The organism is Pseudomonas sp. Q12-87 (assembly GCF_001269755.1).
GTDB classification, from domain to species: Bacteria; Pseudomonadota; Gammaproteobacteria; order Pseudomonadales; family Pseudomonadaceae; genus Aquipseudomonas; species Aquipseudomonas fluorescens_S.
In genome coordinates, this window is sequence record NZ_LHVI01000038.1 from 1 (window position 1) to 57,671 (window position 57,671).

48 protein-coding genes and 1 pseudogene (1 of these 49 running past the window's edge) are annotated in these 57,671 nt (G+C 57.9%); 25 read left to right on the forward strand and 24 right to left on the reverse strand.

What is annotated here, in order from left to right; all coding sequences use genetic code 11:
- Nucleotides 1–600: 600 nt before the first annotated feature.
- Nucleotides 601–1,821, reverse strand: coding sequence for a CaiB/BaiF CoA-transferase family protein (locus AD663_RS27285; protein ID WP_003187006.1), 1,221 nt, complete (start codon nucleotides 1,819–1,821; stop codon nucleotides 601–603).
- A gap of 13 nt (nucleotides 1,822–1,834) precedes the next feature.
- Nucleotides 1,835–3,016, reverse strand: a complete 1,182-nt coding sequence (locus AD663_RS27290; protein WP_003187007.1) for an acyl-CoA dehydrogenase — start codon at nucleotides 3,014–3,016, stop codon at nucleotides 1,835–1,837.
- Nucleotides 3,017–3,173: 157 nt separating this feature from the next.
- Here AD663_RS27290 and AD663_RS27295 point away from each other — a divergent pair, with 157 nt between their 5' ends.
- From AD663_RS27295 to AD663_RS27340, 10 genes are all read left to right on the forward strand, one after another.
- Entirely contained in the window at nucleotides 3,174–4,073 is a 900-nt protein-coding gene (locus tag AD663_RS27295) for a LysR family transcriptional regulator (protein ID WP_003187008.1), read from the forward strand.
- A 431-nt stretch (nucleotides 4,074–4,504) separates the two neighbouring features.
- Nucleotides 4,505–5,626 carry a Re/Si-specific NAD(P)(+) transhydrogenase subunit alpha gene (locus AD663_RS27300; RefSeq protein WP_003187009.1) on the forward strand — a complete coding sequence of 374 codons (1,122 nt, stop codon included), beginning with the start codon at nucleotides 4,505–4,507 and terminating at the stop codon, nucleotides 5,624–5,626.
- A 15-nt stretch (nucleotides 5,627–5,641) separates the two neighbouring features.
- Nucleotides 5,642–5,965, forward strand: a complete 324-nt coding sequence (locus tag AD663_RS27305) for an NAD(P) transhydrogenase subunit alpha (protein WP_003187010.1) — start codon at nucleotides 5,642–5,644, stop codon at nucleotides 5,963–5,965.
- A complete protein-coding gene (locus tag AD663_RS27310) occupies nucleotides 5,965–7,401 on the forward strand; it encodes an NAD(P)(+) transhydrogenase (Re/Si-specific) subunit beta (protein ID WP_003187011.1) in 1,437 nt (478 codons plus the stop codon). The genes AD663_RS27305 and AD663_RS27310 overlap by 1 nt, the downstream gene beginning before the upstream one ends.
- Before the next feature lie 197 nt (nucleotides 7,402–7,598).
- A complete protein-coding gene (locus AD663_RS27315) occupies nucleotides 7,599–9,092 on the forward strand; it encodes an acetyl-CoA hydrolase/transferase family protein (protein ID WP_053214865.1) in 1,494 nt (497 codons plus the stop codon).
- Between the two features lie 318 nt (nucleotides 9,093–9,410).
- On the forward strand, nucleotides 9,411–9,626 hold the full coding sequence (locus AD663_RS27320; RefSeq protein ID WP_003187014.1) for a DUF1127 domain-containing protein: 216 nt from the start codon (nucleotides 9,411–9,413) through the stop codon (nucleotides 9,624–9,626).
- 327 nt (nucleotides 9,627–9,953) lie between these two features.
- On the forward strand, nucleotides 9,954–10,271 hold the full coding sequence (locus AD663_RS27325; protein ID WP_003187016.1) for a DUF2388 domain-containing protein: 318 nt from the start codon (nucleotides 9,954–9,956) through the stop codon (nucleotides 10,269–10,271).
- A gap of 106 nt (nucleotides 10,272–10,377) precedes the next feature.
- Nucleotides 10,378–10,686 (forward strand): DUF2388 domain-containing protein, encoded by a 309-nt coding sequence (locus AD663_RS27330; protein ID WP_003187017.1) that lies wholly within the window; start codon nucleotides 10,378–10,380, stop codon nucleotides 10,684–10,686.
- A 26-nt stretch (nucleotides 10,687–10,712) separates the two neighbouring features.
- The gene (locus AD663_RS27335; RefSeq protein ID WP_003187020.1) at nucleotides 10,713–11,033 is read left to right on the forward strand and encodes a DUF2388 domain-containing protein; all 321 of its coding nucleotides are present in this window, start codon (nucleotides 10,713–10,715) and stop codon (nucleotides 11,031–11,033) included.
- A complete protein-coding gene (locus AD663_RS27340; protein WP_003187022.1) occupies nucleotides 11,030–12,991 on the forward strand; it encodes a DUF4105 domain-containing protein in 1,962 nt (653 codons plus the stop codon). The genes AD663_RS27335 and AD663_RS27340 overlap by 4 nt, the downstream gene beginning before the upstream one ends.
- Nucleotides 12,992–13,091: 100 nt before the next feature.
- On the opposite strand, the gene AD663_RS27345 is transcribed toward AD663_RS27340, so the two are convergent.
- From AD663_RS27345 to tssA, 16 genes are all read right to left on the reverse strand, one after another.
- Nucleotides 13,092–14,024 (reverse strand): serine/threonine-protein kinase, encoded by a 933-nt coding sequence (locus AD663_RS27345; RefSeq protein WP_003187024.1) that lies wholly within the window; start codon nucleotides 14,022–14,024, stop codon nucleotides 13,092–13,094.
- Nucleotides 14,021–14,740, reverse strand: a complete 720-nt coding sequence (locus AD663_RS27350) for a PP2C family serine/threonine-protein phosphatase (RefSeq protein ID WP_003187025.1) — start codon at nucleotides 14,738–14,740, stop codon at nucleotides 14,021–14,023. The genes AD663_RS27345 and AD663_RS27350 overlap by 4 nt, the downstream gene beginning before the upstream one ends.
- A complete protein-coding gene (gene tssM, locus AD663_RS27355; protein ID WP_053214866.1) occupies nucleotides 14,740–18,222 on the reverse strand; it encodes a type VI secretion system membrane subunit TssM in 3,483 nt (1,160 codons plus the stop codon). The genes AD663_RS27350 and tssM overlap by 1 nt, the downstream gene beginning before the upstream one ends.
- A 13-nt stretch (nucleotides 18,223–18,235) precedes the next feature.
- On the reverse strand, nucleotides 18,236–19,099 hold the full coding sequence (icmH, locus tag AD663_RS27360) for a type IVB secretion system protein IcmH/DotU (RefSeq protein ID WP_053214867.1): 864 nt from the start codon (nucleotides 19,097–19,099) through the stop codon (nucleotides 18,236–18,238).
- A gap of 5 nt (nucleotides 19,100–19,104) precedes the next feature.
- Entirely contained in the window at nucleotides 19,105–20,436 is a 1,332-nt protein-coding gene (tssK, locus tag AD663_RS27365; RefSeq protein ID WP_003187028.1) for a type VI secretion system baseplate subunit TssK, read from the reverse strand.
- Nucleotides 20,433–20,933: a type VI secretion system lipoprotein TssJ gene (gene tssJ / locus AD663_RS27370; RefSeq protein WP_003187030.1), complete on the reverse strand. Its 501-nt coding sequence runs from the start codon at nucleotides 20,931–20,933 to the stop codon at nucleotides 20,433–20,435. The genes tssK and tssJ overlap by 4 nt, the downstream gene beginning before the upstream one ends.
- Nucleotides 20,934–20,937: 4 nt before the next feature.
- Nucleotides 20,938–22,131 carry a type VI secretion system-associated FHA domain protein TagH gene (gene tagH, locus AD663_RS27375; RefSeq protein ID WP_003187031.1) on the reverse strand — a complete coding sequence of 398 codons (1,194 nt, stop codon included), beginning with the start codon at nucleotides 22,129–22,131 and terminating at the stop codon, nucleotides 20,938–20,940.
- Between the two features lie 19 nt (nucleotides 22,132–22,150).
- Nucleotides 22,151–22,291, reverse strand: a complete 141-nt coding sequence (locus AD663_RS27380) for a hypothetical protein (RefSeq protein WP_003187032.1) — start codon at nucleotides 22,289–22,291, stop codon at nucleotides 22,151–22,153.
- 61 nt (nucleotides 22,292–22,352) lie between these two features.
- Entirely contained in the window at nucleotides 22,353–23,864 is a 1,512-nt protein-coding gene (locus AD663_RS27385; protein WP_003187033.1) for a sigma-54-dependent Fis family transcriptional regulator, read from the reverse strand.
- A gap of 10 nt (nucleotides 23,865–23,874) precedes the next feature.
- Entirely contained in the window at nucleotides 23,875–26,460 is a 2,586-nt protein-coding gene (tssH, locus tag AD663_RS27390; RefSeq protein WP_053214868.1) for a type VI secretion system ATPase TssH, read from the reverse strand.
- A 1-nt stretch (nucleotide 26,461) separates the two neighbouring features.
- Entirely contained in the window at nucleotides 26,462–27,475 is a 1,014-nt protein-coding gene (tssG, locus tag AD663_RS27395; RefSeq protein ID WP_003187039.1) for a type VI secretion system baseplate subunit TssG, read from the reverse strand.
- Nucleotides 27,439–29,226 carry a type VI secretion system baseplate subunit TssF gene (gene tssF / locus AD663_RS27400; RefSeq protein ID WP_053214869.1) on the reverse strand — a complete coding sequence of 596 codons (1,788 nt, stop codon included), beginning with the start codon at nucleotides 29,224–29,226 and terminating at the stop codon, nucleotides 27,439–27,441. The genes tssG and tssF overlap by 37 nt, the downstream gene beginning before the upstream one ends.
- Nucleotides 29,227–29,232: 6 nt before the next feature.
- Nucleotides 29,233–29,643 carry a type VI secretion system baseplate subunit TssE gene (gene tssE, locus AD663_RS27405; protein ID WP_003187041.1) on the reverse strand — a complete coding sequence of 137 codons (411 nt, stop codon included), beginning with the start codon at nucleotides 29,641–29,643 and terminating at the stop codon, nucleotides 29,233–29,235.
- A gap of 9 nt (nucleotides 29,644–29,652) precedes the next feature.
- Nucleotides 29,653–31,128: a type VI secretion system contractile sheath large subunit gene (gene tssC / locus AD663_RS27410; RefSeq protein WP_003187042.1), complete on the reverse strand. Its 1,476-nt coding sequence runs from the start codon at nucleotides 31,126–31,128 to the stop codon at nucleotides 29,653–29,655.
- A 25-nt stretch (nucleotides 31,129–31,153) separates the two neighbouring features.
- The gene (tssB, locus tag AD663_RS27415; RefSeq protein WP_003187044.1) at nucleotides 31,154–31,657 is read right to left on the reverse strand and encodes a type VI secretion system contractile sheath small subunit; all 504 of its coding nucleotides are present in this window, start codon (nucleotides 31,655–31,657) and stop codon (nucleotides 31,154–31,156) included.
- A 32-nt stretch (nucleotides 31,658–31,689) separates the two neighbouring features.
- Nucleotides 31,690–33,246, reverse strand: a complete 1,557-nt coding sequence (gene tssA, locus AD663_RS27420) for a type VI secretion system protein TssA (protein WP_003187045.1) — start codon at nucleotides 33,244–33,246, stop codon at nucleotides 31,690–31,692.
- Nucleotides 33,247–33,637: 391 nt separating this feature from the next.
- On the opposite strand from tssA, the gene AD663_RS27425 reads away from it, so the two are divergent.
- The 4 genes from AD663_RS27425 to AD663_RS27440 are packed head-to-tail and all read left to right on the forward strand — an operon-like array spanning nucleotide 33,638 to nucleotide 39,527.
- Nucleotides 33,638–35,710, forward strand: a complete 2,073-nt coding sequence (locus AD663_RS27425) for a type VI secretion system tip protein VgrG (RefSeq protein WP_003187047.1) — start codon at nucleotides 33,638–33,640, stop codon at nucleotides 35,708–35,710.
- A complete protein-coding gene (locus tag AD663_RS27430) occupies nucleotides 35,707–36,561 on the forward strand; it encodes a DUF4123 domain-containing protein (protein ID WP_003187048.1) in 855 nt (284 codons plus the stop codon). Before AD663_RS27425 ends, AD663_RS27430 begins: the two co-directional genes overlap by 4 nt.
- Entirely contained in the window at nucleotides 36,558–37,331 is a 774-nt protein-coding gene (locus AD663_RS27435) for a hypothetical protein (RefSeq protein ID WP_003187050.1), read from the forward strand. The genes AD663_RS27430 and AD663_RS27435 overlap by 4 nt, the downstream gene beginning before the upstream one ends.
- Nucleotides 37,332–37,343: 12 nt before the next feature.
- Complete coding sequence (locus tag AD663_RS27440; RefSeq protein ID WP_003187051.1) at nucleotides 37,344–39,527, forward strand: lipase; 2,184 nt, start codon at nucleotides 37,344–37,346, stop codon at nucleotides 39,525–39,527.
- A 59-nt stretch (nucleotides 39,528–39,586) separates the two neighbouring features.
- Here the strand turns inward: AD663_RS27440 and AD663_RS27445 are convergent, their stop codons facing one another.
- The 6 genes from AD663_RS27445 to AD663_RS27470 all read right to left on the reverse strand — a co-directional run bounded on the left by AD663_RS27445 (nucleotide 39,587) and on the right by AD663_RS27470 (nucleotide 43,816).
- Nucleotides 39,587–39,898: a tetratricopeptide repeat protein gene (locus tag AD663_RS27445; protein ID WP_053214870.1), complete on the reverse strand. Its 312-nt coding sequence runs from the start codon at nucleotides 39,896–39,898 to the stop codon at nucleotides 39,587–39,589.
- A 105-nt stretch (nucleotides 39,899–40,003) separates the two neighbouring features.
- Entirely contained in the window at nucleotides 40,004–40,540 is a 537-nt protein-coding gene (locus tag AD663_RS27450) for a DUF3299 domain-containing protein (RefSeq protein ID WP_033046355.1), read from the reverse strand.
- An 87-nt stretch (nucleotides 40,541–40,627) separates the two neighbouring features.
- Nucleotides 40,628–40,873, reverse strand: coding sequence for a GlsB/YeaQ/YmgE family stress response membrane protein (locus AD663_RS27455; RefSeq protein WP_003187057.1), 246 nt, complete (start codon nucleotides 40,871–40,873; stop codon nucleotides 40,628–40,630).
- Nucleotides 40,874–40,975: 102 nt separating this feature from the next.
- Complete coding sequence (locus AD663_RS27460) at nucleotides 40,976–42,061, reverse strand: 5-(carboxyamino)imidazole ribonucleotide synthase (protein WP_003187058.1); 1,086 nt, start codon at nucleotides 42,059–42,061, stop codon at nucleotides 40,976–40,978.
- Between the two features lie 12 nt (nucleotides 42,062–42,073).
- On the reverse strand, nucleotides 42,074–42,565 hold the full coding sequence (gene purE, locus AD663_RS27465) for a 5-(carboxyamino)imidazole ribonucleotide mutase (RefSeq protein ID WP_003187060.1): 492 nt from the start codon (nucleotides 42,563–42,565) through the stop codon (nucleotides 42,074–42,076).
- A gap of 333 nt (nucleotides 42,566–42,898) precedes the next feature.
- Complete coding sequence (locus tag AD663_RS27470; protein ID WP_003187061.1) at nucleotides 42,899–43,816, reverse strand: LysR substrate-binding domain-containing protein; 918 nt, start codon at nucleotides 43,814–43,816, stop codon at nucleotides 42,899–42,901.
- Between the two features lie 177 nt (nucleotides 43,817–43,993).
- On the opposite strand from AD663_RS27470, the gene aspA reads away from it, so the two are divergent.
- The 11 genes and pseudogenes from aspA to AD663_RS27520 all read left to right on the forward strand — a co-directional run.
- Nucleotides 43,994–45,418, forward strand: a complete 1,425-nt coding sequence (gene aspA, locus AD663_RS27475; RefSeq protein ID WP_003187063.1) for an aspartate ammonia-lyase — start codon at nucleotides 43,994–43,996, stop codon at nucleotides 45,416–45,418.
- A 488-nt stretch (nucleotides 45,419–45,906) separates the two neighbouring features.
- Nucleotides 45,907–47,358 carry a sodium:alanine symporter family protein gene (locus AD663_RS27480; RefSeq protein WP_003187064.1) on the forward strand — a complete coding sequence of 484 codons (1,452 nt, stop codon included), beginning with the start codon at nucleotides 45,907–45,909 and terminating at the stop codon, nucleotides 47,356–47,358.
- A gap of 135 nt (nucleotides 47,359–47,493) precedes the next feature.
- Nucleotides 47,494–48,498 (forward strand): asparaginase, encoded by a 1,005-nt coding sequence (locus AD663_RS27485; protein WP_003187066.1) that lies wholly within the window; start codon nucleotides 47,494–47,496, stop codon nucleotides 48,496–48,498.
- 239 nt (nucleotides 48,499–48,737) lie between these two features.
- Nucleotides 48,738–49,730, forward strand: coding sequence for an AraC family transcriptional regulator (locus tag AD663_RS27490; protein ID WP_053214871.1), 993 nt, complete (start codon nucleotides 48,738–48,740; stop codon nucleotides 49,728–49,730).
- Nucleotides 49,731–50,267: 537 nt separating this feature from the next.
- Nucleotides 50,268–50,624, forward strand: coding sequence for a DUF6124 family protein (locus AD663_RS27495; RefSeq protein WP_053214872.1), 357 nt, complete (start codon nucleotides 50,268–50,270; stop codon nucleotides 50,622–50,624).
- A 244-nt stretch (nucleotides 50,625–50,868) separates the two neighbouring features.
- Nucleotides 50,869–51,081, forward strand: a complete 213-nt coding sequence (locus AD663_RS27500; protein ID WP_003187072.1) for a hypothetical protein — start codon at nucleotides 50,869–50,871, stop codon at nucleotides 51,079–51,081.
- A gap of 71 nt (nucleotides 51,082–51,152) precedes the next feature.
- Nucleotides 51,153–51,295: pseudogene (locus tag AD663_RS29760) on the forward strand (DUF6124 family protein); the annotation flags it as partial.
- 549 nt (nucleotides 51,296–51,844) lie between these two features.
- Nucleotides 51,845–52,201 (forward strand): DUF6124 family protein, encoded by a 357-nt coding sequence (locus AD663_RS27505; RefSeq protein WP_053214873.1) that lies wholly within the window; start codon nucleotides 51,845–51,847, stop codon nucleotides 52,199–52,201.
- Between the two features lie 331 nt (nucleotides 52,202–52,532).
- Nucleotides 52,533–53,564, forward strand: a complete 1,032-nt coding sequence (locus AD663_RS27510; RefSeq protein ID WP_053214874.1) for a histone deacetylase family protein — start codon at nucleotides 52,533–52,535, stop codon at nucleotides 53,562–53,564.
- A gap of 11 nt (nucleotides 53,565–53,575) precedes the next feature.
- Nucleotides 53,576–54,676, forward strand: a complete 1,101-nt coding sequence (locus AD663_RS27515) for a polyamine ABC transporter substrate-binding protein (protein ID WP_053214875.1) — start codon at nucleotides 53,576–53,578, stop codon at nucleotides 54,674–54,676.
- Nucleotides 54,677–54,881: 205 nt separating this feature from the next.
- Nucleotides 54,882–57,671, forward strand: partial view of a dermonecrotic toxin domain-containing protein gene (locus tag AD663_RS27520; protein ID WP_053214876.1) — the 5' portion only. It continues 1,815 nt past the right edge of the window; only the first 2,790 of its 4,605 coding nucleotides appear in the window; it begins with the start codon at nucleotides 54,882–54,884; its stop codon lies beyond the right edge, outside the window.

Consider the following 57,671-nt stretch of genomic DNA (forward strand, 5'->3'; position numbering starts at 1 on the left):
AATCGTTGGTTACATCTTTGATTTCTCGCGGAGTAACTTGTGATGCTGATAATCTGTTGACTAGCAGTCTGACCCCACAAGCACCCACACGAATTGCTTGATTCAGTTGTTAAAGAGCGGTGGGTTGATTCTTTCGTCTCAACCGAGGCGCGCATTCTACAGCGCCTGGTGTTGCTGTCAAGCGGTTATTTTCAGAAGTTTTCAAAGTTTCGCTTCGGAAACATCAACAACTTCAACCACTTGCGCTTCCGATCTCTCGTTAGCGGGAGGCGAATTCTACAGCGTTACTCGCTGCTGTCAACACCTCTTTTTCACCGCTTTCGACCGAGAAGATCGAATCGTCAACAGAGCCTTACAACACCGCCCCATCAACTCCTTCCGGACCTCGATGAACTGAAGCCCCGCACCCTCGAAACCTACTTAACTCATTGAATATCAAGGAGTTTTCCGTTTCGACTGCGCCGGAAGTGGGGCGAATTATAGACGTCTGGATTTTGCCGTCAACCTTTAATTTCGCTTTTCTATCAAGAAGTTACCGAATGCCTGGAAACCAAGCTCCCGGCATCCTGAAAGGCTTCCTCTTCTATATAGAAGAACGACTCAAAGCACGCCGGCTTCTTTGAACGCCGTCACAGCCATCTCATCCAACCCCAACACTCGCTGCAAGACCTCCAGCGTATGCTCCCCTAATAAAGGAGGCGCATTTCGGTACTCCACGGGCGTTTCGGAGAGACGAATCGGGCTAGCCACCTGGGGGACCTTGCCAGCCAGCACGTGAGGCAATTCCATCGCCAATCCACGCGCTTGTACCTGAGGATCAGCAAATACCTGAGCAAGGTCGTTGATTGGTCCGCAAGGCACACCCGCCCGCTCCAACTGGACCACCCACTCGGCGGTGGTCTTGAACACCGTCGCCTGGCGAATCAAAGGAATCAGCACCGCTCGGTTTGCCACCCGCAACTTGTTGGTGGCAAACCGGGGGTCGTCGGCCCACTGAGGCTGACCGGCCACCTCGGCGAACTTTCGGAACTGGCCATCATTACCAACGGTAAGGATGAAGTCTCCGTCAGCCGTAGGAAAATCCTGATAAGGCACGATATTCGGATGGGCGTTGCCTAGCCGCTTCGGCGCGTTGCCTGTGGTCAGGTAATTCATTGCCTGGTTAGCCAGGCAAGCCACCTGAACATCCAGCAATGCCATATCAATGTGCTGCCCGCCACCTTCATGATCGCGATGAGCCAGCGCCGCCAGAATGGCGGCAGTCGAATACAGCCCCGTGAGAATATCCGTCAGCGCAACCCCAACCTTGACCGGACCCGCCCCTTCATCACCTTCAGGCCGACCAGTGAGGCTCATCAAGCCCCCCAACCCTTGAATCATAAAGTCATAGCCAGCGCGCTTGGCATAAGGGCCGGTCTGACCAAAACCAGTGATCGAGCAGTAGATCAATTCTGGATTGATTGTCTTCAGCGACTCGTAATCCAACCCATAAGCCGCCAACCCGCCGACTTTGAAATTCTCGATCAGGATGTCGGACTTGGCCGCCAACTCTTTTACCAGACGCTGCCCTTCCGGACGCGTGAAGTCGATGGTGACCGATTGTTTGTTACGGTTGGCCGATAAGTAGTAAGCCGCTTCAGTCGTATTCTCACCACGAGCATCCTTTAAGAAGGGCGGGCCCCAGGCGCGCGTATCGTCACCATTACCGGGACGTTCGACCTTGATGACGTCCGCCCCCAGGTCCGCCAGGATCTGTCCGGCCCACGGCCCTGCCAATACTCTCGATAAATCCAATACCCGCAGATGCGAAAGCGCGCCCATGGCCGTTCTCCTATTAATAGAACGCCTGGATACCCGTTTGCGCACGCCCAAGAATCAGCGCATGTACGTCATGAGTGCCTTCATAAGTGTTCACCACCTCCAGGTTCACGAGATGACGAGCGATGCCGAACTCATCGGAAATACCGTTGCCGCCCAGCATGTCCCGCGCCATGCGCGCGATATCCAAGGACTTGCCGCAGGAGTTGCGCTTCATGATCGAGGTGATCTCAACCGCGGCGGTACCTTCATCTTTCATACGTCCTAGACGCAGACATCCTTGCAAGGCGAGGCAAATTTCTGTCTGCATGTCGGCCAACTTCTTCTGGATCAACTGAGTGGCAGCCAGCGGACGACCGAACTGCTGGCGGTCCAGCGTGTATTGGCGAGCGGTGTGCCAGCAGAACTCAGCGGCACCCAAGGCCCCCCAAGAAATACCATAACGTGCCGAGTTCAAGCAGGTGAACGGCCCCTTCAGACCGCGCACGTCAGGAAAAATGTTTTCTTCCGGAACGAACACGTTGTCCATGACAATCTCGCCCGTGATCGACGCACGCAACCCGACCTTGCCATGGATAGCCGGAGCACTCAGGCCTTTCCAGCCCTTCTCAAGAACGAAACCGCGAATATCACCCGCATCGTCCTTACCCCAAACGACAAATACGTCAGCAATCGGGCTGTTAGTAATCCACATCTTGCTGCCCGTCAGGCTGTAGCCTCCTTCCACTTTGCGCGCACGAGTAATCATCGCGCCCGGGTCAGAACCGTGGTTCGGCTCGGTCAGACCGAAGCAGCCGATCCACTCGCCCGATGCCAGCTTCGGCAAGTACTTCTGTTTTTGCGCCTCGGTGCCGAATTCATTGATCGGTACCATGACCAGCGAGGATTGCACGCTCATCATCGAACGGTAGCCGGAATCGACACGCTCCACTTCTCGAGCGATCAAGCCATAGCTGACGTAGTTCAGCCCACTACCGCCGTACTGCTCGGGAATGGTTGCCCCCAGGAGTCCGACTTCACCCATCTCACGGAAGATCGCCGGGTCGGTTTTTTCATGGCGGAACGCCTCCAGCACCCGTGGCGCGAGCTTTTGCTGGGCGAATTGCTCGGCAGTGTCGCGGATCATGCGTTCTTCTTCAGTGAGCTGCTGATCCAGCAACAATGGGTCGATCCAATTGAAGCTCGCTTTACCGGCCATGAAAGAGTCCTCACCAATTGAATGAATAATCGTGGATTGATCCTAGGCTCCGTTTCCTACAAGGGCAAACGAGGATTCCGCATGCTGTTGTGCTAATTTCTCACTCCGAAAGTGCCTAAAACGCCGTTTATATCGATGACGAGTGAGGTAGCCGTACATGCGTCGCAAAATTCCCAGCACTGCCGCCCTGATCAGTTTCGAGGCTGCTGCACGCCACGAGAGCTTTACCAAGGCCGCGCAAGAGCTGTCTCTAACGCAAGGTGCGGTCTGCCGGCAAATCGCCAGCCTGGAAGACTTCCTAAGCGTGGAGCTTTTCCGTCGCTCACGTCGCGGCGTCAAGCTGACCGAAGCGGGCCTTTCCTACAGTCGCCGGGTTGCCACTCAACTGGACGCCGTCGAACGTGACACGCTTTCGGTGATGGGACACACCGGCGCGAACGTAATTGAACTGGCGGTGGTGCCGACGTTTGGCACCCAATGGCTGCTACCGCGCCTGAAGGACTTCCAGCAGCGACATCCGGAAGTGATCGTCAACCTGACCAACCGCACGCGTCCGTTTCTGTTTGCAGACACGGACTTCGACGCCGCCATCTATTTCGGAGATGCGGATTGGTCCGGTACCGAATCCCACAAATTGATGGGAGAAAATCCGATGCCGGTATGCAGCCCAGCTTTATTAGACGGTCGTGACGGCCTGTCGCCAGAAGCCATTGCCGAAATGCCCTTGCTTCAGCAGACCACACGCCCCTATGCGTGGCGCCAATGGTTCAACTCACAAAACCTGAACATCGCGCGCGACCTGACAGGACCACGTTATGAACTATTCTCAATGCTTGCCCAAGCAGCGATGCACGACATGGGGATTGCCTTGATCCCGCCATTCCTGATCCAACGCGAGTTGGCGGAAAAACGCTTGGTGGTTGCCAACAGCAACGCCCTGTCGAGCATTAAGGCTTACTACCTGATGATTCCAGAACGAAAAGTCGAATCCGCATCACTGAAAGCCTTTCGTGATTGGCTGGTGGAACAGGCGAGAAGTTATCACCTTGATAAATAAGGCTATTATGGGCTTTGAAATAGGTAGTAGAACATCCGACAACCCTACAGATATAAATATTTGTCGCATTTTTTGGAACTGTTTATGACTCAGTACAATCGTCCCAAACCGTTGAGCTACGTGGCTTTGAGCCATAACGAACCGCTCATAAGGCCTCATTCATCTTAGCGATGGGATAATTTTCGGTTGGACTGCGTAGATCCTTTTAAATCAAGGCCTGCAAGGGACTTCATCTGTCGGTTGCGACATTCGGTCACAGGGTGACTTGTAGTTAATTTTCCGTCACACGTCATAATCCCTTGAAGGGCTGAATTTTCGCCTGCAAAATGCCGCGCCCCGCCTGTCTCGGCGGGATCGTGCTGATCGGCCGCCCCAGTCGCACCATCCGAAGTGCCTGGGTTTACTCAATAAGATCACGCAGGAGATTTGACGTGCACATTGGTGTTCCCCTCGAAACCCAAACGGGTGAAACACGGGTTGCTGCTACCCCGGAAACCATCAAGAAGCTGATCGGCCAAGGCCATAAAGTCACTGTCCAAAGCGGCGCCGGTATTAAAGCCAGCGTTATCGACAGTGCCTACGAAGCAGCGGGCGCAACCATTGGCAGCGCCAGCGAGGCGTTCGGCGCCGAGTTGATCCTCAAGGTGGTCGCCCCCAGCGACAGCGAGCTGACGCTGATCAAGAGTGGCACCGTTCTGGTGGGCATGCTCAACCCGTTCAACAACGAAACCATCGGCAAGCTGGCCGAACGCGGCATTACCGCGTTCGCCCTCGAGGCCGCACCACGCACCTCCCGCGCACAGAGCCTGGACGTGCTGTCATCCCAAGCGAACATCGCCGGCTATAAGGCCGTGCTGCTGGCCGCCCATCACTACCCACGCTTCATGCCGATGCTGATGACTGCCGCAGGCACCGTGAAAGCGGCGCGCGTGCTGATTCTCGGCGCCGGTGTGGCCGGGCTGCAGGCGATTGCGACGGCCAAGCGCCTGGGCGCGGTGATCGAGGCTTCGGACGTGCGTCCTGCGGTAAAAGAGCAAATCGAATCCCTTGGCGCCAAGTTCGTCGACGTGCCTTATGAAACCGATGAAGAGCGTGAATGCGCCGTCGGCGTCGGCGGTTACGCCCGGCCCATGCCTGCCAGCTGGATGCAGCGCCAGGCCCAGGCCGTGCACGAGCGCGCCAAACAGGCTGACATCGTCATCACCACCGCGCTGATTCCGGGCCGCAAGGCACCGACGCTGCTGAGTGCCGAAACCGTCGCGCAGATGAAACCTGGCTCGGTGGTCGTCGATCTCGCAGCGGCCCAAGGCGGCAACTGCCCGCTGACCGTGGCTGATCAGGTCGTGATCGAAAATGGCGTGACCATTTGCGGCCCGACCAATCTGGCCGGCGAAGTCGCGGCCGACGCTTCGGCGCTATACGCCCGCAACCTGCTGGACTTCCTGAAGCTGGTCTTCACCAAGGAAGGTCAGTTCGACGTGAACCTGGAAGACGACATCGTCGCCGCGTGCCTGATGTGCCGCGACGGCCAAGTCATCCGTAAAAACGCCTAAGCAGGGATTCAGACAATGGAAGAGCTTATCTCCCCCGGTATCTACAACCTGATCATCTTTGTGCTGGCAATTTATGTCGGTTACCACGTGGTCTGGAACGTAACGCCTGCACTGCACACACCGTTGATGGCGGTGACCAATGCCATTTCGGCGATCGTGATCGTCGGCGCCATGCTGGCCGCCGCGCTGACCGTGACGCCGCTGGGCAAAACCATGGGCACACTCGCCGTGGCCCTGGCCGCCGTGAACGTGTTCGGCGGCTTCCTGGTGACGCGCCGCATGCTTGAGATGTTCAAGAAAAAAGCCCCGAAAGCCGTAAAAGAAGAGGCGCCCAAGTAATGAGCATGAACCTGGTAACGACGCTCTACCTGATCGCGTCCATCTGTTTCATCCAGGCCCTCAAAGGCCTGTCGCACCCCACCACATCGCGCCGTGGCAACCTGTTCGGCATGCTCGGCATGGCGCTGGCGGTGCTCACTACCGTGGGCCTCATCTATAAGCTGGGTGCTGAGCTTGCGACCGCCGGTATCGGCTACGTCATCGTCGGCCTGCTAGTCGGCGGCACCGCCGGCTCGATCATGGCCAAGCGCGTCGAGATGACCAAGATGCCGGAGCTGGTGGCGTTCATGCACAGCATGATCGGCCTGGCGGCGGTGTTCATTGCCATCGCGGCAGTGGTTGAGCCGCAATCCCTGGGCATCGTCAAGCAGCTGGGCGATTCGATTCCGGCCGGCAACCGTCTGGAGCTGTTCCTCGGGGCAGCGATCGGTGCGATCACCTTCTCCGGTTCGGTGATCGCGTTTGGCAAGCTGTCGGGCAAGTACAAGTTCCGCCTGTTCCAAGGCGCACCCGTACAGTTCGGTGGTCAACACAAGCTCAACCTGATCCTCGGCCTGGCAACCCTGGGCCTGGGCCTGGCATTCATGCTCACCGGCAATCTCAGCGCCTTCGCCTTGATGTTGGCCCTGGCGTTCGTGCTGGGCGTGCTGATCATCATCCCGATTGGCGGCGCCGATATGCCCGTCGTTGTGTCGATGCTCAACAGCTATTCGGGCTGGGCTGCAGCGGGTATCGGGTTCTCGCTGAACAACTCGATGCTGATCATTGCCGGCTCGTTGGTAGGCTCAAGCGGTGCGATCCTGTCGTACATCATGTGTAAGGCGATGAACCGTTCGTTCTTCAACGTGCTGCTTGGCGGTTTCGGCAACACAGCGGATGCCGCTGGCCCGGCAGGTTCCAAGGAAGCCCGTCCGGTTAAATCCGGTTCCGCTGACGATGCGACCTTCCTGCTGACCAACGCCGACACCGTGATCATCGTGCCGGGCTACGGCCTGGCGGTGGCGCGGGCACAGCATGCGCTCAAGGAGCTGACCGAAAAACTGACCCACCATGGCGTGACCGTGAAATACGCGATCCACCCGGTGGCCGGGCGCATGCCGGGGCACATGAACGTATTGCTGGCCGAGGCCGAAGTGCCTTACGACCAGGTGTTCGAGATGGAGGACATCAACTCCGAGTTCGGCCAGGCCGACGTGGTGTTGGTGCTCGGTGCCAACGACGTGGTCAACCCCGCAGCGAAGAACGATCCGAAGTCGCCGATTGCCGGCATGCCGATCCTCGAGGCTTTCAAGGCCAAGACCATCATCGTCAACAAGCGCTCGATGGCCAGCGGTTACGCCGGCCTGGACAACGAGCTGTTCTATCTCGACAAGACCATGATGGTGTTCGGTGACGCCAAGAAGGTCATCGAAGACATGGTCAAAGCGGTGGAATAATCCTCACCGTTTCGCCAAAACGCCCCGACTTGTCGGGGCGTTTTGATTTGTATCAAGGCCCAGCGTTACGGATCCTGTAAAGATGTTTTGCCTGAAACCCCCGTAATAGACGCCTGAAATGCGACTTTTGTAGCGGGTCGGGTACCGCGCGAATTCACTAGACTGCGCATCCTGCTTCCAGCCCGAGATAACCACCTATGTACCGTGATCGCATCCGTCTGCCTTCGTTGTGGGAAAAAGTGACGAGCGCTGCTGAGGCAGCCTTGTTGATTCAGGACGGCATGACTGTCGGCATGAGCGGTTTCACCCGAGCCGGTGAGGCGAAAGCGGTTCCTCACGCCCTGGCCGAGCGTGCCAAGGTCACTCCGCTGAAAATCAACCTGATGACCGGCGCGAGCCTGGGTAACGACCTGGACAAGGAACTCACCGAAGCCGGTGTGCTGGCGCGTCGCATGCCTTTTCAGGTCGACAGCACGTTACGCAAGGCGATCAACGCAGGCGAAGTGATGTTCATCGACCAGCATCTCTCGGAAACCGTCGAGCAACTGCGCAACGGCCAGCTCAAGCTGCCCGACATTGCCGTGATCGAAGCAGTCGCCATTACCGAGCAAGGGCACATTGTGCCGACCACTTCGGTGGGCAACTCCGCCAGTTTCGCGATCTTCGCCCGGCAAGTGATTATTGAAATCAACATGGCGCACAATCCGAATCTGGAAGGGCTGCACGACATCTATATCCCGACCTACCGCCCCACGCGCACGCCTATTCCTCTGGTAAAAGTCGATGACCGTATCGGCAGCACGGCGATTCCGATCCCACCGGAAAAGATCGCCGCCATTGTCATTACCAACCAACCGGATTCGCCTTCGACCGTCATACCACCAGACAGCGATACGCAGGCCATTGCCGATCACTTGATCGACTTCTTAAAGCAGGAAGTGGCAGCCGGGCGCATGACCAACAAACTCGGCCCGTTGCAGGCCGGTATTGGCAACATCGCCAATGCGGTGATGTGCGGGCTGATCGATTCGCCGTTCGAAGATCTGACCATGTATTCCGAGGTCTTGCAGGACTCAACGTTTGATCTGATTGATGCCGGCAAGCTGAGCTTCGCTTCAGGCAGCTCCATTACCTTGTCGAGTCGACGCAACGCCGACGTGTTTGGACACCTGGAGAAGTACAAGGACAAACTGGTCCTGCGCCCGCAGGAAATTTCCAACCATCCCGAGGTCGTGCGCCGGCTTGGCATCATCGGCATCAACACCGCGCTTGAGTTCGATCTGTACGGCAACGTCAACTCCACTCATGTCTGCGGCACGCGCATGATGAATGGCATTGGCGGCTCGGGGGACTTTGCCCGCAACGCGCATCTGGCGATTTTCGTGACCAAGTCGATCGCCAAGGGTGGCGCGATTTCCAGCGTCGTGCCGATGGTCAGCCATGTGGATCATACCGAGCATGACGTCGACATCCTGGTGACCGAAATCGGCCTGGCCGACTTGCGAGGCCTTGCGCCAAGGGAGCGGGCCCGTGTGGTCATCGACAATTGTGTGCATCCGTCGTACCGCCAGGCGCTGAATGATTACTTCGAAGCTGCGTGCGCTTTAGGTGGGCATACGCCACATATCTTGCGTGACGCACTGAGCTGGCACCTGAACCTGGAAGAAACCGGGCGGATGTTGGCGGTTTGATACAGCTGGATCAGCTGTTGTGTAGATACAGTTTTTGTCAGCTGCTCTCCAAGAAGGAACATTGACAAAAACTGTACTGCTGTACCGGTTGTTTTCGACTGTCTTTTCGGACGAACTCTTATTAAAACGCCAAATACGCACCAAAGCAGTGCGCACAAGTACAGTTGCCTCAATATTGACCAGCACACCGCTGTTTAACAGTTAACTGGTCTCTCACAATACAGGTGAACTGTATCTAGAGAGACTGGCCAAACCAGAGGATCATGGGCACCAGTTAAACCACTACCTAATCCCGCCACAAGCGGAAGGATGTCAACCATGGAACGTACACTCAGTTCCGAGCTGTTTTTCGAAGACAAAGCTGAAAAAAACCAGGCTTCCCTGCCTCTTCGCGTTATCGCTAACCTGATGTTGTGGCAGCGCCGCATCGCCAGCCGCCACCAGTTGGCTCGTCTGGATTCGCGCCTGCTGGCCGACGCCGGTATCAGCGAAGCACAACGCTACGAAGAGCTGAGCAAGCCGTTCTGGCGCTAACTTAGCGTCGCTGGCCCTGACCCACCGGGTCCACCGCCAGCACCGAATTGAACAAACAAGACCCGTCGCGGGTAACCGCGACGGGTCTTGTCGTTTCAGGGTTTGATTCTCGAAAATGGGCTGGAAATTACAGTTTAAGAAAATAGTTAAGATGACCAGTACAGTTTCGTCATTGGCATTTGCATGCGCACACGGATCATTGGTAAAAGCTGTCAGCCGAAGCGTTCTGCCCTAATATCAATGCAAACGTGGCGAAGCGAATCGAGGATGCGTCTCTTCTACCAGCTACCTGCGCCACAGGCCCCCTTACGTTAAAGGAGTTTCACCATGACCCGTCTCCGTCTGCTCAGCGCAACGGCCCTGTTGGCTTTGGCCGCTCACGCCAACGCCAGCAGCTTTATCGTTACCACCGACTCCATCGTCGGCGCTCTCAAGGCCACATCCGATGCGAGCTCCGACGCAACCTCATCGCTGCGGGACAACAAAATCGTTCAGGCCGCCCGCGATGACGCCGCCAGCTTCGTCGCCAGCGAAGGTGCCATTCGCGGCGTGAAACTGGAAAGCGCCCTGGATTACATCCGCCAACAGGCACCCCAGCTGAACGCCACCGATGCGCAGTTGGCCCAGGCAATTCTGGTTATCTGATGCAACATGAAACATCGGGCACCATAAGGTGTTCCGGTGTTTCAGCGCTGGCTCTGGACCGAGGGTTTGCGCTAGCCTTCAGGCTCACTATCAACCGTCGAGCCCCATGCGTTTTTACTCACATCTGCCCATCGTTTTTTCATTTGCAGCGTTTTGCTGGTCCATCACGGCCCAAGCCTTCGATGTGTCTACCCAGCAGGTGGTCGTCAGCGGCTATGCCACGAGCATGGTGACCTCCGCGCCCTTCGACCATAAAATGATCGTCGCCGCTCGCGATGATGCCGCGGCATTCATCGCCAGTGACGGACAGCTGCGAGGTGCACAGCTGGAATCGGCCTTGGATTACCTGCGGCGGACCCAGCCGAAACTTCATGTCAGCGACCTTGAACTGGCACAGGCAATTCTCGTCCAATAGTTATCTTTATTTTCCGGAGTCGTTCCATGCGTAGCCCGCTGATTGCTGCCGCCCTAGGCCTGCTGGTATTGGCCGATGTGGCCCAGGCACATACCCTGGTAGCCACCAGTAACATCATCGTTCGCGCTTCCCAGCGCACGATTGATTTCACTTCCGACACCACCACATCCATCCGTGATTCCAAAATCGTGCGTGAAGCCCACGACGACGCGGCCAGTTTCGTCGCCAGTAACGGTGAAATCCGCGGGGCTCACCTCGAAGCAGCCTTCGACACCTTGCGCACCCGCGTGCCGGAAGCCCGCGATGCCAGTGACCAGGTTCTCGCCGAAGCCATCCTCGCATTGTGAGGCGGCTCGCCGCCTGGCTGGCGGCCGGGGTGTTGTTGCTCACCGGCAGCATTGCCCAGGCCGGCCTGCGACTACACCTTAACGCCGAGGGGCTGAGCCCCGCGCAACAGCAGGCCAGCCAGGCGCTTCTCGACGAAGCCATGCAGGCGCTGCCGCCACGCTTCGTCGAGCAGTTGGACCGGCGCATCGACGTCGGCTGGACCGACCAGATGCCCGCCAACGCCTACGGCCAGGCCTCGCTGGTTTCGCAACTGGACCTCAATCGCAACCTGCTGGACAGCCTTGCCGACGGCACCGCTGCAACGCAGAAAACCCATCGTCCCCACGGCACCGTGCGGCGTGAAATGCTCGCCACGGTCCTTCACGAACTCACCCACATCTATGATCGCTCGCGCTTATGGCCGGACGCTGAGCGCGCGCTGATCCAACGCTGCACCCGACGCAACAGCAGCGCCGGGCTGATCGGCCTCCCGGACGAATGCCGGGGCCAGAACGACCGCCGCTTCACCCTCAGCGATGACCCGCGCCTGCTGGACCTGGCCGGCTGGCCGCAATACGTTGGCCGTCGCGGTGAGCGCGAACAACATAACCGCCAAGTCGCCCGCAGCCCGGATCTCTACGAAACGAGCAGCCCCAAGGAGTTCGTTGCGGTCAACATGGAGTACTTCCTCCTGGACCCGAGCTACGCCTGCCGAAGGCCCGCGCTGTATCGCTATTACCAGGAACACTTCGGCTGGGCTCCCCCAGCCAAGGACACCTGCGCCAAATCGTTCGCCTTCCTCAATGCCGGTAACGATTTCGCCAAGACTCCACTGGGCAAGGTTGATCCGGAACGGGTCTACGCCATCGATTACCTGTTGGCCGAGGCAAACCAGAACTGGGTCAGCCGCTGGGGCCACAGCATGCTCCGCCTGGTGATCTGCGCACCGGGCCGCCCGCGTGGCCCGGACTGCCGACTGGACCTGGACCAACACTTGGTGCTGTCGTACCGCGCCTTCGTCGGCGACGTGCAGCTGTCGAGCTGGGACGGGCTGGTGGGCAAATACCCGTCGCGCCTGTTCGTACTGCCGCTGGCCCAGGTGATCGATGAATACACCAAGACCGAACTGCGCAGCCTGGCCTCGGTGCCGCTGAACCTGTCGCGCACCGAGATCGAGGAGACGGTCGAGCACGCCGCCGAAATGCACTGGAGCTACGATGGCAGCTATTACTTTCTGTCCAACAACTGCGCCGTCGAAAGCCTGAAGCTGCTACGCAGCGGCAGCAACAACGACCAGCTCAAAGGCCTGGACAGCATCATGCCCAACGGTCTGCTGGAGGTGCTCAAGGGCCGGGGCCTGGCAGACACAAGCGTGCTGGACGATCCCAAGGAAGCCTTGCGCCTGGGCTACCGCTTCGACTCATTCCGCGACCGGTACCAGGCGATGTTCGACGTGCTGAAAAAGCGCCTGCCGATCAAGCAACAGACCGTGGAAGACTGGCTGGCCCTGGACCCCGCCGAGCGCCGCGTGTGGTTTGCACAGGCCGACCTGCGCACCAGCGCAGCGTTGTTGTTGCTGGAACAGGCCAGTTATCGTCGGCAATTGTTGTTGGCCCAGGACGAAGTCAAACAGCGTTACCTCGGTGCCCGCGAATTGCAGAACGGCGGCATGGAACGCGCTAACGCCACGCTGCAGCAGATCCTCGCCAACAGCGGCTTCCTGAGCCGCCCCGCCGAGTTGCTGGGCAGCAGCGGCTACGGGTTGCCACAGCCCAGCGAGTGGCAACGGCTGGAATCGGAAAGCAGCCTGCGTCAGAAACAGCTCCAGACGCTGACAGGCGATCTGGACAAGGAAGTCCGGGCCTTGCTGGAACCGAGCCGCGCCGCTGAGATTGCGGCGAATGAGGAAAACGTGAAAGTAGTTGGCGAGCATTTGCGCACGTTGCACAAGGCGGGTGGCGGGTTGGAGTTGCCCTGATTGGGTGGATGGGTTGGCGGCTTGGGGCGCGAGAGCTTGCTCTCGGTGGGTGGTGAAAGCCGCCCGAAGGCGTATTACCCCTTTTTGCCCACCGACGACATCACCACCAAGAAGATACGCGACCCAAGGCATCGCGCAACTGAGCCATACCGATGACACGCTTTTCCGGATCGAACCCGAGCGCTGAGCGTAGCGCCGTCCAACAGCGTTTGGGCAGGTTGCGCGGCGCCTTGAGTTCGCGCTCCAAGCGCGCGTCGCGGGCCTGAGTCGAAGGTACGCGGCCAAACGGTGGAGTGCCGCACGCTAGTTCATAAAGCAAACAAGCCACGCCATAGACATCGACGCTTGCTGAAAGCGGCGCGCCTTCGAGCAACTCTGGAGCAGCGTAGCCCGGCGTCCAGGCGTTGAGATATTTTCGGTTCAGATTCGCGAGGTTTTTCCATGGCCCCTTATCAGCGAGGCCCAAACCGAAATCGAACAAGCGCACCCCCTCCTCTCCAAGCATGACATTGCTTGGCTTGATATCGCCGTGCAGTACGCCCCGGCTATGGGCATACACCAGGGCGTCCAGCAGAGACACGGCAACGGGTCTAAGTTCCTGCCAAGACATTCCGAATGGCCGTTCGCAGAGCAACTTATCCAGTGTCAGACCGCGCATCAGCTCCATGGTGATGAAAGCCCGTTGATGGACAGGGTCCACCTCAAAGCTGTACGGGCGAAGCACGTTCGGATGATGCAATCGCCGGGTGAGGGCAAACTCGCTATATAACAGCGCGCTGGCGTCCGGTGCTTCGTTAAGTTGCTCATTGAGCATCTTCAGCGCGATGTACGGATCGGGATCACCGTATTGCTCGTGTAACAGATCGCGCGCGCGGTATACAACGCCCATGCCGCCGGCCCCAAGCAAGCGTTCGAGACGATAGCGCCCTGCAAGTATTTCGGGCATTTCGCTGATACTGCACTTGCTAGATGCTGTGGAAGGGGTGGTTCCGACAAAGCTGAAATATGTGGAGTGGCAACCCTCTTCACTCATTGGCGGATAACCACGGCCGTCAGGTTATCCCGAGCCGGGCCACTTAGAACGTCGTCGAAAAGGCGCTCCAAGGCCAGGCTCGGCGACGCCAGACCCAACGCATTGCCAAGGGCTTCCCCGCTGAGGTCTTGGTACAAGCCATCACTGCACAACAAAAACGTATCGCCGGGATGCACATTCAGCTCCAGCACCTCCAGAGTGAGCTCTAGAGCGGCACCTACTGCGCGGGTCAGCGCCTTGGCAGCGGGATGGGTAGCAGCCTCGTTACGACTGATCTGTTGTGTGTCGATCAATTGCTGTTGCAGCGAATGATCTTTAGACAATTGGTATAACCGTCGACCGCGCCACAAGTAACAGCGGCTGTCGCCAGCCCAGACGCATACCCCACGGGAGCCCTCCAGCAGCAAGACCACAACGGTACTGCCGGTAACGCGAGGGTGAACGCCCGTGACGGTGAGCTCCTGACTCAGCCGTCTGTTGGTCCAGCGCAAGCACTGGCGCACCGCTTTCGAACGCTCGCCCAAGTCCCGACAGATCGGTAAGTCCGACAGGTTGGCAACGATCAACTGGCTGGCGATATCGCCGCCCAAATGGCCGCCCATTCCATCGGCGACTGCCCATACGCCTTGTTGCGGGCATTCAAGAAAAGCGTCCTCGTTACCTGACCGAACCTTTCCACGATCGGTCCGTGCAGCGCTGCGCCAGCCCCCGTGCATCAGAGCTGAACCGGCATTCGAAAGGTCCGTAATACACTCATGTCGAAGGGATTCGGCGTGCGTTGGCTCGTCAACAGGTAATTGGCTCGCAGACCACCCAGATCGGCCTTGAGCACACGCACATCGCGCCCTGTCAGGTATTCGGTCTGCATCAGATCAAACAGACGAAACAGCGACCATGGCCCGGTATTCTTTTCGATACCCACGCCTCGTCCGGTCATTTTATCCAGCACCAGAGCAGTTCGACCGTTCTGCGCGTCGTTCGGCCAAGTGAACGCCACTGGCAAGATTGGACCATGACGGTATTCAAGCGTCTTGTCGCCAAAACGGAACTCCGAGCGGCTCACAGTCGGATCCAGTGTGTAAGGCTCAAGCCTGAACTGCACCTGCGGTTCCGCCGGATTTTCCGCGAAAAAGCTTCGGCGAATCGTGTGCATCGCCACCATCTGGTCTAGATAGGCGTTTGAGATCGGCAAGCTTTGGCCGTCGACGTTGCGTAAACGATAGTGCCCCGGAGCGCCACTAACGAAGGGCCGAACGTAGCTTTCGAAAAATTTGTCAGCGATTCCCTGTTCCTTGAAAAACTCTCGGAAATCATTGAGCGCAACATCGCTGGCGCTATGGGCACTGAACGGGTACCGCTTGTTGATCGCCTTGGCATAAAAACTATACAGCTCGCTCTGGTAGCGCTGGCTCAAGTAGCGGTAGGAGTCGTCGAGTACCAAGCGCCAACTGTCTTCGGCCAGCACATTGAACCATGTACTAACCGGACGTGGTAAGCGAGCAGATGCGCTGCGCAGGTTGCTCAGCGCATCGCGCTGACCGTCCATACGACTCCTGGCAAATTCGAAAGCGGCGTGCTGCGGTTCACCGGCTCGGGACAGACTCGCCAGTTGCAATTGCACATCATCAAGTGCTCGCAGCACTTGGAGCAAATCGGCCGTTGGGCCATTGTCCGGTGCAAGCAGCGCATGCAGCGGTTCGAAACGCCGCTGTAAGGATCTCTGCGCAGCCCCTGGCAGACTTTCAGTCAGGGAGCCAGAGGCCTTTTTGGCCACCGCACCGAGTCTTGCAAGGGAATCTGCACCCGCCCCTGCCACTTGGGTGACCTCGTCGATTCGCTCGGCAGTGGCCTTGAATCTGGTATTTTCGCGCACTTGTACCAGCATCTTAAGAATCGGCGAATGTGCTGAGGTCAGCCCCGCAAACTGCACCGCGCCCGCGCTGTTAACCGTTTGCAAGGCTACCCTACCAACCGCTTCGCTCCAGTGGTCGGCATAGTCACGAAAGTAAAGTTGCTCCACTTCGACCATCAGGCGCCGCATATCCATGCCGCTAAGGCCTTCACCTTCACCCAAGACCCAGTCGTCGCGCAGCAATTCGGTGACTATCATCGCCCCCCTGACCGAAAAATACTGTTCATAACCCTGTCTGGTATAAAAACCGGGAATGCCATGGTCGGCGCCGGTCAGCAAAGCGCCCTGCGAACCCAGATGTTGGCTGATTCTATAAAGCGGCAGATGGCTGGCCTGTTCATGCAGCGTTTTATAGACGATGCCAGCCAGGGACTCACTGCGCAGTGCTTCCCGGGCCTGGACCACCAGCGGCTCGTTGAGCGCATGGATAAAGGGTTGCTCCAGCAAACGCGCAAAATGGACATTCAAACCTTCCTGCAATACAGCATTGCCCGCGTAGCGAAGAGACCCGTCTTCAGACATTCGGTCCTTGAGCCACGCGATATCGCGACGGTCTCGCAGGCCCAGCATCAAATATGCGCGCAAGCTATTGAATAACCGCTCACGGTCACTCCAATCATCCCGAATACGCTCTTCCAGCCTCTGCGCGACATAAGGCAATAGCTGTGCTCTCAATTCACGTGCATAAGCATCGTTCACCACAGGACTACTTGTTTCACCCTGGTATAGGCCTGCACGTTCGCGTAGCGGCACCGCCCCGCTGGACGGAAAAACCCGGGTGGCCTCGAAACGGGTATCCAGTGATTCAAGCATCGCAGCCCATTCGTCGCCTGCCATCGGAAGCGATTGCTGCTGATCCCAGCGTTGCGCCAAGGTGCGCAAACTTTCAAGGCGCTCGTGATTGGCCGAAAAACCGTTCGCCAACAACAACCCGAACAAGCCAAGCGTCGTCAGCCCTGCGCCGTACAATGCTCGCTGCCCCCAATGGATACGACGCCGCTCGCGCTGAGCCAGATCAACCAGATCGGCTTCCGGAAAAATTACCCGACTGATCAGATGACGGATGAACCGCGAGCGCCGGCCAGGCTGTGCACCGCTGGTGCGTTGGCTCGCCTTCTTCTGTTCAGGAGAAAAGTTCCTGGTTTTGCCCGCCGGCAATGCACAGGTCAAGTAAAAGCCGCGCAGCGTGCAAACGTTTCCAGTGAACGCCTGCTCGACCAATTGGCACAAATTGGCACCGATCTGCGCCAGTTGCTCAGGGAAATCCAGGATGCTGCCACGGCGCAGCGCGTCGCGTTCCTGATGCAAACGCATGATCGTCTGACTGTTGAGCTGATGCAGCAGGGCCTGGAACTCGGCACGTAAAACGACCACGTCGCTACTACACCGATCCTGGCTGAAACTTGCGCCCAAGACCTGATCGCCTTCCTCATCCGTCAGCGAATCGAAGAACTCATTGAAGCCAGGCACACTGTCAGCTTTGCTCAGAACCAGATAAAGCGGCACTTCAATGTGTAACCTCTGGTGCAGCTCCTGCAAACGGCGACGAATCTGACAGGCCAGCGTAGTGATTTCACTCTCGCTGCCCAGTAACAGAATCTCAGTCGGCACCACCATCAGAACGCCGTTCAAGGGTCGACTGCGGCGTCGCTTGCGCAACAGTTCAAGCAATGCAGTCCATGCACTGCTGTCGACATGACTATCCGCCTGGGTCAGGTAACGCCCGGCGGTATCCACCAGCACGGCGTTTTCGGCAAAATACCAGTCGCAATGACGTGTACCCGATGCGTCGTCGAACACCTTTCGCTCTAGCCCGTTGAGAGGGAACTCCAGGCCCGAGCGATCCAGCAGGCTGGTCTTTCCACTCGCGGGCGGGCCCATTAGCAAATACCACGGCAGATCATTACGCCAGCGTTTGCCACGGCCAGAATAAAGGCTTGAGGATGCCCATGTTCTTAAAGCGGTCTTGAAGCGCGAGCGCACTTCGCGCTGCTCATCGTCCATCAGGGACTGGGGCAGGTTGCGAAGCTGTCCAGCGTCGTTGTTCTGGATGCCTGCGTTCAAACCAACACGCCCGTTGAGGAATACCATACCTAGGCCCCAGCCCAGCATAAGCATGCTGATAGTCAACATCCTTACCGTTGGATTGGCCCAGAACTTGTAGTCATTGAGGGCCAAGAATGGCCCGAGGAACCAGACCTGCAGCGCGATACAAAGGACCAGCAGCAGCGTCCAGGCCCAGGGCTGGCGCAACCAGGCACCGGTTTTCCTGAAAATCGATTTCATGACTCGTCCCTGTTCATGGTATCGCCGGAGCGGTAACCAGCTCTGGCATTAGATAAGGTTGCAGCACGCTTTTGCGTTGGTCGTCCAATACCCAGGCGAAGCTCGAATACATCATTCCCAAACAAACCAGTGTGAAGATCGCCACCGTCCAGGCCGGGACAATGCGAACCGGGTTGTTACGCTTGCCATTGAAACCCTCCCGGCGGGACGACAGCTCTCGAGGGGGATCGCCACGAACTTGACGAATCAACCGATACAGAGCGTCACGCAAACCTTCCAGCTCCAGCACCCCGCGCGGCTCAACCCGATACTTGCCCTCAAAGCCGAGGGATAGGCACAGATACAGCAACTCAAGCACTGACAAATGCTTGATGGGATTTTTCGACAAACGCTCAAGCAATTGGAAAACCTTCTCGCCGCCGAAGGTTTCGTTGTGGAACGTGCTAAGCAGACTGATCTGCGACCAGTCGCTCCGATGGCCCCACGCTGAGGTCGCGACCGCTTCATCGATTACGGTGCACAGCACATAACGGGCCGCAATCAACTGACTGTGTTCAACACCGCCCTGCAAGGCGCGGGCTTCGAACTGCTCCAGACCCCAACTTAATTCTCGCTTGAGAGTATGCAAGTCTTCCCGATCGTGACCGTGCTTGAGCTGCACCACTTGCGACAACAACCCTGACGCAGCTGCTACCAGCGGGTTGGGACTGACACTGAATATCTGACACCGCGGCAGATGCGCGGCATAGACCATCCGCTCTTGCAGCTGCTCCATGCGCGGTAGCGCGGCAGCGTCGGTCACCGGCCCTGACACAGGACGTTGTCCATGATGGTCGAGCAGGACGGTAGTTTCATCCTGAGGATTCTCCATATCCATATCGTTCAGTTCCTGATGGCCCAGAATTTCAAATCAAGCTCGGCGAAGCCTCCGCTTACATGGAATGCAAAACCTGCCGAACGCTTCAGTTGAATCAAGTCATCAGCACTGGGTTCAAGAACGAAATAGGTTTTGCTGGCATGAAATGCAATTTGCCGCGGTGCAACGGGCAAAGGCCGTATCTTGATCCCGGGGAGATGCAAGTTGACTAACTGGCGGATACGCTCCACCGAACCCACCTTGAGATGCGACGGCAATCGATGGCGCAACTCTTCGCCATCGCAATTGGCACTCGCTGCCAAGACGAACGAAGCCGAGTCCAGCAGCGTGAGATCTTGAACCGGAGCGACGATGATTCCGTATTGCCTTGCCTGCAATTGAAGTTCGACAGCGTGCTGTTCGAGCACCATCGACAACACCTGACGGATCGCTTGCATCAGGCTTCGAAAAGACCCGCCCTGGTCACTGTGCTGATAGCGATTGTCGAGCGGTGGGCGTTTATTGTCGCAAGAAAAAGTTGCCAGCTCGCCCAGCAGAATCAGTATCGCTCGGTATAGCGTTTCGGGATGTACCTGCTCCAAATCCAGATAATGGCGAAGCAACAATTCGCTACGGTTGATCAGTTGCAGCATCATGAAATCACCGACCTGCGTACCTCCCGCTTTGCCATGGGAGCAAATCCGCTCGGCGAGGCTATCGCCCCGGTGCGCAAGCATGCCAATCACCTCCTTGAGGCATGACAACAGGTAACTTGATGAGCGTGCCAGGATGAAGGTCGGCACAAAGTCCGGATCGAGCCGGATCACACCGTCCGCCGTGGCGTCGAGCACCTGGCAAAGTTTGAGTTTCACAAACGCATGGTCGCTCTGTTGTTCTCCTAACAGCAGGCGCAAGTCCGGACGGCCACAACTGATCTGGCTCCCTCCGGCCTCTCCGACGTTGGAGTCAGATATCTGCGCATCGTAAGTGGTGTAACGCGCCAGTACATCAGCTTGCTCAGGCCGCCGGGACTCAATGTAATTGCCTGTTACTAATGGCAGAGCCAGGTAGATTGGCGCATTGCGGATAGAGGAAGGTACTTCCAGGGCCAGCGGTTCGGCATTGCCACCCAACTCGAACAGGCTGCCATCTGGCAGGACGCCGCTGGCCTTGCTGACGACAAATTGGCCCATGTTGAGAAATTGCAAATCGATTTCCAGCGCCAGGAAGCCCCAGGTGTAACCGGCCAGCAACCGGGTGCGCACCTTCAATTGGTGATCGAAGTAACGATCGTTGTGTTGCAAATGCTGCGGACGCAACAACATGCCTTCCTTCCAAATGACCTTATCGTGATTCATTGGTCATTTACCTTGAGCATACTTTCAAGCGCCTTGGCGATCCCATCCTGGCCCAGGGTCAGGTTCGCTTTGGTCAACTGTTTGGCTGGTATCGGCAGTGTGTAGCGCCATCGGATGTGTGGCAGGTCACGGTATGCCGCGAGCACGCCAACATAACGACTACCCCCGGCGATACTGAGCCTGAGCTCCGTGGTTTCACCTGGACGCAGCTCCAGCTCTTCGCTGGAAACCAGATCAGGCGACAGGGTTTCTCGCGCGCGCTCATACAGGCTGAAGAAGTCTGCATTTTCAAAAGCTACCGGATGCTTGAGTTCAAACAACCGCACTACCACCGGTGATGGCCGTCCATTGAGGTCAAGGTTGAGTTGATCGCTTGCGGTGAGCGTGAGGTTGAGCTTGGTCATCGTCGAAAAGGGCGACAGCGCGGCGCAACCGGCCAACAACATTGCCATGGATACAGCCGTCAGAATCTTTAAAAACATCGTGCAGTGATACATGGGTTCATCCGTGATAGTCGGTTTGCAGGCTGGAAATCAACCGAACCTGCTCTTCATAGGCCTGGGCGAAATCCCGGACCAATAGGCGATCGGTCCAATCCTCGTCCTGACATAGCGCTTGGTGATATCGGCTATAGGCCTTCCAATAGTGGCCGGAGGTGCTGATTAGCGGCTTGTGCTCCCGCTCCAGGCGTAGGATCAACTGTCGAGGGGAAAAGTGTTCCAACGTTGCACGCAAGGTGACGCGACTGGCTGAGAGCAAAGCCACCTGGTGGGCTTGCAGGTCGTGAAATGCACGGGTAATAAGTTGCTCGGCCGATAATGGTGCTGGGTTGGTCGGCAGCAATAGCTTCTGCAGCGCGCTGTCAGCGGATTTCAATGGATTTTCCTGCTCCTCCTGAATGAATGGCTGAGGTAGACGTAATTCGTTTTTCAACTCCGAGCGTGTGCGCAGGCTCTGTTGCACCCCCCTCATGCTTTGCTTGAGCAGCAGCGCGGCGCTGATCGCCAAAGCTTCACGGGCCTCTTGGTCCAAGCTTTCGAGGCTTATCCCCAAGGCGTTACCGAAACGCTGCCAGAAATCCTCGAGGGGGTGGTCGACAGGGTCGAATGACGGGGCTGGCTCCGCCACAGACTCAGCTGGCGCTGCAACCAGCTTTGGCAGTAGGAGGTTTTCCATATCGATGCGAGCGTAATCCGAACTCCCTGGGATGTCCGGTCGTGCAGTAGCCGGATCTATCAACGCATCTATATCCATGCGGACATGCTCGTGTTGTTCCAGAGCCTTCAGCGGATCGAGGTCCAGAAATGCGTCATCCGGAATAAGGCTACCGGCCAACATCGTGCGGTTGGGGTCAACAGGTCTCATTTCAGGCCCGCAGACCAGCCGTGCAAGGATCTCGAAATCACCCATGATGTAGGCGTCTCCGTCCTGTATGCGTACCGGTGCGTCGCTGGGCAGACGTCTTCCACTTTCACGATGGGTCGTCCCATTGCCACTTGTGTCGGTCAGAAAAAATGCGCCCTCCTGGAAGCTGACCTGGGCATGACGTTTGGAAAGCAGTCGCTGGCGGTCAGGGATGATCCAATCACAGTCCTCACCTCTTCCAATGACGCCACCAGCCGGCCCGAAAGTTTTCTTGCACCGCTGCGCAGCAACGAACTGCTTGGCACTGAGCATTTCAAGAACAAGTTCCATTTATTGAAGCTCCTTGTTGTTACTTGCCGCGATTGACCGCCTGTGGATCCCCCAGGGGACGATAATCAATGTCATCGAATTTATAGTTACCGCTGCAACCCATGAGGGCGGACAGCACAATGAACGCCAGCAGAGCGGCTTGCCGGGACAAAACAGGCATCGGAATATCTCCAGGTGTGAACGAGCCAGGCTGGCATCGGTACGGGCTAGTAATGGCTGGATCAATTGAAATCACCGCGCTGAATGTTCAAGCGGCCAAGGCGATAGATCAGTGTGCGGATTGGCAAACCCAGTTCACGGGCGGCACGCGTCTTGTTGCCGGCGCTCTCGCGCAGGCAGTCGATCAGTAGGCTACGTTCGATTTGCGCCAGCCGTTCTCGTAGGGTTACGCGGCCGCGATTGGATGGGGGCTGGATGTGCAGCGTAAAATGCTCGACGCGCAGTTCGCCGTTCTCGCATAGCAGTACTGCCCTTTCTACGACGCTTTTGAGTTCACGGACATTTCCTGGGAAGCCATAGGCGGCCAGATGATCGAGCGACTCGTCTGACCAACGAACCGGAGCGCGCTGCAGGAGCGCGCAAGCCTTGTCGGCAAAGTGCCGGGCCAATTCAATAATGTCGCCCTCGCGTTGACGCAACGCCGGCAGTTGGATCGGAAACTGTGCGAGGCGGTAATACAGGTCTTCGCGAAACCTGCCCTCTTCCATCAATTGCTTCAGATCACGATGAGTGGCGGCGATGATCCGAACGTCGACGTGGTGAGTCTCGTTCGATCCCAAAGGGCGGATTTCACCCTCCTGCAAAACTCGCAACAACTTGGCTTGGAGGGACAATGGCATGTCGCCAATTTCATCTAGCAGCAGCGTGCCCCCATTGGCCGCATCGAATAGCCCGGTACGATCCCGGTCGGCACCGGTGAAAGCCCCTTTGCGATAGCCAAAAAGCTCGCTTTCCAACAAGTTTTCAGGAACGGCCGCGCAGTTCTGTACGATGAACGCCTGGGACCGACGCTGCCCATAATCATGGATAGCCCGAGCCACGACTTCCTTACCCGTACCGGTCTCGCCCCGTAACAAGATGGAGTAGGGGCTGCACAATACTTTACTGATCAGCGAGCAAGTCTGGCGCATCGCCGCGCTCCTGCCGATCAGGCCATAGTCATTGCCGGTCGGCAGATCACCGATGACATGTACGGGCTCTTCGACTGGACCGCATATGCGTCGTAATAGATGCATCTGGCCAAGCGCGAAAGCTCCAAGATGTCGCAAGGATTCAGCGAACCCATGCAAATCGACACGCTGAACACTGGCGCATAGCAACAGGCCCGTAACGCCCCCCTGCGGGTTGGCGAGGGGCACACAGAGCAGCGACTGCCAGGGCCTGGCCCGGACCGGAAGGAAACTGGTTTCATACAGGCAACTGCTCAGCTCTGTGAGGCTAACCACACGGTTCTGGCGCAGGGCAAATTGCAACAGTTGCTCGCTGTGGTAATTGAACCGTTCGGTCCGCTCCCGAAACCGCAAGAGACCATCAAGGCATTCAGCATGTACTTTCAGGTGGCCTTGACTGGCATCAAGCAAGTACAGCTGAGCCAGCTCACAACCGGTCAGTCCCGCTACACCCTGAATGAAATCCCTTACCAAACAATCACCGTCCGCCAAGCGCGAAAGTTTGGAAAACTGCGTCAAAAGCGCTTCGGCAAGGGCAAGCGGTTGGGTAGCCGTCTCGAACATCGCACCCACCTCAGGCGAACTCACACACTACGCTGACGTCGCCGTCGAGCGTAGCGTGTACATGCCGCAGTGGCTGGTCCTCCGCCATGGCCGCAACCAACCGATCGGCGACCAATGGCATCAGATGCAGGTCCAGCAGACGGTCAATCAGGCGGGCGCCACTACCATTGGGGACGTATCGTTCGACCAGATGCTCAACAAGACGCCCGCAGTAGCTGAAACCCAGCTGACGCCGGCTCAGTCGCTCCCCCAAACGATCGAGTTTGAGTTCCACCAACTCTCGCAAGACCGGCCCGCTGAGGGGGTAGTACGGCACCACACACATCCGGGCCAAAAGCGCTGGTTTGAAATGCTTGACGAGTATCGGGCCAATGGAATCTTTCAGGCGTTCGGCACTCGGACGAGCGTCGTTCTTGCACAACTCGCTGATACGCTCACTGCCCAAATTCGATGTCATCAGAATCAGTGTGTTGCGAAAGTCGATTTCCCGTCCTTCTCCATCATTGGCTATGCCTTTGTCGAAGATTTGGTAGAACAGATTCAGCACATCCGGGTCGGCTTTTTCGACCTCATCGAGCAATACCACCGAATAAGGTTTTTGCCGTACGGCTTCAGTGAGCATCCCGCCGTCACCAAAACCGACATAGCCCGGTGGCGCACCGATCAGCCGAGAGATGGTGTGTTTCTCCTGAAACTCGGCCATGTTGAGGATGGTCATGAAACGATCACCGCCGTAGAGCAGGTCGGCCAGGGCATGCGCCGTTTCGGTCTTGCCGACGCCGCTCGGACCCACTAACAGAAACACGCCCACCGGAGCATCGGGCTTGTTCAGGCCTGCCGCAGCCGATCGCATCGCAAGATCCAGCGCCTGCACCGCCTGTTCCTGGCCGCGAATACGGGTACGCAGGTCCGTCGCGAAACGGGCGACTTTTACGTTGTGCTCCCTTGCCAGTTGCGAAAGTGGTACACCGGTCCAGGCACTGATCACTTCTGCCACCAGCCGCGGGCAAACTTCAAAGCTGACCAGGCGCCCATGGACCTGCGCTGCAACCAACGCGCCATGAGTTTCACGTAATGCCGCCTCTAGAACCTCGACATCAAGCGCCTGATCCGCTGCGGCTCCCCGCGCCGCGGCCAATTGTTGACGCAGCGATAGCAGGCGCTCCGCAAGGATGCGTTGATTGGTCCACTGGTTCTCCAGCGCCCGACACTCATCCTTCATGGCACCCAGACGCGCCTCTAACGCCTCCAGCATCTGAAGATCAATAGACAAGCCGGCTCCGACATCGCGGCGCAACGCCTGGCGCTGACGCTCACTTTCGACCAACTCACCGCGTTGTCGCTCAAGGCTTTGCGGCGCAGCGGCCAGACTGATGCGCACACGAGCACAGGCGGTGTCGAGCACATCGATGGCCTTGTCAGGCAGTTGGCGCCCGGCCAGGTAACGTGCAGACAATTGCGCCGCTGCGACCACCGCATCATCACGTAGGTAAATTCCATGGCTGCTCTCGTAGGTCTGGACCAAGCCACGCAGGATGGTCACCGCCTCATCGACAGTCGGCTCGTGCAATCGCACTGGCTGGAAGCGCCGTGCCAGGGCAGGGTCCTTCTCAAAATATTTTTTGTATTCCGCCCAAGTGGTGGCGGCAATGGTGCGCAGTTCGCCCCGAGCCAACGCTGGCTTCAGCAGGTTGGCCGCATCGCCCCCCCCGGCGCTGTTACCCGCACCGATCAAGGTGTGGGCCTCGTCGATAAATAAAATGATGGGTTTGGGCGAAGTCCTGACCCCTTCGATTACACCTTTGAGACGGCGCTCGAACTCACCTTTCATGCCGGCGCCGGCCTGCAGCAGGCCCATGTCCAACGAAAGCAACTCAACGCCTTCAAGCACGGACGGTACTTCTCCCGCAGCGATACGCAAGGCCAGCCCTTCCACAATGGCGGTCTTGCCCACCCCTGCTTCACCGACCACGATTGGATTGTTTTTCCGGCGTCGAACGAGGATATCGACCATTTGCCTGATCTCACCGTCTCGACATAACACTGGGTCGAGCTGGCCTTCACGGGCCTGTTGAGTCAGGTTATGGGTAAAGCGCTCCAGCAGAAAGTCGCCCGACGCAACGGTTTGAGCTTCGGTCGGTTGGACCTGCTGTGACAGGACGAAATCTTTCAGTCGGTCGACATTCAACTTGCTAAGCAAAGCTTGATAAGGGCGATCCACATAGCGAAGCGGGTTAAGCAGCAATGCCAGGACCAATGCCGCTTGTCCAACCTGGCTCCGCCCCAATTCGAGATTGGCTACCAGCAGTGCATCTTGCAGCCATTGCACCAGCTCGGGAGCGAATGTCGGGTTACGCGAGGCGCAGCTTTCCGCTCGTCGTTGCAAGTTGACACTCAACTCGCCCGCACTTATCCGGACATCCTCCAAGGCACGCACGAGCAGACCCCGTGGGCGCTCCAACAGGCCCAACATCAAGTCTTCCACCAGAACTTCATTGGCACCACGGTCTACGCATCGCTCGGCCGAACGCTCCAGGTCGCTTCTTGTTTCGGCGTCCAATGTTTGAATAAGTCGCTGAAGATCTACGTTGATCATGTCATCCATTCCTAATGAGTTTGCTGCCGAGGGTCAGCACACCATCGGCGCGTTCATGTCCAAGCCAACTGGTCCATCCCAAGCGACACGTGTTCTGTCCTCCAAGGCGCAACTCACGTATTTCCTGCCGGCGCAGGACCAGGCGAATGTCATATTCAAGGGGATCACGCAGGATGAATCGCACCAGCGAACACAGCGGCTGATAACCCATACCGATGGGCAGGAATTCGTGGAAGCGTTGCCAGTCCAGCTCGCGGATATGGATACGAAACTTGCCGCTGCGGTCGCGTACCCTTTCGCCAAGCACCAGGTCTTCGCTCAGATGGCTGTTGAAATTACCCAGGCGATTGCGCTGCTCGCCAAGGATGTCGACGCAGCGCTCAATACATTGTTCGAGCTTCAGCTCAGCGTGCTTGAAGTAGTAACGTAGTACGGCTTCGATCAGTGCCGCGGAGTGGGCACGAAGGCTGAGCAAGCCCAGGTACGGCAACAAACGTTTCCAATTAAGTTGGCGGGCCGTGCGAATTTCTTCGCCGCCCAGGCCGATCAGTGCAAATAACTGTTCGGAAAACGAGTCTCTGGCACCACTCTCGAAGCTTGCGCAGTAACGGTACTTTTGCCATATCGGCAGCATTAATCGTTGGAGACGATGGTGAAACAAGTCGAGGAAATGGCGAGTCGAATTGGTGTCCTCTTGTCCCAAGGCTTGTTCTGCATAGAACGCCGGTAACGGTGACCCTGCGCCCACAAGGCTAATGAGGTTCAAGCACAGGCGCGCTTTCACCCTTCCCTGCTCCTCGAAAAACTCCACACGCTCGATGTCACTGGCCGGAAATCCCAGGCTAGGGTTAGCCTGGAATTCCAATTGGTCGTACAGTTCCTCGTCACTCAGATCAGGATGGGCTTCACGCAGCCGGTCAATAACCAGCAACACAGCCTGAAACAGTGAGTATTCACGTATCGATTTTGTCAGCACGTTTATAGAAGCGGCTGCTGGCCCATGCGTGGCGTCCATTGATACACCTCTCCCTGTGTGCTGTTCACTCGCAGCTCGTGATACGAATTGAGGCTGGCATAAAGAGCAAAAAATTCGTTGAGGACTGAAGCGAAGACGAACACGTCGCCTTCTCCAATGTAGCCCTGTGGATCAATGGTCAGCTCAGTGCGCAGGCCGCGAACCGGCAGCCCCCGGTGCAGCCGGTCTACATGCTGGTGCTTGATCGACTTGAGCCCATCCAGCAAACGCTTGCTGACCTTCTCTGTCTGCTCGTCGTAGTAGCGCGGAAAATCGTAGGTTTCGAGAATTACCTTCAGCGCATTGACGTCCGCCAGCGATAGGTAGTTGAGCGACATGTTGCTAATCAGCTTCCAGAGGAAGTCGCGATTGAGCGGAGGCGCAAAGCTTTGGGTGACTGGGCCTATGTTGCGGAAGCTCAACGATTCCGGACTTCTGTCACCAGGTTGATTGATGTCCCCGGGCTGTAGGTGGCGAGGCAAGTTTTGGTTCGTGCACATCAGCTCAATCGAAAGCGTTTCATGGGATTGGACGTGTCTGACGCCAAAGCCCAGGCAAGTGTCGAGGCCATCGTGCACCAACGAAGGACGTTGGCGGACGCTGTAGTAGGGGCGGCTGTGGGGCACGTCGAAGCTCGAATCATGCTCGAAGGATTCGAACGGTACATAAGCCTGGTAACCCAGACCGCCGGGATTCCAACCCGTGACACTCTCCACCGAAAACACCCCGCAGTGCTCCTGGTCATAATCGGCTGGCAGCAGCAGGTAATCGTCCTGTTTGCCATCCAGGCGAATCGGCAGAGCGTCATGCTTAAACAGATTGACGATGGGCGTGCAGTAAAGCTTCACGTTATCCAGCGTGGGGCGCATCCGCTGGATGCTGCTTTTGCCTATATCAAAGCGCATGTCCAGGCCTCGCATCCGCTTGAGGCTGCTGAGCGGCCAAGCATTGATCACATCGAGGCCATTGACATCGACGAACAGGAACTTTTCCTGAAAAGCAAAATACTCCTGCAGGTATCGATAGCCGCGGAAGGTATTCAGCGGGTACGGGATGAGTGCTTCCTCTTCGGCAAACCCCACCGGCTGGACATGGTCAGCTGGGATCCTGAGCACCAGCGGACTGCCATCTTCAGCAGCGAGCACGTCACCGGCGTAGTCCAGCGGGATCAGCTCGATTCCCTCAAGGTTACGTAACAGACTGAGGTAAAGCATTTGGCTGATGTAACGCTCGCCGGCGAAGTGCAGACGCAAACGGTTCAATTGCAATTCACCAAAATGGCCGTCGCAATGCATCTCCAGACGCAGGCTCAATAGCGACCCGTCCCCTTTCACTGAATAACTCAACTTGGTCAAATCAAGCGCCAAGACTTCAGTTGGATAACAAGTCAAAAAGCGGCAACGCACCTCTTGGACTGGCTTGCTTTCGACTGGCGTATCTCGCTCCACTCGTAATGCAGGACCGGATCGTTGCAGCGGATCGAACTGTAAAATACTGAAGGCGGGTAGCGGCCGCATGTAATTCGGCCAAAGCAGTTGCATCAGTGAATGGCTCAGTTCCGGCAACTGATCATCGAGCTTCTGACGCAGTCGGCCGGTCAAGAATGCAAACCCTTCCAGCAACCGCTCGACATCTGGGTCCCGTCCCGCCTGCCCTAGAAATGGCGCCAATGCCGGATTCCGCTCGGAGAAACGTCGCCCCAACTGGCGAAGCGCCGTCAACTCGCTCTGGTAGTAATGGTTAAACGACATGATTGGCTATCCTTGTCTGACCTTGACCTGGCCGCGGCCATCCAGGCACGCGATAAAACTTACCTGCCGCTTGACACCTGTCACCTCCAACAACGCGTCGATGCTGAAGGACAGACGAAGCTGATCAGCGTCATTCGGCATTGAAGCGACACGGACATTTTTGAGGCGAGGTTCGTACGCCTCGATGAAGGTCCTGATGGCCGCGCGGGCTTGGCTTCTTGCGTCATGCAGGCTCAAGCGCATGTCATTGAGATCAGGTAGTCCGTAGTCGGGTACCGTCTGCACGCTACCAGCGCGGGTACTGAGCATCTTGGCCAGGTGGGCAGCCACTGATGCGGTGACGCGAACCTGACGGCTCAAAACCGCATTTTTTCCGACATCATCGGACAGGCGCTCGAAAAGGCTGCCATAAGTCATGAGTCGCGCCTACGCCTTGTCCAGCTTGCCAACCAGAGACAAGGTGAAATCGGCACCCATATATTTGAAGTGAGGGCGTACGTTCAGGCCAACGCGATACCAACCAGGGTCGCCTTCAACGTCGCTGACAATGATTTTCGCCGCACGCAACGGACGTCGACCACGGACCTCGGCACTCGGATTCTCCTGGTCGGCCACGTACTGGCGGATCCAATTGTTGAGCTCACGTTCCAGGTCCGTACGCTCCTTCCATGACCCCAGTTGCTCGCGCTGCAGAACCTTCAAATAATGAGCCAAGCGATTGACGATCATCATGTACGGTAGCTGGGTGCCAAGCTTGTAGTTCAGCTCCGCATGCTTGTCCTCGGCGCCGATGCCATAAAATTTCGGTTTCTGTACGGAACTGGCTGAGAAAAACGCGGCGTTATCGCTGCCCTTGCGCATGGTCAGGGAAATGAACCCCTCCTCGGCCAGTTCGTATTCGCGACGGTCGGAAATCAGCACTTCGGTTGGAATCTTGGTTTCGATCTCGCCCATGCTTTCGAAATGGTGCAGCGGGAGGTCTTCTACAGCACCACCGCTTTGAGGCCCGACTATGTTCGGACACCAGCGAAATTTGGCAAAACTATCAGTCAATCTTGTAGCAAACGCGTACGCAGTATTACCCCAGAGGTAATGCTCATGGCTGTTGGCGACGGCTTCCTTGTATACGAATGACTTGACCGGGTTTTCTTCTGGATCGTATGGGTTGCGCAACAGGAAGCGCGGTACGGTCAACCCCATGTAACGGGCGTCTTCGGATTGACGGAAGCTTTGCCACTTGGCGAATTGCGGTCCCTCGAAGTGGTCTTTGAGATCCTTGAGATTCGGAAGACCAGCGAAGCTCTCCAGTCCAAAGAATTTCGGGCCAGCCGCAGCGATGAACGGAGCGTGAGACATACAGGCGACGCTGGACACGTACTGCATCAATTTCACGTCCGGCGCGCTTGGGGACATGAAGTAATTAGCGATGATTGCACCTACCGGCTGCCCCCCGAACTGCCCGTATTCAGCAGTATAGATATGCTTGTAGAGGCCCGACTGCATGATTTCCGGCGAGTCCTCGAAGTCATCCAGCAAATCGCCCTTGGAGACGCTGAGCATCTCAATCTTGATGTTTTCGCGAAAGTTGGTGCGCTCGACCAATAGTTGCAAACCGCGCCACGCCGACTCCAGTGCCTGGAACTCTTGGTGATGAAGTATCTCGTCCACCTGGAGGCTGAGTGTGGCATCGATATCGGCGATCATGCGGTCAACCATGGCCTTCTTGACCGGTTCACCGCTGTTTTGCGGTTTGAGTAACTCTTCAATAAAAGCAGACACGCCTCGCTTGGCGATATCGTAGGCTTCGTCGTCCGGGGTCAGTTGTGTCTGACTGATGATGCTGTCAAGAATGCTGTGGTTAGCGCTTCCCTGGCTCTGCTGCTGTACTGCGTGGGTACTCATGTATCGGCTTCCTTGTCTGAGTGATTCAAGCACTGGGGGCTACAGGATTCAGACCCAGCTCATCCAGAACGCGGCGGCGGGAGTCATCATTGGCGAGTACACCTTCGATGGCTTTACGAAACGCCGGAGCGTTACCTAATGGCCCTTTGAGCGCCATCAACGCGTCGCGCAATTCCATCAGCTTTTGAAGCTCTGGCACCTGTTCGACCAGGCTCGCCGGGTTGAAGTCCTTCATCGAATTCAAGCGCAGCTGTATAGCCAGGTCCTGAGTTTCACCGCCGTCCTGCAGGCGATTAGGCACGTTCAGGGTCAGGGTCAACTCTTGCTTGGCCAGTACTTCGTCGAAGGTAATCTTGTCGATACCAATCGGCTTTCGGTCCTCGATATTGCGTTCATCCTTGCGATAGGTGTAATCGCCTATTGCCAATAACTTCAATGGCAACTCAATTTCCTCCTGAGCGCCGCCGGTGGCTGGTTTGAAGGTGACGTTGATGCGCTCCTTGGGGGCGACCGAGCCTTCTTTGGCCATGACTTTCTCCTTACAGTTAGGGACCCGGAGGCCTATTCGATTACCAGTTCCAGGTCGAGATGACACAACCTGCGGTAGCTCTCTTCTTTGCATTCACGCACCGAGTGGTTCTGGGGCAACAACTCGCAGCACGTGTGCAGCAAATCCAGCACCTGCAGCTCCAGACTGGGCTCCCAGATGTTCAGGCCTGAGTGTTGTAGCGTCTGATCAAGGGCTTCGAGCTGGACCTTGGCGAGCTCATATTTCCTGGCCGAAAAGCACAACCGAGCCATCACGAACCGCCAGAAGAAACGGTCGCGCCCCCCAGGAGTGCTTTGCATGCCTTGCCTTAAAAACTGGACAGCAGTTTTAAGGCCGCTTGAACGCTGGATCGACTGAGCCTCTTGCAGAGCCAATTCCCAAGGTGCATGGTTGCCCCTGGCACTTACTTCGGGCGAAGCGCTGGGTTTCTGCAGATGGGGCGTGACCTGGGCTGCAATCCATGTCCGGGTGTCTGGATCAGCGAACGGCGTACCGTCATGCCAGCACAATTCGATGACTCCCGGCAGGCGCTCGATGAAAAGCGCGAATTGGATTTCCACCTCTCGCATGGCCAACTCAGCATCCAATCCTTGCAAGCACTCCCAGGCGAGCCGTTGTCCATCTAGCCAGAACGGTGCCTTCGCCAGGCTAGCCTCGATCTCAACAAGCAGGTCCGCGTAATTACCTTGTTGGAGACCATCCCGATAAGTCTTCAGTCTGTCTGCCGGCACCCCACGCAGTTGGGTGATCTGTTCTGCGTTGCGCTCAGGCATTGCGTCAATGGCTAGCCAAAGCATGGTGCGATTCAAGCGCAGGGCGCGGGGGTCGGTCGCCTTTTGCTTGAGCCACCAAGCGCATAACGAACGAGCACTCTCCTGCTGGGCACGCAATGCCTTATGAGCTTCTTTTTCATTTTCAATCGGAGCATCGGACGCAAGCAGTTGGCTGGCGGCATGCTTAACCTGGGCCACCACGGTTCCAATGGCCCCGGCCTGTGGCAAGTTATCAGTGACACGCTGGATCATGTTCCTGAGCCGCCGACACAACGGCAATAACAGAGGCGCCTCCTCACCCAACTGGGCGCTGCAAACGGTATCCAGGCCTTCAAGCTGTTCCGCCAGATGACGGAACAGCGGCAACTGCTCTTTAATCGCAACGCTATCGCTTAATACCTGCTCCAGACGAGGCACCAACCAGTTGATGCTGGCGGCTCGGGTTCGGTTTTTGGCGGGATGAACTTCAAGCCAATGGTTTTTACATAGATGCTGCAAAAGACAGAGCCCAGCCAGCAGCCCCTGAAAGGATTCACACTGATACAACGCCCAGGTCAGCCATACGGCCACTCGCAAATCCTTCGACTGGGTACTCAACAGTAATTCACTTCCCCTCAGGACTTTGAGCCAGTCGACTTGGCCACTTTCATGCATCGACTGGGCTTTGCCCAACTCGTTTTCCAGCGTTTCGTATTCATTTGAAAAACGCACGTCCACTCCCGCGAAGCTCTCATTGGAAACTGGCAATTTAGCGAGAGCCATATAATGGGCGGACAGTTTTTCGGAATATGACATTCACGACCTGCTTGGGAAGTAAGGGTTATAAGCTGAGCGATTTGGACGGGAGCATCGACTGAAGAACATTGGCCTTCACTTCAAAGCACCTCCACCCATCCGGCTGCCATGGAGAATGCCAAAGCCTAGCGAAGAAAAAAGTAGGACTTTTCGCTTTTTTTATAGAAACAGATAAGCAGAACAATACATAAAATTTCTAAATCAGCAGCGCCACTCCAAGCTCAGGTACTGAACTCCGTCAACAATACAATTAATTAAAAACATTTCAATTTTTCCAGTCCAATGAAAAATCCTACATCCCTTTCTTTTTTTTGCAGAAGTCTGCACCGCTCCCCCTCAGTGCTGCTTCAATGTGATCAGGAGCTAAAGCCACAGCCCAAGGACCCGAGCAATGCCACAAGTCACCAACACTAACGAATTTCAACTCATAATTCCCGGCTTCGAACATGAACTACAGATCTTGGCCTTCGAAGGTTATGAAGCGATAAGCACACCTTATTGTTTCGACGTAAAACTTGTCAGCGAACAAAAAAACATCGATCTAGAGCAACTGTTAAATAAACCAGCATTCCTAGCCTTTGATAAACAGCACAGTGGCATACACGGCTTTATCTATCGAGCTCAGCAAAACGATTCAGGTAAACGCTTGGCGCATTACAAGATCAAACTGACCCCACGACTGACCTATTTGGCGCATCGGACTAATCAACGAATTTTCCAGCAAATCAGTGTGCCCAAGATCATCACTTCGATCCTCAAGGAGCACGGAATCTTCACCGATGCTCATCGCTTCCAGTTGAGTGCAAGTTATCCGCCGCGTGACTACTGCGTTCAGTATCAGGAGTCCGATTTGCATTTCATCGAGCGCCTATGTCACGAAGAGGGCTTGCACTATCACTTCCAGCACAGTGTATCTGGCCATCAACTAATTTTTGGCGACGACCAGACCGTATTTCCCCGGCGCGACCGACCCACTGCTTATAAACACGACAGTGGAATGGTTTACGACGAACCGGTTATTCAGCGCTTTGGTCTTCGGCTTGAAACCCGGACCAGCCGAGTCACATGCCGTGATTACGACTTCAAGAAGGCTACGTTCCTGCCGGAAAACGCCTGTCAGCTCAACATCGGTAAAATCCAGCCGGACTTGGAAGCCTACGATTATCCCGGTGGTTTTTTTCAGGAACAGCGCGGCAAATTACTGAGTCGGCGGGCCCTGGAACGACATCGCGCCGACTACTGCCTGGCCGAAGGCAGGAGTAACCAGCCAACCTTGATGACGGGACATTTCTTGGAGTTGAGAGAACATCCACGCTCGGAATGGAATGACCTATGGTTGTTGACTGAAGTACGTCACGAAGGCAAACAGCCGCAGGTCCTGGAAGAAATTATCCCCAACGAAACTGGCCCTAGTGAAGGCCTCTTCAATCAGGGCTACCGCAATCGGTTTGTCGCTACACCGTGGGCTGTGATCTTTCGCTCCCGACGGTTTTTTCAAAAACCACACATATCCGGCTGCCAGACAGCAGTCGTTACCGGGCCCGAGGGTGAAGAAATCCACTGCGATCAATACGGCCGGGTCAAGGTCAGGTTTTTCTGGGATCGTGCGGATCGCGTCGATAGCAACAGCAGCTGCTGGTTGAGAGTCGCTTCAAGTTGGGCAGGCAATGGCTATGGGGGCGTTACGATACCAAGAGTGGGTATGGAGGTATTGGTCACCTTCCTTGAAGGCGATCCCGACAAGCCCTTGATCAGCGGATGCCTGACCAATAGTGCAAATACCTTGCCCTACCCACTCCCTGCACATAAAACGCGCACCGTGTTTCGCTCCCGCAGCTCCCCCGGCTACAAGGGCGCCAACGAATTGCATCTGGAGGACCGTACAGGCCAGGAGCTGATCTACCTGCGTGCCCAGCGTGATATGGAGCAAAAAATAGAAAATGACAGCCGGCTAGAGGTGGGCAACGAACGGCGAGAGACCATCAAGGGCAACAGCATTACAGAAATTCATGCGGAGGAGCATCGGACTACAGCCGCCGACCGCACGATCCGGGTCGGAGGTAACGATTACCTGAACGTCGTCAATCGCCATACCCATGTCGATCAGACGTTCATCGTCGACGCCGGTCAGCAAGTGCATATCAAGGCCGGCGCTCATCTCGTTCTCGAAGCAGGCGCAACCCTCAGCTTGAATGCCGGGGGCCAACACATCGTGATCAATCCCAGCGGCATCTACAGCAGCAGTGAAATCCAAATCGGTGGCACCCCGCTACCTGCGATCAGTGCTTCGTCATTTAATCCTGAACTAGCGGCCACCTTGGTCAAGCTGGAGGATCTACCGGCGATGCTTGCCCCTACGCAGCGGGCCCTGATGACGGCCAGTCAAGCATTGGGATTAGATTTCTGTCCTATCTGCGAGGCCTGCCGCAACGGTATATGTACAACGGAAGCCGTCGCAGCATGACTTGCTCGTTCCCCCATCAGTGGTTGGTCGAGCACCACCGCCTTGGCCGCGCATTGTGTGTTGTTCTGGACTCGGAAAATGAGCGACAGATACGCCAGGCGCTTTTAAAGAACTGTCGCCCTGACCAATATCTGAACATTTTTGGCCAGACCATCATCGCCGACCTAAGCGACGCTGGGCCGCTCGTCTTCGAATTTGATCAGCCCGGCGACCAAAGTATCCATCAATTACTCGAGTCCCCGGAAAGAAACTGGGGCTGGCTTGCCAGCCTTCGTAAAGGAAACCTGCAGGTATTGGCAGAACATTGGCGGGAACGGTTGATCATTGGAAAGCGTCCTCATCAAGCGCTGTATCGCTTCCAGGACAATCGTGTGCTGGCACGGGCACTCGGGTATTTGCCCATTGAAGCCTACCCCGTCTATCTCGGGCCGGCGATCAGTGTCTGCTACTGGCAAGGTACAAGCTGGGAACGCGTGGATAATCCGGCACCCGACGTATATCCGGTGCCTGAATCGCCTCTCTGGCTGCAAGTACCTGTTCCCCCGCAGCAAGTAATGGAAACCCGCCTGATCAATGCCCGCCGTTTTCTGTTGGCCGAGCATGTCCAGGCCTACGCCCGACTTGCCGAGCGCCAGGATCCGGAGGCGTGGTTGCGCGCCACGCTCAATCAAGCCGAGGCATGGAACTGGCAAGCGCCTGAGAAGTTGGAATTCTTGCTGACCTATCGTCTGCAAGCGCCTGCGCACACGTTGATGCGGGAATGGCAAGCGCTCCCTGCTGAAAGCCCTGACGAACATTTTGAACGGGTGCGTCTGATGACGACCTTTTGGCAAGTCGAGACGTTGCGATGAAACATTTCCTACGGATTGCAGGCTTGAGCTGCAGCTTAGCGATAGCGACAGGCTGCATCAGCAAACCTCCCAACACGTTCACCTTTACCGCTGATCTACCTCCGGACTTTGCTTATCAAGCCGTCGCGGTGTATGTCCCTGCCAAAGGGCAATCCTGCACTGTGCCGGGTGGTAGAAATACAGAAGTCGGATACAACCTGCATTGGCGCAAACATTACCAGCCGAACTCGGAGATTGCCTTGTACAGAACAGTTGGCGGCTGCCCATTGGTGATCTACCGCATCAGACTCGAGATCAACGCTGCATATGGCAAAGATTGGAGCGACATAAGTGGAGACTCAGCGGTTATCGCCATACGCGATGAGTTGGAAGCGCAATACAAGAGAACATTCAACGAGGCAGATGAAAGCGTCTTTTATGGCCAGTGCCAATGGCTATTTCGCACCTCGGGCAAGCCTCGCATTCTCCGGAAAATACTCAATTGTAAACAAATCACGCCGCTGGGAATGCTTGGACGCGGCCGTCCTTTCTCGGCCTATACCCTCGATCAGCTTCCGGGAAAAACCATAACAATGAAGATCTCCTTGGCAAATGAAGAAAGACCCTACATGGGCGACACCTGGGTAAAGGTACCCAGTGGCTGGAAACGATGCATGGGTAAAAATTTTGAAGACCAATATGCGTTTTGTTCCGGCAACTACACAGATTTCAGTGGTTTTCAGATGCCTGATGGCCGGCGATGCACCATATACCCAGGCTGCACGGAATAAGGAAGCCCGCGCATGACGTCGTTGAAAAATGAACTGGAATCAAGGTTGAGCGGCAGTACCCTGGCGTGCCCGGTGGCAGGGAAATGGACGAGCTTTCAGCTAGTCGATGAGTTGGGCTCTGGCGAACCTTACGCAGGACTGGTTTATGTCGCTACCGATTCAGAAGGACAGGTACATTCCGGAAATCTAGATGCATCGGGGGCCGGCAAGGTCAGGAATCATTACGCCGGACCGATTGCCCTTGTCTTTGAACAAAAGTACCAAGGGCCGGAACAGCTTTATCTGGAGCTTCAACGCAGAGACAGCTATCCGCTGAAGATTACCGAGCTGCAAGTCCGTGCAGAACACACCCGCTACATGCATCCAAACGCTATACGCTCCCGAGAAAGCCCGGCCCAAACTCGCGCGGACGATTTCTTCCAGGTGGAGGTGCGCCATCTCGTCAAGCACGTCGCGCATTTGCCTCCCGAGGTGTATCGCCATTACCCGTGCCCTACCGGGCCGGCACGGCTGATGGGTGAGCATGGCAAATCCGGTGTAATCCTTATGCCACACAAGCACACGGTGCTGGAGGTGCGCCCGTTACGGGCCTTGCGGCCCATGTTGTCCATCGCCCCCGAATTCTGCGCACTCAACTTATATCAATTGGCGCTCATGTCGACCTTGACCTATTGCCCCTTTGGCCAGACTCCAGAACTACCTCCGATCAATACCCGGGTGAGCTTCACCCACCAGCCGAGCGTCGGTAACTGGTTCGCAGATGCGCTAGCCAAATCCGAGGAACTTTGGATGCTCAATCCGGGGCAAACAAAAGCCTATTATCCGTTATATCAGGACGTGCCCTATTCCGAACGCCTGGAGATCGTGCCGTTCGACCCTGCCCTGTATGCGGTCAATAATCCAGAGCTGGGCGAAGACCAGGAACATCCCGCCAAGATCCACTTTCTTGATGACCGCAAACTTGAGTCGCAGGCCACTGATACCCAGGCGTTTATCACCCATAACGGCCAACTGATCCTTATTGCAATACGCGGAACTTCGGAAATGATCCCTGACGGCCTGCGTGACGCAGATGCGCTCCAAGTACCGTTTGAAGAAGGTAATGGTCGAGTACATCGCGGATTCTATGGAGCCGCAAAAAAAACGGCCGCCTTCGTAACGAGCTACTTGGATAAATTCTATGCTGGCCAACCACTACTCATTTGCGGCCACAGCCTTGGGGGCGCGGTAGCGTTATTACTTTCCGAAATTCTGCGGCGCCGACCGGAAGGCTACACCATCCAGCTCTACACCTACGGCGCCCCCCGCGCCGCTGATGCAACTTTCGTAAAAAACGCCGAGCCCCTGGTGCATTACCGCATGGTCAACCACAACGATCCGATACCCAGCGTACCCGGCAGTTGGATGAACACAAAGGCAGGCATCTATGGCACGGGGTTGGCGCTGACGTTCGCCAACGTACCGGTCGGCCTTTCGGTGTTTGTGGCGGGCATCACCAACTGGACGGGGGAGAACTATGAACACCACGGAATCTTGCGACATTTCATGCCAGTGGAGTTAGATCGCAAGGAAACCTTTTCGATACTCTGGACGCCCAGTTGCGACACCATCATTCAACACGCCGCCTGCGATGTCGCCCTTCAGCATCAACACGGCCTACCGGATCGTCCGTCGTTACTGTCCCAACTCTTTCACACCGAGAATCATTTCATGGTCCCCAGCTATATTCCCGCTTGTTGGGCGACCTTGCATCGCTGGCAGCAAGCGCAGGTAGCCCAGGACTCCCTGGTAACGAAGCGTGAATATGAATGGGTGGAAAGTGCTCTGGCACACATCACCCAGCGCTTGCGAAACGAAAAACGCCACCTGACAGCACGGGCCGCTCCCAATGGTCGTAGCCACAACCCTGACCATGATGCACTTACCCACGAAATCGACATGATACGAACCACGCTCGCTCGTCTGGCCACGCTGCGCACCGCGTCGGTCAGCGAAAAAGACGTCTACGGAAACCTGGCGGAACAACCCGAACAACTGGCGCAAAGCCTGTCGCGCTGGCATGCCCACCCGGAAAACAGCGTAGCGGTGCAATTGGCGAGGGCACCGAGCCCGGGTACCGAAAATGAGTGGATCAACAATGCTGACGGATACGCAGTCGGTAAACCTTACACCTTGGATATCGACGCCATCGTCTGACTGACTAATTTCTCTGGGTAGCCCTTCCCTTGTTTCCTTTGGGGGCGTTGTGGCGGGCGTCAGGGTTGGCGGTCCAGCTTCTTCAGGAAAACCGTCATTTCCTTTTCCGCTTGCTTGTCGCCATGGGCGCGGGCGGCTGCCAGGCCCTGCTGCCAGGCGTGGCGCGCCGCCGCGACATCGCCTTGGCCTTGGTGGGCTTTACCCAATAGTTTCCACGCCGCCGAGTACTTTGGATCGAACTCGACGCAGCGCTGAAGGTGCTCCGCCGCCCGGGCGAATTCGCCGAGATCGAGATAGCCTTTGCCCAGGCCAAAGCGCAGCAGTGCGTTATCCACACCCTTGGCGAGCATTTTTTCCAGGGAGTCGAGCATGGGGCGCGTCCTCGGTTGGGTCGGTGGTTGGTTTGTTGGCAGTTGGATCGCTTTCGCGAGCAAGCCCGCTCCCACAATGGGATTTGTGTCGAGCCAACCAGCCGCCTACAAATCCGCCTCCTGCACCACCCTCACCTTCTGCGCGTCCAGCGCATACGCCGCGCTCGCCAAGTCGTTGTCGACCTTTTCGATCTTCAGCGTGCCGGTCACCCACAACGGCGTATAGATGTCGTCGAGCTTCAGGCCCTTGGGATAACGCACCAGCACCAGTTGATTGGGCGGCGGTGGCGGAACGTGGATGCAGGCGCCAGGGTAAGGCACCAGGAAGAACAGCGTGCTGCGCCCCTTGGCGTCGGTTTCCAGTGGGACCGGATAACCGCCGATACGGATGTGCTTGTCGTTCATCGACGCCACGGTCTTGGTCGAATACATCACCGCTGGCAAGCCTTTGCTTTGTTTCAGACCACCTTTTTCGGTGAAGGTGCCGTTGGCTTCGGGGGAGTCGTGGTCGATCTCGGGCATGGCCTCGAGGGCTTTCTGGTCCGACTTTGGCATCAGTTCGAGCCAGTCGGTTTCCGGCAGTTCGGCGGCATGGGCCAGGCCGCTGCCCAGCAAAAGAAGGGTCAACACTAGACGGCGCATGAAAGGGCTCGGCAATGAAGGAAGGTAGAACGCCGAGCATTCTAGCCCCCTCTGCGCGCCAGGCAGAGAGGGCTTATCGCATTTGGATCAGTTTCTTTTGATCAGGCCGTAGATCACCAGCAGGACGATCGCGCCCACCAGGGCACCGATGAAGCCAGCGCCTTGGCCTGCCTGGTAGATGCCCAGGGCCTGGCCGCCGTAGGTGGCTGCCAACGAACCGCCGATACCGAGCAGGATGGTCATGATCCAACCCATGCTGTCATCGCCCGGTTTCAGGAAACGCGCCAGCAGGCCGACGATCAAGCCGATAAAGATGGTTCCGATGATTCCCATGGCATTTCCTCTTGATTGAGTTGCTATGCCAAAGCCTAGTAGGACTTTGGCACCTTGCCATGAGAGAAGCCGGCCGACGAATGGTTCCGCCGATGTTTCAGATTATTGCTCGGCGATCAGCGTCTCGACCTTGATGATCTGTTGGGCCAACGTCGCCCGGTCACCGCAGCGCAGGTTGGCGTGACCGACCTTGCGCCCGACCTTGAACGCCTTGCCATAGTGATGCAGGTGGCAGTCGGCGATCGCCAGGACCTTCTCGGTGTCGGGCACCTTGCCGATGAAGTTGAGCATCGCGCTCTCGCCGACCTTGGCGGTCGACCCCAGCGGCAGCCCGGCCACCGCCCGCAGGTGGTTTTCGAACTGGCTGCACTCGGCGCCTTCGGTGGTCCAGTGCCCGGAGTTATGCACACGCGGGGCGATTTCGTTGGCCTTGAGGCCACCGTCCACTTCAAAGAACTCGAACGCCATCACGCCGACATAGTCGAGTTGCTTGAGCACCCGGCTGGAGTAATCCTCCGCCAAGGCCTGCAATGGATGATTGGTGCTGGCGACGGACAATTTGAGAATGCCGTCCTTGTGGGTGTTATGCACCAGCGGGTAGAAACGGATTTCACCGTCGCGGGCACGCACGGCGATCAGCGAGACTTCGCCGGTGAACGGCACGAAACCTTCCAACAGGCACGCCACGCTGCCGAGCTCGGCAAACGTACCGGCCACGTCTTCAGGGTTGCGCAGGACCTTCTGGCCCTTGCCGTCGTAACCCAGGGTGCGGGTCTTGAGCACGGCAGGCAGGCCGATGGTGGCAACGGCGGCGTCCAGGTCGGCCTGGGACTGGATGTCGGCGAAGGCCGGCGTCGGGATGCCCAGGTCCTTGAACATGTTCTTCTCGAACCACCGGTCACGGGCGATGCGCAAGGCTTCGGCGCTCGGGTAGACCGGGACGAATTGCGACAGGAAGGCCACGGTTTCGGCCGGGACGCTTTCGAATTCGAAGGTCACCAGGTCGACTTCATCGGCCAATTGGCGCAGGTGATCCTGGTCGCCGTAGTCGGCCCGCAGGTGCTCACCCAGGGCGGCTGCACAGGCGTCCGGCGCCGGGTCCAGGAAAGCGAAGTTCATACCCAGCGGCGTACCCGCCAGGGCCAACATGCGGCCCAACTGGCCGCCACCGATTACACCGATCTTCATTCGTCAACCACCTCAGGCAATGCGTGGGTCCGGATTGTCCAGGACGCTGTCTGTCTGCTCAGCGCGGAATTTTTTCAGCACGGTATGAAACTGTGGATGCTTGGCGCCCAGGATACTCGCCGAGAGCAGGGCGGCGTTGATCGCGCCAGCCTTGCCGATGGCCAGGGTCGCGACCGGGATGCCGGCTGGCATTTGCACGATCGATAGCAACGAATCGACGCCCGAGAGCATCGACGATTGCACTGGCACGCCCAGCACTGGCAGGTGGGTCTTGGCCGCACACATGCCTGGCAAGTGAGCCGCACCGCCGGCACCGGCGATGATCACTTCGATGCCACGGGATTCGGCCTCTTCGGCGTACTGGAACAGCAGGTCCGGGGTGCGGTGGGCAGAGACCACTTTCACCTCGTAAGGGATGCCGAGCTTTTCCAGCATATCGGCGGTGTGGCTAAGGGTGGACCAATCGGACTTGGAGCCCATGATCACGCCAACCAGTGCACTCATCGTCGTGCCTCTTCTCTCTGGGCGCCCGCAGGCGCGTCAAAAAACAACAAGCCACGCAGGAAACCGGCGTGGCTTGTTGTACGAATAATGGCCGGGCGAACCGACCGAAGGCCGGGCAGTATACCGAAAATGGTGCGTTAAACGCACTTTCGCCGACCATCTGTCGTTTGGGGCGAAGCGGCGGTTTTATTGACTCGAAGGTCAGCGAAAGAGCGCCATTAAACCATCTGTGGGAGCGGGCTTGCTCGCGAATGCGGTGTGTCAGCCGACATCATCGCAACTGATACACCGCATTCGCGAGCAAGCCCGCTCCCACAAGGGTGACGGTGGTTTTCAAGACCCGGCCGCGCCCTGCGCCACGCCGCCTTCAAGCTTGCGCCACAACAACCGCACGTTGGCCTTGCGCACCAGGGCGCAGCGGTACAGGCGGATTTCCAGTGGCACGTGCCATTGCGTGCCGCCGCAGATCACCAGTTCGCCCCGGGCCAGTTCGGCGCGCACGCTCAAATGCGGCACCCAGGCGATGCCCAGGCCTTCCAGGGCCATGCTCTTGAGACTGTCGGCCATGGCGGTCTCGTAGATCGTGGTGAAACGCAGCGCTCGCTGGCGCAACAATTGATTGACCGAGCGGCCGAGAAACGCCCCGGCGCTGTAGGCCAGCAGCGGAACACTGGCCTCGCCTTCGAGATCGAACAGCGGCTTGCCGTCGGCATCGGCCGCACACACCGGCAGCATTTCAGTCTGGCCCAAGTGCAGCGAAGGGAAGATTTCCGGGTCCATCTGCATCGCCGAATCCGGGTCATAGAAGGCCAGCATCAAGTCGCAGCCGCCTTCGCGCAATGCGTGCACGGCGTCACCGACGTTGGTCGCCACCAACCGCGTGGCGATGTTCATCCCCTCGTTGCGCAGTTGCGCGATCCAGCGCGGAAAGAAACCCAGCGCCAGGGAGTGCGCGGCCGCCACCTGGATGACTTCGCCCTGCCCGCCTTCCAAGTGATGCAGATGACGCAGCACTTCACCCAGTTGCTCCACCACCGTGCGCGCCGTCACCAGGAACAGCTGCCCCGCGGCCGTCAGTTCGACGGGCGTGCGCGAGCGGTTGACCAGCGTAAGCCCCAGCGCCGCTTCCAGGCTGCGGATTCGCCGGCTGAACGCCGGCTGCGTCACGAAACGTCGCTCGGCCGCCTGGGAGAAGCTGCGGGTAGCCGCCAAGGCACTGAAGTCCTCAAGCCATTTGCTTTCAAGATTCATCACGTCCCTCCCACGCACCAAAACAGGTCACACGTCCGCCACACAGGCGGCGTCACATCCGCATTATGCCGAATATGCATACCCCAGTGCTTAACAGCATTGGCCCATTTTTTTCTGAAAGCCTAGGATCCACAGCGTTCCGGCTCAGACCGGGTCCTTATCGAGATGATTTCCGTCATGTCCTCCGCTGCATCATTCCGCACAGAAAAAGACCTGCTTGGCGTACTCGAAGTACCGGCACAAGCGTATTACGGCATCCAGACCCTACGAGCGGTAAACAATTTCCGTCTCTCCGGCGTCCCGATTTCGCATTACCCCAAGCTGGTGGTCGGTCTGGCAATGGTCAAACAGGCCGCCGCTGACGCCAACCGCGAATTGGGCCAGCTCAGCGAAGCCAAGCACGCCGCTATCAGCGAAGCCTGTGCACGATTGATCCGCGGCGATTTCCACGAAGAGTTCGTGGTGGACATGATCCAGGGCGGCGCTGGCACGTCGACCAACATGAATGCCAACGAAGTCATCGCCAACATCGCGCTGGAGGCCATGGGCCACCAGAAAGGCGAGTACCAATACCTGCACCCCAACAACGACGTGAACATGGCGCAGTCCACCAACGACGCCTACCCGACCGCGATCCGCCTGGGTCTGCTGCTGGGTCACGACGCCTTGCTGGCCAGCCTCGACAGCCTGATCCAGGCGTTCGCGGCCAAGGGTGAAGAATTCAGCCACGTCCTGAAAATGGGCCGCACCCAGCTGCAGGACGCTGTGCCGATGACCCTTGGCCAGGAATTTCGTGCCTTCGCCACCACCCTGGGCGAAGACCTGGCACGCCTGAGAACCCTGGCGCCTGAACTGCTCACCGAAGTGAACCTGGGCGGCACCGCCATCGGCACCGGCATCAACGCCGACCCGCGCTACCAGGCTTTGGCCGTACAGCGCCTGGCGACCATCAGCGGCCAGCCGCTGGTACCGGCTGCCGACCTGATCGAAGCCACCTCCGACATGGGTGCCTTCGTGCTGTTCTCCGGCATGCTCAAGCGTACCGCGGTCAAGCTGTCGAAGATCTGCAACGACCTGCGCCTGCTCTCCAGCGGCCCACGCACCGGCATCAACGAGATCAACCTGCCGGCCCGCCAGCCAGGCAGCTCGATCATGCCCGGCAAGGTCAACCCGGTGATCCCGGAAGCGGTCAACCAGGTGGCGTTCCAGATCATCGGCAACGACCTGGCCCTGACCATCGCGGCCGAAGGCGGCCAACTGCAATTGAACGTGATGGAGCCGCTGATCGCCTTCAAGATCTTCGACTCGATCCGCCTGCTGCAACGGGCCATGGACATGCTGCGCGAGCACTGCATCGTCGGCATCACCGCCAACGAAGCGCGCTGCCGCGAACTGGTCGAACACTCGATCGGCCTGGTCACTGCGCTGAACCCGTACATCGGCTATGAAAACGCCACCCGCATTGCCCGTGTCGCCCTGGAAAGCGGCCGCGGCGTGCTGGAACTGGTGCGCGAAGAAGGCTTGCTCGACGACGCCATGCTCGACGACATCCTGCGCCCGGAAAACATGATTGCTCCACGTCTGGTCCCGCTCAAAGCGTGATCGACGCGAACACCGCTCACCAGGTCGAGGGACTAGACACCTCTCACCTTTTGAGGGCTTGGGGATCTTCCCCAAGCCCTTTTTTTAATTGATATCAGTAAAGGATGACTGAACCTGTGGGAAGGAACCTGCTCGCGATAAACGACGACGCGCTGCCCGTTGTAAACCGCGTCGCCCGCCAACTCGAGCAAGCTCGCCCCCACAAGAACCTGACCGAAAGGCCAGGTGTTTCAACGGGTCCGTTTCGTCGGACGCACCACAACTGTGCAGACGGGCACCGCACTGATAGGTATAGTGCCGCCCCTCTTCGCATGAGCGGTCGTCCGCAACGAGACCTTTAAACATGCGAAAACCGAACTAATAACAAACCCGCGAAAGTGGACCGGGACGAAACTTCGCCTCAAATATCGGGCCGCGCGCCGACCGATGTAACGCGATGTTTCCAAATGGCCAGCATTTGCTTAAACAAAAAACAGCGAGGAATACTCATGCTCGAAGTCATCAACGACTTCCTATCAGGGAAAGTGCTGATCGTGCTCATTGTCGGGCTCGGTGGCTACTTCACGATCCGCTCGCGTTTCGTCCAGTTCCGTCACTTCTTTCACATGTTCACGGTATTCCGTGACAGCCTGAAAAGCAGCTCTGACCAACTCAGCTCCTTCCAGGCCCTGATGCTCAGCCTGGCCGGCCGTGTCGGCGCGGGCAACATCGCCGGTGTTGGCATCGCCGTGACCCTCGGTGGCCCAGGTGCGGTGTTCTGGATGTGGGTGACCGCGCTGGTCGGTATGTCCAGCAGCTTCTTCGAATGCTCCCTCGGCCAGCTCTATAAGCGCTGCGACTCCGAAGGCCAGTACCGTGGCGGCCCGTCCTATTACATCCAACACGGCCTGCAGAAACGCTGGTTGGGCATGATCATGGCGTTCCTGCTGCTGGTCACCTTCGGCTTCGCCTTCAACGGCTTGCAAGCCCACGCGGTGACCCATTCCCTGAACAACGCCTTCGGCTTTGACACCACCTATACAGGCCTGGGCCTGGCGGTGTTGCTGGGCCTGGTGTTCATCGGCGGGATCAAGCGTATCGCCAAGGTTGCCGACCTGTTGGTACCGGTCAAGACCCTGGCGTACATCGCCGTGACTCTCTATGTCATCGTGCTGCAGTTTGACCACGTACCGGCCATGCTGGCGACCATCGTCAGAAGCGCCTTCGGCCTGGACCAGGCGTTTGGCGGCTTGATCGGTAGCGCCATCGTCATGGGCGTCAAGCGCGGCGTGTTCGCCAACGAAGCCGGCCTGGGCAGTGCGCCTAACGTGGCCGCTGTCGCCTCGGTCGAGCATCCGGTGGCACAGGGCGTGGTACAGGCGTTCAGCGTGTTCCTGGACACCTTTGTGATCTGCACCTGCACCGCGCTGCTGATTCTGCTGTCGGGTTTCTACACCCCAGGCTTCGAAGGCGATGGCATTGCCCTGACCCAGAATTCCCTGGCGGCCGTAGTGGGTGACTGGGGCCGGATTTTCATCTCCGTGGCACTGTCCCTGTTCGTGTTCACCTCGATCCTCTACAACTACTATCTGGGCGAGAACAACCTGCGCTTCATGATCGGCGACAACCGCAAGGTACTGATCGGCTACCGCGCGCTGGTGCTGGTCCTGATTTTCTGGGGCGCCATCGAAAACCTCAGCACCGTGTTCGCCTTCGCCGACATCACCATGACGCTGCTGGCGTTCGTAAACCTGATCGCGCTGTTCCTGCTGTTCAAGGTCGGCATGCGCATCCTGCGCGACTACGACGACCAGCGTTCGGCCGGCATCAAGGTTCCGGTCTTCGACTCCAGCAAGTTTCCGGACCTGGATCTGGACCGCAAGGCCTGGCCTGCCAACCCGTCGGCACCGGTTGCCCAGCCTGACGCCGCTACCGCGGGCGTGACCGCAGCGCAACGCTGACCGGTAACAAGCTGTCTGGAAAAAACCGGGCGCCCCCCCTGCGCCCGGCGTGACACAACCTGAGGTCGGCGTCATGCTCGGCCTTATGTTGTGGCAGCGAAGTAGAGCTGCCGTTTTCGTCCTCGGAGAACAACCATGAATTCCTCGACCTACCCTGCTGCCCAGCACGTCATGGTGCTCTATACCGGCGGCACCATCGGCATGCAAGCCAGCGCCCACGGCTTGGCACCTGCATCCGGTTTCGAAGCGCGGATGCGCGACTACCTGCACAGCCAGCCCGAACTCGTCATCCCGCAATGGCGTTTTCGCGAAATGTCGCCGCTGATCGACAGCGCCAACATGACCCCGGCCTACTGGCAACAGCTGCGCGAAGCGGTGGTTGATGCTGTGGATGTGCAGGGCTGCGATAGCGTACTGATCCTGCATGGCACTGACACCCTGGCCTACAGCGCGGCGGCGATGAGTTTCCAATTGCTGGGCCTGCATGCCCGGGTCTGCTTCACCGGCTCGATGCTGCCGGCCGGCGTGACCGACAGCGATGCCTGGGAAAACCTCAGCGGCGCACTGGTCGCCCTCGGTCAAGGCCTGGCCCCGGGCGTACACCTGTACTTCCACGGTGAGCTGCTGGCGCCGACCCGTTGCGCCAAGGTGCGCAGCTTCGGCCGTCACCCGTTCAAGCGCCTGGAGCGCCAGGGCGGCGGCGTCAAAGCCTCTTCGCTGCCGGCGCAGTTGAATTACAACCAGCCCAAGCAGCTGGCCAATGTCGCGGTATTGCCGCTGTTTCCCGGCATCAGCGCTGAGATCCTCGATGGCCTGCTCGGCGGCGGTATCCAGGGCCTGGTCCTGGAGTGCTACGGCAGCGGCACCGGGCCGAGCGACAACCCGGCGTTCCTCGCCAGCCTCGAGCGGGCGCGGGACAGCGGCGTGGTGGTGGTGGCGGTGACCCAATGCCATGAAGGCGGCGTGGAGCTGGATGTGTACGAGGCTGGCAGCCGCTTGCGTGGCGTCGGTGTGCTGTCCGGCGGCGGCATGACGCGCGAGGCGGTGTTCGGCAAGTTGCAGGCGTTGATTGGCGCAGGGTTGCCGGTGGACGAGGTTCGGCGGTTGGTTGAGCTGGATCTGTGTGGCGAACTGAGCTGACACGGCCCCGCATCAACTTGTAGTGAGGGGCTTTTGTGGCGAGGGAGCTTGCTCCCGCCCGGCTGCGCAGCAGTCGTAAAGCAGACAGCGCCGTTTTACCTGAATAGAGCCGGTTGCCTGTTTGGGGCTGCTGCGCAGCCCAGCGGGAGCAAGCTCCCTCGCCACAAAAGCGACGTCATACCAAAGTACCCGGCACACAACTTGCTCCGTTCCCAGCCTCCCAAAGGCTGGAAACGAACATGCTTCATTCCCACCTCACCACCCTCAACGCCGTCTCCCTGGTCCTCAACACCTTCAAAAACGAAGGGCTATCCAGTGAGGCGTTGCTGGCCGGCAGCGGCATCAGCGCGGCGGACCTGAGCCGGGCCGACACGCGCATCACCACCAATCAGGAAATGCAGGTCTGCGCCAACGCCGTGGCGCTCAAGCGCGACATCGGCCTGGAACTGGGCCTGCGCATGCACGTTTCGTCCTACGGCATGCTCGGCTACGCCCTGCTCACCAGTGCCACCTTAGGTGACGCTTTGCGCCTGGCGCTGCGTTATCCGGCGTTATTGGGAACACTCTTCGACCTCAACCTGGAAGCGGACGACGAGACCGTCTGGTTCAGCGCCAGCGACTATCGCGAGAACCCGGCCCTGGCGGCGTTCAATGCCGAGTTCTGCATGGTTTCGCTGAAGGTCATCTGCAACGACCTGCTCGGCCGTGTCTTGCCGCTGCGCGCGGCGCGTTTCGAACACCCGGCGCCCGATTACCATGGGCGCTACAAGGCGCATTTCGATTGCCCGGTTCGCTTCGACAGCATCGACAACGCTTTCGCCTTCGACCGGCACTGGCTCGAACAACCATTGCCCCTGGCCGATCCTATCACCCACCAAGCCATGGCCGAACGCTGTCGCCGGCAGAACACCGAATTCACCGGCCGCCAAGCCTGGCTAGGGCGGATCCGCCAACTGCTCGACGCCCAACTGGACGCCGCCCCCGGCCTCGACGGCCTCGCCGAACACATGAACTGCTCGGCGCGCACCTTGCGCCGGCACCTCAAGGAGCTAGGTTGCAGTTATCAAGAACTGCTCGACGAACTGCGCTTCGAACGGGCCAAGCAGATGCTCTGCGAGGATCAATTGCCGATCTATCGGATTGCCGAAAGGCTGGGCTTCAGTGAAACAGCCAGCTTTCGCCATGCTTTCGTGCGCTGGAGCGGGGTGGCGCCGAGTCAGTTCAGGTCCTGAACCTGCTGGGCAAACACCGCTTTCATGTACAACACCAACCCCTGTGGCGAGGGAGCTTGCTCCCGCTGGGTGGCGAAGCCGCCCCAAAAAGTCCTGACGCATGCCTCCAAGCACACCACATCACCGGTCTACGACGGCTGCGCCGCCGAGCGGGAGCAAGCTCCCTCGCCACGGGTCCCAGTGCGTTATGGATGCTTTGTTTATTCTCTATCTGCCATGCTTCCGACAAGCCACACATCCTTGCGCCATTGCCTACAACTACGCCAGAATCCGCCGGCTTGTGGGCCTTGCACCTGAGTTCTATCGTTTCCCTGCCACTGCTCATCAGTGGTCGGGTTTAGTAGCCCGAGGTTTTCCCGCAAGATGCATTAGTTTTCATTCAGGCAGGTATCCCAATTCCTGTCTCAATGGTGGCTGTGCGCAGGGCGCTTCGGCGCGCCGGCAAATGCTGGAATCCCCGGTCTACTAACCTGCGTACAGCCGCCACCCTTCTTTTAGTAGGGAAGAGGTTGCGGCCCAACTCAAGGGTTCCAGCATATGTTCAAAGTAACTCCAAATCCTCCCGAAACGGACCGCACTTCTGCGCACACCAAATCCAAAACCAAAAAGCTCGACGAAGCTGCCGAGCGTGCCCTGGATTTCTATTTGTCGCCAAAGACAAAACCTGAAGACTCGACCAAACCAGGCCAACTGTTCACCGTCGTAAAAGACATCGACAACGAATCCCTGCTCACCAACCTCAGCGAAACCCTCGCTTCAGCCGATGCGATGGTCAATGACCTGGCCTTCGAACTGGAAGGCTCGCGCCGTCACGTTGCCCTCGGCATCCTGCAACTGATTGAACTAAGTTCATTATTGGCGAACCGGGCGTTGGATAACGTCGACCCTCGCTAACCGCGACACCAGCGACCCGTGGCGAGGGAGCTTGCTCCTCGCCACGGACTTCATACGCCTCCAGGCCGGGGGATGTGCTGCCGTCTTCGCAAACAAACTCCCACTAGGGATTGGCGATGAGTGGTCTTTCTGTGCGGCTCTGCTTAAACACTTTAGCGGGTGTACTGCGAGTTAAGAAAAAATGAGTTCATCACGAGTAAAACCAAGTGCTGAGTAACAGCATCATTTCAAAGGTGATCGAAAAATGAGCAAATTGAAAGCAACCCAAAGCGGTAAGGCCGGCAAGCACAAAGGGCAAGACACCTTTGGCTGCTTGTACGTGCGCGGCTTGCGCAAAGCTCGTGTGACTAGCTCGATGGATCTGCGGATGCTCGACCGCATCCGTCGTGGTTCGTCCGATGAGCCAGAGGGTGCGCTCGCTGGTTCGCGTCAGACCAAGCTTTCCGCCAGTGCGTAAGACCAAGACAAAGTGAGAACTGGGCGACCTTGGTCGCCTTTTTTGTGTTTGTCCGGTGACGGCGAATAGCTCTGCCCGCCAATCTCACCGAAACCCTGGCATCTGCCGATGCGGTGGTCAACGAACTGCCTCCGAGCTGGAAGGCTCCCGCCGCTCCATCTCCCTCGGCATCCAGCAACTGATCGAACTGAGTTCATTGTTGGCAAACCGTGCAACTGGATAACGTCTATCCACTATACCCGCTACACCCTCAATCCCGTGGCGAGGGAGCTTGCTCCCGCTGGGTGGCGAAGCCGCCCCAAAAAGTCCTGACGCTGGCTTCCAGACACACCGCAGCAACCGGTCTGCGTCGGCTGCGCCGTCGAGCGGGAGCAAGCTCCCTCGCCACGAGTCCCAGTGCATTACGGATGCCTTGTTTATTCTCTCTCCGCCACGCTTCCGACAAGCCACACATCCTTGCGCCATTGCCTACAACTACGCCAGAATCCGCCGGCTTGTGCGCCTTGCCCCCGGGCCCTATCGTTTCCCTGCCACTGCTCACCAGTGGTCGGGCTTGGCGGCCCGGTACACGAAAGGCGCAATAGCCCCTCAATACGATTGCGATGCCTCTGGCATTAGCAGTCCCATGTTATGACGGGTTGCGCAAGGATCCCTTCGGGGATGCCGGGTTCCTTTCGTTCCGGTCCGCCAACCTTGTGTAATCCGTCACCCCATCTGCTTGGCGGCAGATGGTGATGGTTCCTCTAACGAAAGGAGCTCCACCATGTTCAAACCTACACCGAATCCGCCAGAGGCGGCTCCCACTCCCTCGCAAACCAAATCCAAAACCAAAAAACTCGACGAAGCTGCCGAGCGTGCCCTGGATTTCTATTTGTCGCCAAAGACAAAACCTGAAGACTCGACCAAACCAGGCCAATTGTTCACCGTCGTAAAAGACATCGACAACGAATCCTTGCTAGCTAACCTCAGCGAAACCCTGGCTTCAGCCGATGCGATGGTCAACGAATTGGCTTTCGATCTGGAGGGCTCACACCGCCACATCGCACTCGGTATCCAGCAACTGATCGAACTGAGCTCATTACTGGCGAACCGAGCGCTGGATAACGTCGACCCACGCTAACCGCCACACCACCAACCCGTGGCGAGGGTGCTTGCTCCCGCTGGGTGGCGAAGCCGCCCCAAAAGGTCCGACGCATGCCTCCAGGCACACCGCATCACCCGGTCTGCGACGGCTGCGCCGCCGAGCGGGAGCAAGCTCCCTCGCCACAGGTTGCCGCAGCCGTACAAGCATCGTCTATGCCCCAACCCCGCGCACACCCGCGCCAACAAGGGGCGATTTACGGTCAAATCTTTTGGCCATTTCGATCCCCTTTTGGCCTCTCCTGCCGTTCTCTGAAACACCCCGCGCCGCAAGACTGTGACTCAACGAATCAGCCCTGCGGAGAACAACAATGCTGACGATCTACTCAGACGATCACCACCTGCACCACGGACGCTGCGAGTTAATGGACGGGCAACTGATGCCTTGCTTCGAAATGCCGTCCCGGGCCGACCATGTGTTGGATAGGGTCAAGACTCAGGCACTGGGGCCGGTGGAGGCGCCGCAGGATTTTGGCCTCGCGCCGATCCAGCGTATCCACAGCGCGGCGTACCTGGAATTCTTCAAAGGGGCCTGGGATCGCTGGGCGGCACATCACCGTGACGGCGATTTGCTGCCTTTCACCTGGCCAGCGCGGACCCTGCGCGCGGTCATTCCGAAAAGCCTGCACGGCCAACTCGGCTATTACAGCTTCGACGGCGGCGCGCCGATTACCGCTGGCACGTGGCAAGCGGCCTACAGCGCAACGCAGGTCGCCCTCACCGCCCAGGCTGAAATCCAGCGCGGCGCCCGCAGTGCCTTTGCGCTGTGCCGACCGCCGGGACACCACGCCGCCAGCGACTTGATGGGGGGTTATTGCTACCTCAACAACGCCGCCATCGCCGCCCAAGCGTTCCTCGACCAAGGCCATAGAAAAGTCGCGATCCTCGACGTCGATTACCACCACGGCAACGGCACCCAATCGATTTTCTACGAACGCAGCGACGTGTTGTTCGCCTCGATCCACGGTCATCCGGAATTCGAATTTCCGTTCTTCCTCGGCTACGCCGACGAGCGCGGTGAAGGCGTCGGCGAGGGTTTCAATTTCAACTACCCTTTGTCCGCAGGTTCAGGTTGGGACACCTGGAGCGCCGCGCTGGAGCAAGCCTGCGCTGAAATCCAGGGCTACGACGCCGATGTCATCGTCGTGTCGCTGGGCGTGGACACTTTCAAGGACGACCCCATCTCGCAATTCAAGCTCGACAGCCCGGATTACCTGGCGATGGGCAAGCGCATCGCGGCGCTTGGCAAGCCGACGCTGTTCGTGATGGAAGGCGGCTACGCGGTGGCAGAAATCGGCGTAAATGCGGTGAACGTTCTCGAAGGTTTTCAAAGCGCCCAATGAGGAATAACAGCATGAAAAGACTCAAGCGTTTAATGGCTCCGGCCCTGTGCGCCACCCTGCTTTGCGGCGCTGCCCAGGCCGAAGAGCGCACCTTGCGTGTCTACAACTGGTTCGACTACATCACGCCCAAGGCGCTGGAAGATTTCAAGGCGCAGAACAGCCAGGTCAAGCTGGTCTATGACATCTTCGACACCAACGAGGCCCTGGAAGCCAAGCTGTTGACGGGCAATTCCGGCTACGACGTGGTGGTGCCGTCCAACGTGTTCCTGGCCAAGCAGATCGAAGCCGGCGTGTTCCAACCTCTGGATCGCAGCAAGTTACCTAACTGGAACCACCTCGATCCCAAGCTGATGAAACTGATCGAGGCCAACGACCCGGGCAACAAATTTGCCGTGCCCTATATGTACGGCACCATTCTGATCGGCTTCAATCCGGACAAGGTCAAGGCGGCCCTGGGTGACAACGCGCCGGTAGACAGCTGGGACCTGATCTTCAAGGAAGAGAACATCAGCAAGCTCAAGCAGTGCGGCGTGGCGTTGCTCGACTCGCCTTCGGAAATCCTGCCGCTGGCCTTGCAGCACTTGGGCCTGGACCCCAACAGCAAGAAACCGGCGGACTACGCCAAGGCCGAAGCGCTGCTGCTGAAGATCCGTCCGCACATCGCCTATTTCCATTCGTCCAAGTACATGGCCGACATCGCCAACGGCGATATCTGCGTGGCGGTGGGCTACTCCGGCAGCTTTTCCCAGGCGGCCAACCGGGCCAAGGAAGCCAAGAACGGTGTGAAGGTCGACATGCGTCTGCCCAAGGAAGGCGCGCCGATCTGGTTCGACATGCTCGCCATTCCCAAAGGCGCGAAAAACCCGGACGACGCCTACACCTTCATCAACTATTTGCTACAACCGCAGGTGATCGCGCCGGTCAGCGATTTTGTCGGCTATCCCAACCCAAACAAAGACGCCACCGAAATGGTCGACCCGGCGATCCGCAGCAACCCCAACCTGTACCCGACCGAGGCCGCCATGGCCACGTTGTATACCTTACAACCCTTGCCAAGGGACGCCGAGCGGGCGCGGACACGAGCCTGGACCCGGATCAAGTCCGGGCAATAAATACGCCCCGGCGTGCACAACCCTGTAGCCAGGGGGCTTTTCCCTTGGCACAGGGTGTGTCTGTCGATTGACCGGTCGGCTCAGCCCCAACGACCTCCTCGGCATATACATAGTTACCACCTTCCCTGTCGCGCCGCGCCCTAGCATGGCGTTCCCGAAGCGTTCGCTTGCGGGATTGCCTATATCGCGAGACAGGAAGACTCAGATGACGCAAACCACCACCAGCACGAGCCCCGCCACGCCCAACGCGAACCTCGGCGATGCAGTGCTCAACCAGTTGCTTGCCGGCCCGACATCACCGGAGGTCGCCGCCGCCCTTTTGCGCAACGCCCTCAAGAAGCTATACCCCGACCTTCACCTCGATCCGAACAACACCGTGGTCGGCGAGCCGGACTGGGCCATCATCGACGACGAGATCGTAGAACTCCCCACCCGCTATCAAACCCTGAGCAACATGCTCGCGGCACGGATGAAGCAGAGTTCTGCGACGTTGCTGATCGAAGGTTTTCACTTTCTGACTCATTTGCCACTGGCCTCACCCGAAGTGCACCTGCCGGTCCGTATCGGCCAGATCGGAAGGCTGATCAACGAGCTTACCCCTGTCATGGTGCCTGCCTGCCAGGAACAACAATTGGAGTACTGGAACACCGCGCTTGGCACTGCCCCGCCTCGCTGGCATGGGCTTTCCAGCATGCTGCACAGGCTCTGGGACGTTCAGGAGGTCAAGGGCTGGACGACGGGCGAATGCGAGATGGCCCGGCAATTGTTCCTTTACCCCGAGCTGCAGGACCGCAAGGCCAATGACCCTTATGACACCCACGCGTATCTGGTGGACATCAGCGAGGTCTTCGGCGAAAAGACGATACGCCTGATCGACAATTCCCTGGTGGTCCTGATCGGCAACATCGACAAAGAAGAGACCATCCTCGCGTACTCGTTGCGCCGTGGTTATGAGAAGTTCGATTCGCTGCGGGCGCTGGGGCAGACCTTGCCAGACCTTCTGGGCAACCTGGATGGCAAGAAAATTCGCTGGCGGCTTTACGAGCCCGACGGCAACATCTTCGATCACAAAGCCTGCGGATTGATCGACGCACAGATACAAATCCTCGGTTCGCCAGATATCCTCAGAGGGTTTATCGTCGACGAGAGCGAACAGCCAGCCAACAGCGCAACGGACACAAAGACCGGCCCTGACGGGGCCTGGTTCGAAAAACAGATGCCTGACTGGTTGCAACAAGCGTCAGCCTCCGACCAGGCGCTGTTCGCCCAACACATGAAGAATCTGTCGGCCTTGGGCAGCTCCCATGCCGGCAAGACCTACCTGGACGATATCCCCACCATCAAGCGCTATGCACTGGACGAGCTGAAGCGGCAGATGCAATCGGAACATGCCGACGCCGCGACGCTCGACCCGCAACAGATCGAAATGCAGATACGCAGCCCCGTGGTCTGGGGCACGTTCGTTGTGCCCGGCAAAATCGAAACCACCCGGTTCAACCTCGTTGACCTTGCCCTGCAAAATCTGATTGCGCTTCCCCTTGGCGACAAGGCAGTCAATTCGGTGGGTGACAACGCGCTGCCTAAATGGATGACCGTCGACTATGTCGAAAAACTCATTACCAAAATCGATATCGGTCGCGTTTATCCCGATCTGATCAAGCGCAAGCTGCTGGGCGATACGACGGAGTCGACCCGTCGTGAAAACCTGTATGTCTCCCAGTTGCGCATCCAATTACCGATGCTGGCGCTGGAGAGCAAGATCCGCGGCCAGGGCAATATGGATGAACGGGGCTACCGCTATGTGGCCGCCCTGATGGAGCCCGAAGAAGCCGAGCGCAAGGTCGATGGCCAACCCATTGTCCTGCGCAAACTGGCGTTCGTATCCGGCCAGGCATCGAGCGACCCAGGGGATGTTGTCACGAATATGTTCGTGATCGGCCCACAAGACTTGGCCGCCGGCCCCTGCGTGCTCTACCGGCCTTTGCTGGAACCGCAGTTGAGCCAGTATCCGACGCCCAGCAACTTGATTTATGCGATCCGGCAAACAGCCTCCTTGCGCCAGTCGGTGCTGGCGTGGCTGCCCGATGGGGTGCGCGAAACCTACAGCCGATACGTTTTCCCGGGGCCCATGCCTTCGCCCTGGGCGATTGTGGAGTTCGCGACGGACCCGTTTTCGGCCTGGACCAACACTGCCCCCGTCAGCTTGAGCAACCAGACCCTGGGCGCGGATTTTCTGCCCTACTTGTTCAAGTCCAACGCCCAGGCCCTGACCGAGCTTGCCGACCGCCAATCGGTATCCAATAGCGAAAGCCGTTGGCAGACGTTCAAACAGGCGAGCTGGATGATTTTCAACCTGGCCCTGCCCTACCTCGGCGCCGCTGTCGGCACCGCAACGTGGCTCTGGCAGATCCTGGACGATGCCGAAACGTTGACCCAGGCGGATGAAACCTCCGACAGCCAGGCCACGTGGGAGGCGTTTGTCGACCTGCTGTTGAACATGGCCATGGCAATCACCGCCCACGCTATCGACCGCGCCCGGGAAAACACTCGCAGTCGTCAGACGGAGGCGCAGCAAGTGGCGCCCGAACTGGAGAGCCAGGCGAAAGCTGAACCCGTCATCGAGCAGCTCGCATCGTTGAAAAGTACTGAGCTGCCGCCTGAACACTATGACGCCATTCATTACAGCGGCGCGTTGGCAGGCAAGTCTGGCGAGCGGGCAAAATTGCTCAAGAGCTTCAGCATCAACAAGCCTGCACACGCCGAACAGCTCAAGGGCGAAGGTCCATTCAAGGGCCTGTACAAAGAGGACGAGGCTTGGTTCGCCAAGATGGCCGACAAATGGTTCAAGGTGACCGTAGAAGGCGATCACGTTGCCATCGTTGACGAGCACGACCCCAAGCGCACGGGCCCGGCCCTGATGAGGCATATGTATGGCGAATGGCAGGTCGACACGCGCCTGCGTCTACGCGGCAGCGGATCGGAGGGTGCCCGGCAC

What these genes read in the sequence shown, in the direction of transcription:
- AD663_RS27315 (WP_053214865.1), top strand. Translation starts at nt 7,599, where the DNA reads ATGTACCGTGATCGCATCCGTCTGCCTTCGTTGTGGGAAAAAGTGACG.
- AD663_RS27455 (WP_003187057.1), bottom strand. Translation starts at nt 40,873, where the DNA reads ATGGGAATCATCGGAACCATCTTTATCGGCTTGATCGTCGGCCTGCTG.
- AD663_RS27305 (WP_003187010.1), top strand. Translation starts at nt 5,642, where the DNA reads ATGGAAGAGCTTATCTCCCCCGGTATCTACAACCTGATCATCTTTGTG.
- AD663_RS27320 (WP_003187014.1), top strand. Translation starts at nt 9,411, where the DNA reads ATGGAACGTACACTCAGTTCCGAGCTGTTTTTCGAAGACAAAGCTGAA.
- AD663_RS27440 (WP_003187051.1), top strand. Translation starts at nt 37,344, where the DNA reads ATGACGTCGTTGAAAAATGAACTGGAATCAAGGTTGAGCGGCAGTACC.
- AD663_RS27290 (WP_003187007.1), bottom strand. Translation starts at nt 3,016, where the DNA reads ATGGCCGGTAAAGCGAGCTTCAATTGGATCGACCCATTGTTGCTGGAT.
- AD663_RS27310 (WP_003187011.1), top strand. Translation starts at nt 5,965, where the DNA reads ATGAGCATGAACCTGGTAACGACGCTCTACCTGATCGCGTCCATCTGT.
- AD663_RS27335 (WP_003187020.1), top strand. Translation starts at nt 10,713, where the DNA reads ATGCGTAGCCCGCTGATTGCTGCCGCCCTAGGCCTGCTGGTATTGGCC.
- AD663_RS27480 (WP_003187064.1), top strand. Translation starts at nt 45,907, where the DNA reads ATGCTCGAAGTCATCAACGACTTCCTATCAGGGAAAGTGCTGATCGTG.
- tssC (WP_003187042.1), bottom strand. Translation starts at nt 31,128, where the DNA reads ATGAGTACCCACGCAGTACAGCAGCAGAGCCAGGGAAGCGCTAACCAC.
- purE (WP_003187060.1), bottom strand. Translation starts at nt 42,565, where the DNA reads ATGAGTGCACTGGTTGGCGTGATCATGGGCTCCAAGTCCGATTGGTCC.
- AD663_RS27350 (WP_003187025.1), bottom strand. Translation starts at nt 14,740, where the DNA reads ATGCACGGGGGCTGGCGCAGCGCTGCACGGACCGATCGTGGAAAGGTT.
- tssK (WP_003187028.1), bottom strand. Translation starts at nt 20,436, where the DNA reads ATGAATCACGATAAGGTCATTTGGAAGGAAGGCATGTTGTTGCGTCCG.
- AD663_RS27460 (WP_003187058.1), bottom strand. Translation starts at nt 42,061, where the DNA reads ATGAAGATCGGTGTAATCGGTGGCGGCCAGTTGGGCCGCATGTTGGCC.
- aspA (WP_003187063.1), top strand. Translation starts at nt 43,994, where the DNA reads ATGTCCTCCGCTGCATCATTCCGCACAGAAAAAGACCTGCTTGGCGTA.
- tssJ (WP_003187030.1), bottom strand. Translation starts at nt 20,933, where the DNA reads ATGTATCACTGCACGATGTTTTTAAAGATTCTGACGGCTGTATCCATG.
- AD663_RS27495 (WP_053214872.1), top strand. Translation starts at nt 50,268, where the DNA reads ATGTTCAAAGTAACTCCAAATCCTCCCGAAACGGACCGCACTTCTGCG.
- AD663_RS27380 (WP_003187032.1), bottom strand. Translation starts at nt 22,291, where the DNA reads ATGCCTGTTTTGTCCCGGCAAGCCGCTCTGCTGGCGTTCATTGTGCTG.
- tssG (WP_003187039.1), bottom strand. Translation starts at nt 27,475, where the DNA reads ATGGACGCCACGCATGGGCCAGCAGCCGCTTCTATAAACGTGCTGACA.
- AD663_RS27485 (WP_003187066.1), top strand. Translation starts at nt 47,494, where the DNA reads ATGAATTCCTCGACCTACCCTGCTGCCCAGCACGTCATGGTGCTCTAT.
- AD663_RS27430 (WP_003187048.1), top strand. Translation starts at nt 35,707, where the DNA reads ATGACTTGCTCGTTCCCCCATCAGTGGTTGGTCGAGCACCACCGCCTT.
- tagH (WP_003187031.1), bottom strand. Translation starts at nt 22,131, where the DNA reads ATGGAACTTGTTCTTGAAATGCTCAGTGCCAAGCAGTTCGTTGCTGCG.
- AD663_RS27515 (WP_053214875.1), top strand. Translation starts at nt 53,576, where the DNA reads ATGAAAAGACTCAAGCGTTTAATGGCTCCGGCCCTGTGCGCCACCCTG.
- AD663_RS27470 (WP_003187061.1), bottom strand. Translation starts at nt 43,816, where the DNA reads ATGAATCTTGAAAGCAAATGGCTTGAGGACTTCAGTGCCTTGGCGGCT.
- AD663_RS27345 (WP_003187024.1), bottom strand. Translation starts at nt 14,024, where the DNA reads ATGAGTGAAGAGGGTTGCCACTCCACATATTTCAGCTTTGTCGGAACC.
- tssH (WP_053214868.1), bottom strand. Translation starts at nt 26,460, where the DNA reads ATGATCAACGTAGATCTTCAGCGACTTATTCAAACATTGGACGCCGAA.
- tssE (WP_003187041.1), bottom strand. Translation starts at nt 29,643, where the DNA reads ATGACTTATGGCAGCCTTTTCGAGCGCCTGTCCGATGATGTCGGAAAA.
- AD663_RS27445 (WP_053214870.1), bottom strand. Translation starts at nt 39,898, where the DNA reads ATGCTCGACTCCCTGGAAAAAATGCTCGCCAAGGGTGTGGATAACGCA.
- AD663_RS27500 (WP_003187072.1), top strand. Translation starts at nt 50,869, where the DNA reads ATGAGCAAATTGAAAGCAACCCAAAGCGGTAAGGCCGGCAAGCACAAA.
- AD663_RS27510 (WP_053214874.1), top strand. Translation starts at nt 52,533, where the DNA reads ATGCTGACGATCTACTCAGACGATCACCACCTGCACCACGGACGCTGC.
- AD663_RS27295 (WP_003187008.1), top strand. Translation starts at nt 3,174, where the DNA reads ATGCGTCGCAAAATTCCCAGCACTGCCGCCCTGATCAGTTTCGAGGCT.
- tssM (WP_053214866.1), bottom strand. Translation starts at nt 18,222, where the DNA reads ATGAAATCGATTTTCAGGAAAACCGGTGCCTGGTTGCGCCAGCCCTGG.
- tssF (WP_053214869.1), bottom strand. Translation starts at nt 29,226, where the DNA reads ATGTCGTTTAACCATTACTACCAGAGCGAGTTGACGGCGCTTCGCCAG.
- AD663_RS27505 (WP_053214873.1), top strand. Translation starts at nt 51,845, where the DNA reads ATGTTCAAACCTACACCGAATCCGCCAGAGGCGGCTCCCACTCCCTCG.
- AD663_RS27435 (WP_003187050.1), top strand. Translation starts at nt 36,558, where the DNA reads ATGAAACATTTCCTACGGATTGCAGGCTTGAGCTGCAGCTTAGCGATA.
- AD663_RS27450 (WP_033046355.1), bottom strand. Translation starts at nt 40,540, where the DNA reads ATGCGCCGTCTAGTGTTGACCCTTCTTTTGCTGGGCAGCGGCCTGGCC.
- AD663_RS27385 (WP_003187033.1), bottom strand. Translation starts at nt 23,864, where the DNA reads ATGTTCGAGACGGCTACCCAACCGCTTGCCCTTGCCGAAGCGCTTTTG.
- AD663_RS27490 (WP_053214871.1), top strand. Translation starts at nt 48,738, where the DNA reads ATGCTTCATTCCCACCTCACCACCCTCAACGCCGTCTCCCTGGTCCTC.
- tssB (WP_003187044.1), bottom strand. Translation starts at nt 31,657, where the DNA reads ATGGCCAAAGAAGGCTCGGTCGCCCCCAAGGAGCGCATCAACGTCACC.
- AD663_RS27285 (WP_003187006.1), bottom strand. Translation starts at nt 1,821, where the DNA reads ATGGGCGCGCTTTCGCATCTGCGGGTATTGGATTTATCGAGAGTATTG.
- icmH (WP_053214867.1), bottom strand. Translation starts at nt 19,099, where the DNA reads ATGGATATGGAGAATCCTCAGGATGAAACTACCGTCCTGCTCGACCAT.
- AD663_RS27330 (WP_003187017.1), top strand. Translation starts at nt 10,378, where the DNA reads ATGCGTTTTTACTCACATCTGCCCATCGTTTTTTCATTTGCAGCGTTT.
- tssA (WP_003187045.1), bottom strand. Translation starts at nt 33,246, where the DNA reads ATGTCATATTCCGAAAAACTGTCCGCCCATTATATGGCTCTCGCTAAA.
- AD663_RS27425 (WP_003187047.1), top strand. Translation starts at nt 33,638, where the DNA reads ATGCCACAAGTCACCAACACTAACGAATTTCAACTCATAATTCCCGGC.
- AD663_RS27325 (WP_003187016.1), top strand. Translation starts at nt 9,954, where the DNA reads ATGACCCGTCTCCGTCTGCTCAGCGCAACGGCCCTGTTGGCTTTGGCC.